This is a genomic window from Deinococcus aquiradiocola (assembly GCF_014646915.1).
GTDB lineage: Bacteria > Deinococcota > Deinococci > Deinococcales > Deinococcaceae > Deinococcus > Deinococcus aquiradiocola.
In genome coordinates this window covers 386,170-443,004 of sequence record NZ_BMOE01000001.1, presented here as the reverse complement: position 1 = coordinate 443,004, position 56,835 = coordinate 386,170, and the positions used below count along the sequence as shown (strand labels likewise).

General features: G+C 70.4%; 52 protein-coding genes and 1 riboswitch (2 of these 53 cut by a window edge). Of the genes, 28 read left to right on the top strand and 24 right to left on the bottom strand.

The features are described from left to right. Positions 1-773 carry the 5' portion of a M20/M25/M40 family metallo-hydrolase gene (locus tag IEY33_RS02025; RefSeq protein ID WP_188960543.1) on the bottom strand. Its footprint begins 283 nt before the window's first position, so only the first 773 of its 1,056 coding nucleotides appear in the window; it begins with the start codon at positions 771-773; its stop codon lies off the left edge, out of view. 345 nt (positions 774-1,118) lie between these two features. On the opposite strand from IEY33_RS02025, the gene IEY33_RS02020 reads away from it, so the two are divergent. From IEY33_RS02020 to IEY33_RS02000, 5 genes are all read left to right on the top strand, one after another. After that, on the top strand, positions 1,119-2,633 hold the full coding sequence (locus tag IEY33_RS02020; RefSeq protein WP_188960542.1) for a glycine--tRNA ligase: 1,515 nt from the start codon (positions 1,119-1,121) through the stop codon (positions 2,631-2,633). A gap of 199 nt (positions 2,634-2,832) precedes the next feature. Then, positions 2,833-3,198, top strand: coding sequence for an Asp23/Gls24 family envelope stress response protein (locus IEY33_RS02015; protein ID WP_188960541.1), 366 nt, complete (start codon positions 2,833-2,835; stop codon positions 3,196-3,198). Then, positions 3,195-3,692: a transcription antitermination factor NusB gene (gene nusB / locus IEY33_RS02010; RefSeq protein WP_188960540.1), complete on the top strand. Its 498-nt coding sequence runs from the start codon at positions 3,195-3,197 to the stop codon at positions 3,690-3,692. Before IEY33_RS02015 ends, nusB begins: the two co-directional genes overlap by 4 nt. After that, a complete protein-coding gene (locus IEY33_RS02005) occupies positions 3,689-4,150 on the top strand; it encodes a divergent PAP2 family protein (protein WP_188960942.1) in 462 nt (153 codons plus the stop codon). The genes nusB and IEY33_RS02005 overlap by 4 nt, the downstream gene beginning before the upstream one ends. A gap of 255 nt (positions 4,151-4,405) precedes the next feature. After that, the gene (locus tag IEY33_RS02000) at positions 4,406-4,576 is read left to right on the top strand and encodes a hypothetical protein (RefSeq protein WP_188960539.1); all 171 of its coding nucleotides are present in this window, start codon (positions 4,406-4,408) and stop codon (positions 4,574-4,576) included. An 81-nt stretch (positions 4,577-4,657) separates the two neighbouring features. Here the strand turns inward: IEY33_RS02000 and IEY33_RS01995 are convergent, their stop codons facing one another. The 5 genes from IEY33_RS01995 to IEY33_RS01975 all read right to left on the bottom strand — a co-directional run bounded on the left by IEY33_RS01995 (position 4,658) and on the right by IEY33_RS01975 (position 11,165). Then, entirely contained in the window at positions 4,658-5,659 is a 1,002-nt protein-coding gene (locus tag IEY33_RS01995) for a hypothetical protein (protein ID WP_188960538.1), read from the bottom strand. After that, positions 5,660-6,994, bottom strand: a complete 1,335-nt coding sequence (asnS, locus tag IEY33_RS01990) for an asparagine--tRNA ligase (RefSeq protein WP_188960537.1) — start codon at positions 6,992-6,994, stop codon at positions 5,660-5,662. Positions 6,995-7,268: 274 nt separating this feature from the next. Then, a complete protein-coding gene (gene aspS, locus IEY33_RS01985) occupies positions 7,269-9,014 on the bottom strand; it encodes an aspartate--tRNA ligase (protein ID WP_188960536.1) in 1,746 nt (581 codons plus the stop codon). Between the two features lie 91 nt (positions 9,015-9,105). Continuing rightward, complete coding sequence (hisS, locus tag IEY33_RS01980; RefSeq protein WP_188960535.1) at positions 9,106-10,392, bottom strand: histidine--tRNA ligase; 1,287 nt, start codon at positions 10,390-10,392, stop codon at positions 9,106-9,108. Between the two features lie 68 nt (positions 10,393-10,460). Then, positions 10,461-11,165 (bottom strand): metallophosphoesterase family protein, encoded by a 705-nt coding sequence (locus IEY33_RS01975; protein WP_188960534.1) that lies wholly within the window; start codon positions 11,163-11,165, stop codon positions 10,461-10,463. A gap of 82 nt (positions 11,166-11,247) precedes the next feature. Between IEY33_RS01975 and lnt the strand changes: the two genes are divergently transcribed. Together lnt and IEY33_RS01965 are read left to right on the top strand one after the other, a co-directional pair. After that, positions 11,248-12,720 (top strand): apolipoprotein N-acyltransferase, encoded by a 1,473-nt coding sequence (gene lnt / locus IEY33_RS01970; RefSeq protein ID WP_229670679.1) that lies wholly within the window; start codon positions 11,248-11,250, stop codon positions 12,718-12,720. A 289-nt stretch (positions 12,721-13,009) separates the two neighbouring features. Next, the gene (locus IEY33_RS01965; RefSeq protein WP_188960532.1) at positions 13,010-13,855 is read left to right on the top strand and encodes a CBS domain-containing protein; all 846 of its coding nucleotides are present in this window, start codon (positions 13,010-13,012) and stop codon (positions 13,853-13,855) included. Between the two features lie 81 nt (positions 13,856-13,936). Here the strand turns inward: IEY33_RS01965 and IEY33_RS01960 are convergent, their stop codons facing one another. Beyond that, the gene (locus IEY33_RS01960; protein WP_188960531.1) at positions 13,937-14,878 is read right to left on the bottom strand and encodes a diacylglycerol/lipid kinase family protein; all 942 of its coding nucleotides are present in this window, start codon (positions 14,876-14,878) and stop codon (positions 13,937-13,939) included. Positions 14,879-14,916: 38 nt separating this feature from the next. Here IEY33_RS01960 and IEY33_RS01955 point away from each other — a divergent pair, with 38 nt between their 5' ends. From IEY33_RS01955 to IEY33_RS01945, 3 genes are all read left to right on the top strand, one after another. Then, the gene (locus IEY33_RS01955) at positions 14,917-15,297 is read left to right on the top strand and encodes an IPT/TIG domain-containing protein (RefSeq protein ID WP_188960530.1); all 381 of its coding nucleotides are present in this window, start codon (positions 14,917-14,919) and stop codon (positions 15,295-15,297) included. Positions 15,298-15,506: 209 nt separating this feature from the next. After that, complete coding sequence (locus tag IEY33_RS01950) at positions 15,507-16,976, top strand: APC family permease (protein WP_188960529.1); 1,470 nt, start codon at positions 15,507-15,509, stop codon at positions 16,974-16,976. Between the two features lies 1 nt (position 16,977). Continuing rightward, entirely contained in the window at positions 16,978-17,412 is a 435-nt protein-coding gene (locus tag IEY33_RS01945) for a universal stress protein (protein ID WP_188960528.1), read from the top strand. A gap of 61 nt (positions 17,413-17,473) precedes the next feature. Here IEY33_RS01945 and IEY33_RS01940 read toward each other — a convergent pair whose 3' ends face one another. The 5 genes from IEY33_RS01940 to smpB form a co-directional block, all read right to left on the bottom strand. Next, complete coding sequence (locus IEY33_RS01940) at positions 17,474-18,691, bottom strand: alanine--glyoxylate aminotransferase family protein (protein WP_188960527.1); 1,218 nt, start codon at positions 18,689-18,691, stop codon at positions 17,474-17,476. A gap of 277 nt (positions 18,692-18,968) precedes the next feature. Continuing rightward, complete coding sequence (locus IEY33_RS01935) at positions 18,969-22,307, bottom strand: SMC hinge domain-related protein (protein ID WP_188960526.1); 3,339 nt, start codon at positions 22,305-22,307, stop codon at positions 18,969-18,971. Between the two features lie 30 nt (positions 22,308-22,337). Continuing rightward, positions 22,338-22,889, bottom strand: coding sequence for a GerMN domain-containing protein (locus tag IEY33_RS01930; RefSeq protein ID WP_188960525.1), 552 nt, complete (start codon positions 22,887-22,889; stop codon positions 22,338-22,340). Beyond that, the gene (locus IEY33_RS01925) at positions 22,886-24,238 is read right to left on the bottom strand and encodes an N-acetylmuramoyl-L-alanine amidase (protein ID WP_188960941.1); all 1,353 of its coding nucleotides are present in this window, start codon (positions 24,236-24,238) and stop codon (positions 22,886-22,888) included. The genes IEY33_RS01930 and IEY33_RS01925 overlap by 4 nt, the downstream gene beginning before the upstream one ends. Beyond that, positions 24,238-24,669, bottom strand: coding sequence for an SsrA-binding protein SmpB (gene smpB / locus IEY33_RS01920; protein ID WP_188960524.1), 432 nt, complete (start codon positions 24,667-24,669; stop codon positions 24,238-24,240). Before smpB ends, IEY33_RS01925 begins: the two co-directional genes overlap by 1 nt. Before the next feature lie 179 nt (positions 24,670-24,848). On the opposite strand from smpB, the gene IEY33_RS01915 reads away from it, so the two are divergent. From IEY33_RS01915 to IEY33_RS01905, 3 genes are all read left to right on the top strand, one after another. After that, positions 24,849-25,469, top strand: a complete 621-nt coding sequence (locus tag IEY33_RS01915; protein ID WP_188960523.1) for a Rad52/Rad22 family DNA repair protein — start codon at positions 24,849-24,851, stop codon at positions 25,467-25,469. Next, positions 25,466-25,633 carry a hypothetical protein gene (locus IEY33_RS01910; protein WP_188960522.1) on the top strand — a complete coding sequence of 56 codons (168 nt, stop codon included), beginning with the start codon at positions 25,466-25,468 and terminating at the stop codon, positions 25,631-25,633. Before IEY33_RS01915 ends, IEY33_RS01910 begins: the two co-directional genes overlap by 4 nt. Positions 25,634-25,756: 123 nt before the next feature. Then, positions 25,757-26,551 (top strand): Cof-type HAD-IIB family hydrolase, encoded by a 795-nt coding sequence (locus IEY33_RS01905; RefSeq protein ID WP_188960521.1) that lies wholly within the window; start codon positions 25,757-25,759, stop codon positions 26,549-26,551. 79 nt (positions 26,552-26,630) lie between these two features. Here IEY33_RS01905 and IEY33_RS01900 read toward each other — a convergent pair whose 3' ends face one another. Together IEY33_RS01900 and IEY33_RS01895 are read right to left on the bottom strand one after the other, a co-directional pair. Continuing rightward, entirely contained in the window at positions 26,631-27,305 is a 675-nt protein-coding gene (locus tag IEY33_RS01900) for a spermine/spermidine synthase domain-containing protein (RefSeq protein ID WP_188960520.1), read from the bottom strand. A 178-nt stretch (positions 27,306-27,483) separates the two neighbouring features. Continuing rightward, complete coding sequence (locus tag IEY33_RS01895; RefSeq protein WP_229670678.1) at positions 27,484-28,929, bottom strand: aspartate kinase; 1,446 nt, start codon at positions 28,927-28,929, stop codon at positions 27,484-27,486. A 178-nt stretch (positions 28,930-29,107) separates the two neighbouring features. Here IEY33_RS01895 and IEY33_RS01890 point away from each other — a divergent pair, with 178 nt between their 5' ends. Beyond that, a complete protein-coding gene (locus tag IEY33_RS01890) occupies positions 29,108-29,665 on the top strand; it encodes a YceI family protein (RefSeq protein WP_188960519.1) in 558 nt (185 codons plus the stop codon). Next, the gene (locus tag IEY33_RS01885; RefSeq protein ID WP_229670677.1) at positions 29,662-30,480 is read left to right on the top strand and encodes an RluA family pseudouridine synthase; all 819 of its coding nucleotides are present in this window, start codon (positions 29,662-29,664) and stop codon (positions 30,478-30,480) included. The genes IEY33_RS01890 and IEY33_RS01885 overlap by 4 nt, the downstream gene beginning before the upstream one ends. Here IEY33_RS01885 and IEY33_RS01880 read toward each other — a convergent pair. The 4 genes from IEY33_RS01880 to IEY33_RS01865 all read right to left on the bottom strand — a co-directional run bounded on the left by IEY33_RS01880 (position 30,464) and on the right by IEY33_RS01865 (position 36,975). After that, a complete protein-coding gene (locus IEY33_RS01880) occupies positions 30,464-33,379 on the bottom strand; it encodes a GAF domain-containing sensor histidine kinase (protein WP_306415588.1) in 2,916 nt (971 codons plus the stop codon). The genes IEY33_RS01885 and IEY33_RS01880 overlap by 17 nt on opposite strands. 3 nt (positions 33,380-33,382) lie before the next feature. Next, a complete protein-coding gene (locus tag IEY33_RS01875) occupies positions 33,383-34,054 on the bottom strand; it encodes a response regulator (protein ID WP_188960518.1) in 672 nt (223 codons plus the stop codon). 139 nt (positions 34,055-34,193) lie between these two features. Further along, positions 34,194-36,341: a DNA helicase RecQ gene (recQ, locus tag IEY33_RS01870; RefSeq protein WP_188960517.1), complete on the bottom strand. Its 2,148-nt coding sequence runs from the start codon at positions 36,339-36,341 to the stop codon at positions 34,194-34,196. Between the two features lie 67 nt (positions 36,342-36,408). Continuing rightward, complete coding sequence (locus IEY33_RS01865) at positions 36,409-36,975, bottom strand: DUF2239 family protein (protein WP_188960516.1); 567 nt, start codon at positions 36,973-36,975, stop codon at positions 36,409-36,411. A 93-nt stretch (positions 36,976-37,068) separates the two neighbouring features. Here IEY33_RS01865 and IEY33_RS01860 point away from each other — a divergent pair, with 93 nt between their 5' ends. Further along, positions 37,069-38,466, top strand: a complete 1,398-nt coding sequence (locus IEY33_RS01860; protein ID WP_188960515.1) for an FAD-dependent oxidoreductase — start codon at positions 37,069-37,071, stop codon at positions 38,464-38,466. Positions 38,467-38,494: 28 nt separating this feature from the next. On the opposite strand, the gene IEY33_RS01855 is transcribed toward IEY33_RS01860, so the two are convergent. Continuing rightward, entirely contained in the window at positions 38,495-39,616 is a 1,122-nt protein-coding gene (locus IEY33_RS01855; RefSeq protein ID WP_188960514.1) for a BMP family lipoprotein, read from the bottom strand. A 188-nt stretch (positions 39,617-39,804) separates the two neighbouring features. Here IEY33_RS01855 and hisB point away from each other — a divergent pair, with 188 nt between their 5' ends. The 4 genes from hisB to IEY33_RS01835 all read left to right on the top strand — a co-directional run bounded on the left by hisB (position 39,805) and on the right by IEY33_RS01835 (position 43,273). Further along, positions 39,805-40,401, top strand: a complete 597-nt coding sequence (gene hisB, locus IEY33_RS01850) for an imidazoleglycerol-phosphate dehydratase HisB (protein ID WP_188960513.1) — start codon at positions 39,805-39,807, stop codon at positions 40,399-40,401. After that, a complete protein-coding gene (gene hisH, locus IEY33_RS01845) occupies positions 40,398-41,054 on the top strand; it encodes an imidazole glycerol phosphate synthase subunit HisH (RefSeq protein WP_229670676.1) in 657 nt (218 codons plus the stop codon). The genes hisB and hisH overlap by 4 nt, the downstream gene beginning before the upstream one ends. A gap of 72 nt (positions 41,055-41,126) precedes the next feature. Continuing rightward, positions 41,127-43,010: a 1,4-alpha-glucan branching protein GlgB gene (gene glgB / locus IEY33_RS01840; protein WP_188960512.1), complete on the top strand. Its 1,884-nt coding sequence runs from the start codon at positions 41,127-41,129 to the stop codon at positions 43,008-43,010. Further along, entirely contained in the window at positions 43,007-43,273 is a 267-nt protein-coding gene (locus IEY33_RS01835) for a hypothetical protein (RefSeq protein ID WP_188960511.1), read from the top strand. The genes glgB and IEY33_RS01835 overlap by 4 nt, the downstream gene beginning before the upstream one ends. Positions 43,274-43,566: 293 nt before the next feature. Here the strand turns inward: IEY33_RS01835 and IEY33_RS01830 are convergent, their stop codons facing one another. Beyond that, positions 43,567-43,986, bottom strand: a complete 420-nt coding sequence (locus IEY33_RS01830) for a M67 family metallopeptidase (RefSeq protein WP_188960510.1) — start codon at positions 43,984-43,986, stop codon at positions 43,567-43,569. Positions 43,987-44,258: 272 nt separating this feature from the next. Between IEY33_RS01830 and IEY33_RS01825 the strand changes: the two genes are divergently transcribed. The 3 genes from IEY33_RS01825 (at position 44,259) to IEY33_RS01815 (ending at position 47,598) form a co-directional block, all read left to right on the top strand. Beyond that, positions 44,259-45,431 carry a GGDEF domain-containing protein gene (locus IEY33_RS01825; protein ID WP_188960509.1) on the top strand — a complete coding sequence of 391 codons (1,173 nt, stop codon included), beginning with the start codon at positions 44,259-44,261 and terminating at the stop codon, positions 45,429-45,431. Positions 45,432-45,551: 120 nt separating this feature from the next. Then, the gene (locus IEY33_RS01820) at positions 45,552-47,012 is read left to right on the top strand and encodes an MFS transporter (RefSeq protein ID WP_188960508.1); all 1,461 of its coding nucleotides are present in this window, start codon (positions 45,552-45,554) and stop codon (positions 47,010-47,012) included. An 85-nt stretch (positions 47,013-47,097) separates the two neighbouring features. Beyond that, positions 47,098-47,598, top strand: coding sequence for a pyridoxamine 5'-phosphate oxidase family protein (locus tag IEY33_RS01815; protein ID WP_188960507.1), 501 nt, complete (start codon positions 47,098-47,100; stop codon positions 47,596-47,598). A 66-nt stretch (positions 47,599-47,664) separates the two neighbouring features. On the opposite strand, the gene IEY33_RS01810 is transcribed toward IEY33_RS01815, so the two are convergent. After that, a complete protein-coding gene (locus IEY33_RS01810) occupies positions 47,665-48,540 on the bottom strand; it encodes a bifunctional 5,10-methylenetetrahydrofolate dehydrogenase/5,10-methenyltetrahydrofolate cyclohydrolase (protein ID WP_188960936.1) in 876 nt (291 codons plus the stop codon). Continuing rightward, positions 48,527-50,053, bottom strand: a complete 1,527-nt coding sequence (gene purH, locus IEY33_RS01805; protein WP_188960506.1) for a bifunctional phosphoribosylaminoimidazolecarboxamide formyltransferase/IMP cyclohydrolase — start codon at positions 50,051-50,053, stop codon at positions 48,527-48,529. The genes IEY33_RS01810 and purH overlap by 14 nt, the downstream gene beginning before the upstream one ends. 35 nt (positions 50,054-50,088) lie before the next feature. Next, positions 50,089-50,169, bottom strand: a riboswitch (ZMP/ZTP riboswitch). Between the two features lie 110 nt (positions 50,170-50,279). On the opposite strand from purH, the gene IEY33_RS01800 reads away from it, so the two are divergent. Continuing rightward, positions 50,280-51,260: a heme-dependent oxidative N-demethylase subunit alpha family protein gene (locus IEY33_RS01800; protein WP_229670675.1), complete on the top strand. Its 981-nt coding sequence runs from the start codon at positions 50,280-50,282 to the stop codon at positions 51,258-51,260. Positions 51,261-51,369: 109 nt separating this feature from the next. On the opposite strand, the gene IEY33_RS01795 is transcribed toward IEY33_RS01800, so the two are convergent. Next, on the bottom strand, positions 51,370-53,037 hold the full coding sequence (locus tag IEY33_RS01795) for an alpha-amylase family glycosyl hydrolase (RefSeq protein ID WP_188960505.1): 1,668 nt from the start codon (positions 53,035-53,037) through the stop codon (positions 51,370-51,372). 250 nt (positions 53,038-53,287) lie between these two features. On the opposite strand from IEY33_RS01795, the gene IEY33_RS01790 reads away from it, so the two are divergent. Genes IEY33_RS01790 through tsaD form a run of 3 tightly spaced genes read left to right on the top strand, consistent with a single transcriptional unit; the run spans position 53,288 to position 55,127 of the window. Beyond that, the gene (locus IEY33_RS01790) at positions 53,288-53,785 is read left to right on the top strand and encodes a guanyl-specific ribonuclease (protein WP_188960504.1); all 498 of its coding nucleotides are present in this window, start codon (positions 53,288-53,290) and stop codon (positions 53,783-53,785) included. Next, the gene (locus IEY33_RS01785; protein ID WP_188960503.1) at positions 53,782-54,138 is read left to right on the top strand and encodes a barstar family protein; all 357 of its coding nucleotides are present in this window, start codon (positions 53,782-53,784) and stop codon (positions 54,136-54,138) included. Before IEY33_RS01790 ends, IEY33_RS01785 begins: the two co-directional genes overlap by 4 nt. Next, entirely contained in the window at positions 54,135-55,127 is a 993-nt protein-coding gene (tsaD, locus tag IEY33_RS01780; RefSeq protein ID WP_188960502.1) for a tRNA (adenosine(37)-N6)-threonylcarbamoyltransferase complex transferase subunit TsaD, read from the top strand. The genes IEY33_RS01785 and tsaD overlap by 4 nt, the downstream gene beginning before the upstream one ends. On the opposite strand, the gene IEY33_RS01775 is transcribed toward tsaD, so the two are convergent. Next, entirely contained in the window at positions 55,103-55,357 is a 255-nt protein-coding gene (locus IEY33_RS01775; protein WP_188960501.1) for a hypothetical protein, read from the bottom strand. The two genes, tsaD and IEY33_RS01775, sit on opposite strands and share 25 nt — an antisense overlap. A 308-nt stretch (positions 55,358-55,665) precedes the next feature. Between IEY33_RS01775 and secA the strand changes: the two genes are divergently transcribed. Next, a protein-coding gene (gene secA / locus IEY33_RS01770) for a preprotein translocase subunit SecA (protein WP_188960500.1) crosses the window boundary here: on the top strand, positions 55,666-56,835 show its beginning. It continues 1,443 nt past the right edge of the window; only the first 1,170 of its 2,613 coding nucleotides appear in the window; it begins with the start codon at positions 55,666-55,668; its stop codon lies beyond the right edge, outside the window.

Sequence of the window (56,835 nt, the reverse complement as noted above, 5' to 3'; positions counted from 1 at the left end):
ACGGCGAGGTTCGCGCCGCTGCCGAACGGGGCGACGCCGTACTTCTTCTCGCTGACGCCCGGCTGCGTCGTCTCGTGCGTGACGTCCACGACGACGCCCGCGACGGGGTTCAGGCGGTAGCCGCTCACCTGCGCGCCGAAGCAGCCGATCTCTTCCTGCGACGTGCCGACCGCGACGACGTGCGCCCTGACGCCCGCGGCCTTCATGGCGCGCAGCGCTTCGAGCACGATGTACGCGCCCGCGCGGTTGTCGATGGCCTTGCTGATCAGGTGCCCGTTCTGTTCGATGGGCGGCTGCTCGATCACGCCGACCGTGCCGACCGGGATGCGGCGCCTGACTTCGTCGATGTCGAGGGCCGTGTCGATCCACAGGTCTTCGAGCTTGCTGGCCTTGCTGCGCTCGTCGCCCTCCATGACGTGGATGGCCTTCTTGCCGATCACGCCGAGGATGTCGCCTTCCTCGGCGAGCAGGCGGATGCGCTGCCCGACGAGCACCTGCGGGTCCCAGCCGCCGATGCCCAGGAACGCGATCATGCCCTTGTCGTCGATGTGCGACACCATCAGGCCGATCTCGTCGAGGTGACCCATGAGCGCGATGGGGCGGCCCTCACCTTCGGCGGGCGGGTTGATCTCGGCGTACACGTTGCCGTAGTGGTCCTCGTGCACGCGGTCCGCGAAGGTTTCCGCTTCGGCCTTCCAGACCTGGGCGGCGCGGGCTTCGTACCCGCTGGGTGCGGCGGCGGTCAGCAGCGACTTGAAGAAATCTAGATTCACCGTGGGAGTCTATCAAGTTCCGGAGCCGTTCACCGCTGTGGGGGTAGCAGTTTCGCATGCGGGCGGGACCGCTTGACCGTGCGGGCGGGCCGGACCACAATGGGGGAGCGTTGAACCGCAGGAGTACCGGCTGAACGCACTCACGAGCGAGCCTGAGACGGTGGGAGTCAGGCGGGTGGCGCGCCGGGAAGGCAGCGGGGAGCATCGTTTCAAGAAAGTGCCGGGCGCCGGGCAGACGGCCCGTGACCGGAACTGGGGTGGAACCGCGCGGGCGATCCCGCGTCCCCAGGCGACCCGTTCGCCTGGGGCGTTTCGTTCCCTGGCGGCGGGCCAAGGAGGGTCCGTATGCCAGCACAAAACATGGAAGAACTCGTCAGCCTGTGCAAGCGCCGCGGCTTCATCTTCCAGGGGTCCGAGATCTACGGTGGTCTGCAGGGCTTCTGGGATTACGGTCCGCTGGGCGTCGAGCTGAAGAACAACATCAAGGCCGCGTGGTGGCGCGCGAACATCTACGAGCGCGACGACATGGAGGGCTTGGACGCCAGCATCATCATGCACCGCCTGGTGCTGCGTCACAGCGGGCACGAGGCGACGTTCAGCGACCCGATGGTCGACAACAGGAAGAACAACAAACGCTACCGTCTGGATCACCTCGTCAAGGACCAGAAGGACGCCGTCGTGCAGAAGATCGCCGAGATCATGAACGTGGACGCCGCGAACTTCCCCGCGCTGATCGCGGCGCTGAACGCCAGCCCCGCGCAGGCGAGCGAGGCGCTGAAGGCGGCGGGCGTGCGTGACGCGTTTTCCGGCGAGGTCGGCGACTGGACGGAACCCAAGCCGTTCAACATGATGTTCAAGACGACGATCGGCCCGGTCGCGGACGACGAGAGCTACGGTTACCTGCGCCCGGAGACGGCGCAGGGCATCTTCACGAACTTCAAGAACGTGGTGGACAGCACCAGCCGCCGCCTGCCGTTCGGCATCGCGCAGATCGGGAAGGCGTTCCGGAACGAGATCACGCCCCGCAACTTCATCTTCCGGGTGCGTGAACTGGAGCAGATGGAGATCGAGTACTTCTGCGTGCCCGGCACGGACGAGGAGTGGCACGAGCACTGGCTGGAGCGGCGCCTGAGCTGGTGGGAGGCGCAGGGCGTGCCGCGCAGCAAGATCGAGATCCTGGACGTGCCGAAAGAGGACCTCGCGCACTACAGCAAGCGCACGTACGACCTGATGTACGACTACCCCACGCTGGGGCACGAGGAGATCGAGGGCATCGCGAACCGCAGCGATTACGACCTCGGCAGCCACACCAAGAATCAGGCGGAACTGGGCCTCGTGGCGAAGGTGTCGGAGAACAACGACAGCGTCGCGAAGCTCACCATTCCGCACCCGGACACGAACAAGCCGGTCGTGCCGTTCGTGATCGAGCCGTCGGCGGGCGTGGACCGCGCGATGCTGGCGGTGCTCAGCGAGGCGTTCACGAAGGAGGTCCTGGAGAACGGCAGCGAGCGCATCGTGCTGAAGCTCCGCCCGCACCTCGCGCCGATCAAGGTGGCGGTCATTCCGCTCGCCCGGAACCGCGAGGAGATCACGACGGTCGCGAAGGCCGTCAAGGCGCAGCTGCAGGCGCTCGGTCTGGGCCGCGTGCTGTACGAGGACAGCGGCAACATCGGCAAGGCGTACCGCCGTCACGACGAGGTCGGCACGCCGTTCTGCGTGACGGTGGACTTCGACACGGTCGGGAAGGGGGAGGACGCTTCGCTGGTGGACACCGTGACCGTCCGTGACCGCGACACGCTGGCGCAGGAGCGCGTGAAGATCGCGGACCTGAGCGACTGGGTGCGTCGCGGCCTCGCCTGACCGGCCGGGCGGTCGGGGCGGCGGCCCGCGCGGGTCACCGCCCCGTCTGCTGGAACGGGCAGCAGCTGGTCGGAAGGCCGGTACGGCGAAGGTGGAGCGGGACCCGCTGTTTTTCCCGCATGGGCGTGGAATCGGAGCGAAACCGTATTACACTGGGTCCATTCACCCCAGCTCAGGCTGGGTCGAGCGGAGAGGTTTCATGGAACTGGACATCAGCAAAACTGTTTTGATCGATATTGCCGCCACCACCGTGGACCGCATCGGGGGGCTGGACATCGCGCCCGCGCCCATCAAGGCGTCGGAGGTGCTGGGCGGCGTGCGTCCCGGCAGCGGTCCGCGCCGCCCGCGCGCGCTGAAGGTCACGCGTGACGGGCAGTTCGTCAGCGTGGAGATCGGCCTGAACGTGGAGTACGGAAAGAACCTCGTGGGCGTGTCGCAGGCCGTGCAGCGGGCCGTGACGGAGAACATCGAGCTCATGACGGGCCTGAAGGTGCGGGCCGTGAACGTGACGGTGCAGGGCCTGCTGCTGCCGCCCGCGCAGCCCACCCAGACGAGGCCGTCGTGACGCGCCGCCGCGAGAAGGCCGCGCAACCGGTCGGGAATCGGCGCGCGGCGCGCGAGTTCGCGTTCCGGGTGATTTTCGAGGCGTCGCAGGGTGACATGCCGCTGTCGCTGGCCCGCAACCGCGCCGAGGCGAACATGCGGGACGGGGACGACACGCACGCGCAGCTGTCCGAGGACGCGCTGCGTTTCGCGGGCGAGCTGCTGGAGGGCTTCGAGCGGCACGGAAACGACGTGGACGACCTGCTGCGCCGCACCATTCGCGGCTGGAGTTTCGACACGCTCGCGCAGACGGACCTGAACGTCATGCGGCTCGCGGCACTGGAGATGGTGTGGTTCGGCACGCCGCACCCGCCCGTCATCGAGTCGGCTGTGCGGATCGCCCGCAAGTACGGCGGGGACGATTCCGGCAAGTTCGTGAACGGCGTGCTGGCGGGCCTGTCGCGGACTGCCGAGCGCCGCGCGGAGCAGGACGCGGCCGGAGACGTTCCGCTCTGAGCCCGTGGCAGGAACTGCTGACGAACCGCTGGCTGTGGTCGTCGGTGCTGGCGATGCTGTTCGCGCAGGTGTTCAAGGTCCTGCTGATCCTGCTGCTCACGCGCCGCTGGGAGCCCGCACGGATGCTGGAGACGGGCGGCATGCCCAGCAGCCACAGCGCCTTCGTGGTGGCGCTCAGCACGGGCGTGGCGCTCACGCAGGGGCTCGGCAGTCCGCTGTTCGCGGCGTGCGCGGTGTTCTCGATGATCGTGATGTACGACGCGACCGGCGTTCGCCGCTCATCCGGACTGCAGGCGCGCCTGATCAACGAGCTGCTGGAGGAACTGCGGACCGTGGTGCGGGAGAACTTCGCGCCCAGGCCCCTGCGGGTGCTGCTTGGGCACACGTACCTGGAGGTCGCGGTGGGGATCCTGCTGGGTGTGCTCGCGGGGTTCGTGGCGTTCCGCTGGATTCCGTAGGCGTTCCGCCGCGTGGGAGAGAGGCCCGTTCGAGTATCCGAACGGGCCACTTCTCTGTCTTGTTGAGGTGACAGGGAGAAGTTTCACGATCCGGATTTATCGTGAAACTATTCAATTAGCGTGTCGTCTGTCAGCCCATCTAAGCCATTCGGCCAGACACGGCCCGCCACCCGGCCGATGCGCCCGGCCCCCCTGCGGGCGCACCATGAAGTCAGCCGGGGAGACGCCCTGGCCCGCGCCCCCCAGGAGCACCGCATGAATCATCAGCTTCAACTGCAGTCGCAGCTCGACCATCTGCGCGACCTTCGCAGGGAGGCGGCCCTCGAACGACAGGTGCCGCGCCTCCCGAACCTCCTCGTCCGGCTCGTGCGCCTGCTGCGCCACGAACGCCCCGGCCGCACCTCCGCTCAGGTGCAGGCGACGTGATCTCCGCCCCAACCCGGAAGTGCACGGGAACGCGGGAACCCTGAAGAGGTGTTCCCGCGTTCCCGTGCTGCCGCCTGCCGTTCAGGGGGTGCGTTGCCGTTCCCGCTGCGCGCGGTAGCGGGCCAGGACCGCACGTTCCGCGTCGTCCAGGTCGGGCTCGCTGCCGAGCACGCGCCCCGTCGCCGTGAGGACGAGGTTCACGCGTTCCACGATCCAGCCGCGTTCCTGCACGTCGTCGTCCTGCAGTTCGTCGTACTCGCGGCCCTGCATGAACGTGAAGCGGCGGGGCGTGCCGGGCGCGTACTCGGCGCGGTACGGTCCGGGCTGCCCGAGGAACGTCACGTCGAGGTGCACGGGGCTGGTGGCGAGCACCTCCTCGCGCGTCAGTTCGCGCGTGCCGTGCCAGCCGTCACTGCCGTACGGGTCGAGGCGCGTCGCTTCCTCGCGCGTCACCTCGCGGGTCGGGGCGAGGTCCGGGGAGAGCGGCAGGCGCTGCAGGCGCCGGTACTGCCGGTAGCGGGCCAGCACCCAGTCTTCCAGGTCGGCGGCCTTCTGTGCGGAGTGCACGGCGTCGCCCCCGTAGCGGATCTCCAGGCGGTCCACCCGGCGGTCCTCCTGCTGCACGATGCCGCCCTGCAGGACCTCGCGGACCTTGACGACCTCGTGCAGCGTGAACGGCGATACGGCCAGCACCGTCTCGCGGTCCTGCGGGGCGGCGTCCGTCCACCCGGCGGGCCGGGCGCGCAGCAGGGCCGCTGTCCACACCCAGCCGTTCATCAGACCCGGCAGCAGCAGTAGGACCGTGCCGGTCGCCAGGACGAGCGCGGCCGCCAGCCAGAACGGCGACGCGGCGCTCCCCACCGCGCCGAGCGTGCCGAGCGCGACACCCGTGTACGTCCAGCCGACCAGGGTCCGCCACGATACGTACCGCTGCCGGTAGAAGCCCCAGCTGCAGGCGGCCAGCACGGGGAGCGCCGCGAGGGGCGTCCACCACGCGCCGAGCCGCGCGGAGACGTACGTGCCGAGGCCCGCCAGCACGAAGGCCAGCAGGGTCAGGACGTTCCACGCGGCCCGGGCGGCCACTCAGGGGTACATGCGGGTCAGCATGCGCGGGAAGGGGATCGCCTCGCGGATGTGGTCGATGCCGCACAGCCACGCGATCACGCGCTCCAGACCCATTCCGAAGCCCGCGTGCGGCACGCTGCCGTACCGGCGCAGGTCGAGGTACCACTCGAACGCCTCGAGCGGGAGGCCCTGCGCCTCGATGCGCTCTCGCAGCAGGATGTAGTCGTGGATGCGTTCCGACCCGCCGATGATCTCGCCGTACCCTTCGGGCGCGATCATGTCGTCGCACAGGGCCACGCGCGGGTCCTGCGGGTCCGGCTGCATGTAGAACGCCTTGATGGCCGCCGGGTACTTCTCGATCATGACGGGCCGGTCGAAGTGGTACCCGAGGATCGTCTCGTGCGGCGCGCCGAGGTCGTCACCCCACTCGACGGGCTGCACGTCCGCCTGCACGTTCGGCGGCAGGTCCCCGTCCTCAATGTGCTTGCGGATGATGTCCAGCGCCTCGGTGTACGGCACGCGCGGGTAGTTGCCTTCCGCCGCCCCGGCGAGCTTCGCGGTGTCGCGGCCCAGCACGCGCAGTTCCTCCTGGCACTCGTCCAGCACGCGGCGCACGAGGAAGCTCACGAACGCTTCCTGCAGGTCCATGTTCTGCGCGTGGCTGCTCGGCGCGACTTCCGGCTCGATCATCCAGAATTCCAGCAGGTGACGGCGCGTCTTGCTCTTCTCGGCGCGGAAGGTCGGCCCGAACGTGTACACCTTCCCGAACGCGAGCGCGCCCGCCTCGGCGTGCAGCTGCCCGGTCTGAGAGAGGTACGCCTTGTCCTCGCCGAACAGGTCGATCTCGAAGAGTTCGGTGGTGTCCTCGGCGGCGTTCGGGGTGAAGAACGGCGAGTCGAAGCGGATGAAGCCCTGCGCATGGAAGAAGTCCGTCACGGCGCGCTGCACGGCGTCACGCACGCGCAGGATCGCCCACGGGCGGCGGTGACGCAGCCACAGGTGCCGGTGATCCATCAGGAAGTCGATGCCGTGCTCCTTCGGGGTGATCGGGTACTCGCCGACCACGTCCGCGAGGGGGGAGAGGTCGCGGACGCTGAGTTCCACGCCGCCCGGCGCGCGCTCGTCGGCGCGAACCTCGCCCGTCACGGTCAGGCTCTGCTCCTGCCGCAGACGCTTGGCGGCCTCGAAGATCTCCTCGGGCACGTCGGCCTTAAAGACGGTGGCCTGCACGAAGCCGGTCCCGTCGCGCAGCTTCAGGAACTGGAGTTTGCCCTTGCCGCTCTGGTCGGTGAGCCAGGCCGTCAGGGTCACGGTCTGGCCGATGTGGTTGCTCAGGTCTGCAATGGTGGTCATCGGGGACAAGTATAGGAGGGCGCGTAGTCCTGGCCAACAGGCAGATGGAAGTGCGTCATGGCAGCACAAAGAATTCGTTCACGAGTCGGATTTATCGTGAATACTTTCACTTACTTGCCCGACACAGCAAAACAGGGAAGACGAATTCCCCCATCCAGCATCGTCCACCCCGGGCGTGATCCGGTTCCCCGCAGCCCGTGCCACTGCGGCGGAACCGTACCCGTTGCCCCTCATCTCGCTCGGCTGAATCCCGGGGGTTCAGCGCAAAAGAGTGTCACTCGGCCGGGAGGCGCACCTGCACACCCACTTCCGCGAGTTGCGCGTCGTCCACCGTGGAGGGCGCGAGGGCCATGAGGTCCACGCCGCGGTTGTTCTTCGGGAAGGCGATCACTTCGCGGATGTTGCTGGCGCCGCTCATCAGCATGATGAGGCGGTCGAAGCCCCACGCGATCCCGCCGTGCGGCGGGGTGCCGCTCTCCAGGGCGTCCATGAAGAACCCGAACTTGGCGCGGGCGGCCGCCTCGTCGAAGCCGATGGCGGCGAACATTTTGGCCTGCACGTCCGGCTGGTGGATGCGGATGCTGCCGCCCCCGACCTCGAAGCCGTTCAGGACGAGGTCGTACGCCTGCGCGCGGATCTCGCCCTGGCGGGGCGTGCCGAACAGCGCGAGGTCGTCCGGGTGCGGCGCGGTGAAGGGGTGGTGCATGTACGTCCACGTGCCGGTGTCGGGGTCCTGGTCGAGCTGCGGGAAGTCCGTCACCCAGCTGATGTGGAAGCGCGGCCCGCCGCTCGCGAGGTCGAACAGGTCGCGCAGGGCGTTCCGGACCGCGCCGAGTGCCTCGACGGCGGGCCGCCAGTCTCCTGCCGAGAAGAGGAGCGTCTGGCCGTCCTGCACGCCGGTCCGCGCGGTGAGTTCGGCGGCAGCGTCCGTGAGGAACTTGCTGACGCCGCCCGTGAAGCCGTCCGGGCCGCGTTTCGCCCACGCGAGGCCCTTCGCGCCGTTCTGCTTGGCGACGCGTTCGAGTTCGTCGATCTGCTTGCGCGTCAGGTCCGGCGCGACCATGACCTTGACGGCGCCAGCGTCCGCGAACGCCTGGAACGCGCCGCCCCGGAAGAGGTCCGTCACGTCCGTGAACGCGTGCCCGAAGCGCAGGTCGGGCTTGTCGGACCCGTATCGGTCCATCGCCTCGTGGTACGAGATGCGCGGGAACGGCGTGGGGAGCTCCTCGCCCATCACCTCGCGGAACACGTGGCGCAGCAGGCTCTCGTTGAGGTTCAGCACGTCGTCCAGTTCCACGAAGCTCATCTCCATGTCGAGCTGCGTGAAGTCCGGCTGGCGGTCCGCGCGGAGGTCCTCGTCACGGAAGCAGCGGGCAAACTGGTAGTACCGGTCGAGGCCGGCGATCATCAGGAGCTGCTTGAACAGCTGCGGGCTCTGCGGGAGGGCGTAGAACTCGCCCTGCGACAGGCGGCTCGGGACCAGGAAGTCCCGCGCGCCTTCCGGGGTGCTGCGCGTGAGCATGGGCGTCTCCACGTTCACGAAGCCCTGCAGGTCCAGGTACCGGGTGATCTCGGCCTGCACGCGGCTGCGCAGGCGCAGGACGTCCTGCATGTCCTTGCGGCGCAGGTCGAGGTACCGGAACTTCAGGCGGATGTCTTCGGACACCGTGACGGGCGACCCGTCTACCTGGAAGGCGGGCGTCGTCGCGCGGTTCAGGATACGCAGTTCCGTCGGGATGACTTCCACACCGCCCGTCGGGTACTGGTCGGTGCGTTGCGCCTCGCCGCGCTCGCGGACGGTGCCGGTCACCTCGACGACGTACTCGCCGCGCAGCTCGCCGGCCACGGCGTAGGCGGGGTTGTCGCTGTCCACGGTGATCTGCGCGATGCCGGTCCGGTCGCGGAGAATCACGAAGTACTGTTCGGGGAAGTCGCGGACGCGGTTCACCCAGCCCTGAAGGACGACCTGCTGTCCCGCGTGTTCGGGACGGAGTTCGGAGACGTAATGCGTGCGTTTCATGGGCCGCAGCTTAGAGCATTTGCCGCACGGTCGGCACGGGCAGGCGGGCGACCCCGTCTTCCGGGCCGCCCGCCTCGTTTCCCGCTGCGGGTCAGTGCGTCAGGGCGTCCGCGAGGGCCTCGACCTTCACGCTGACCTGTTCGCCCGTCGCGAGGTTCTTCACGGCGACCGTCCCGGCTGCCGCCTCGTCCGACCCGATCAGGCCCGCGTAGCGCGCGCCCCGGCGTTCCGCTTCCCGGAAGGCGTTGCCGGGCTTCTGCGCCTTCAGCCCGAACTCGGCGCGCATCACGGACCGCAGCGACAGGGCCGCCTGCGCGGCCGACGGGACCTGCCCGGCGTCCAGTGCCGCGAGGTACACGACCGGGCCGTCCGGGGCCGGGAGGGTCAGCCCTTCCTGCTCCATCGCGAGCAGGATGCGCTCCACCCCGAACGCCCACCCGATGCCGGGCGTCTCCTGCCCGCCCAGCTGCGCGGCCAGCCCGTCGTAGCGGCCGCCGCCGCCCAGGGCGCTCTTCGCGCCGATGTGCGCGTGGTGCAGCTCCCACGCCGTGCGCCGGTAGTAGTCCAGGCCGCGCACGATGCTGGGGTCCACCTCGTACGCCACGCCCCACGCGTCCAGGTACGCGCGGACCGCCGCGAAGTGCGCCTCCGCGTCCGTGCCCAGGAAGTCCAGCATGGGCTTCACCGCGAGTTCCGCGATGATCGCCTGGTCCTCCTTGCTCTTGCTGTCCAGGATGCGCATGGGGTTGCGGGTCAGGCGGTCCTGACTGTCCGCGCTGAGGCGCTCCGCGTGCGGCGTGAACAGTTCACGCAGGTACGCGTTGTACGTGTCGCGGTCCTCCGGGTCGCCGATACTGCCGAGCTTCACGCCCACGCCCGTCAGCCCGAGCGCCTCCACGACCTGCACCATCAGCCAGATCGCCTCGGCGTCCACCAGCGGGTCGGCGCTGCCGAGCACCTCGTAATCCACCTGATGGAACTGCCGCAGGCGGCCCTTCTGCACGTTCTCCGCGCGGAACATCGGGCCGTGCGTCCAGAGCTTCAGCGGGGACGGCAGCTGCTTCAGGCCGTTCTCGATGAAGGCCCGCACGATGCCCGCCGTGCCCTCGGGGCGCAGCACGTACCCGCCGTGATCCCCGAAGTAATGCACCATGAACATCTCCTTGCGGACGATGTCGGTGCTGCCGCCCACCCCGCGCTTGACGAGTTCCGCCTCCTCGAAGATGGGGGTGGCGATGAACGCCGCGCCGCCGCGCTCCAGCACGGTGCGCGCCGTGTCGGTCACGTGACGGAACGCCCGCGCCGAGATGTCGAGCCTGAGTTTCGGACTGCCGTCCGGGAGGTGATCCTGGGTGCCTTTGGGTCGCTGGATGGCCATGGGGCCGAGTGTATCAGCAGGGGAGAGCGCACGCCCTCCGCCTGACGGCCTACCCGCCCCGCAGCACCTTAGCCCATGCGGCCGGTCTTGATCACGTCCGCGATCACGGGCGGCAGACTCCACGCCATGATGTCGAACGCCGCCGAATGGAAATCGTACGGGACCTTGTGCAGCGTCACCTTCGGCCGTAGGCCCTGCAACTCCAGAATGGCGACGTCCGCGCCCGGCTCGTGATTCAGGGACAGGCCCACCGAGCCGGGATCCACGAACAGCGTGTCCGCCACCTGCCGCATGAACGGCACGTGCGTCCCGCCCACAACGATCACGCGCGCGCCCAGTCCCTCCGCCAGCGCCTCCAGCTCCCGGTCCTGCGCCATCAGGTCCAGGCGCTGCTCCGGGTCGTGCGGCGAACCGTGAAAGTACCGCAGGCGACCCACCGGGGTGTTCACGCGTCCGCCCGCCGGGAGGCGACGCAGGAACTCCAGCTGCTCCGGCGCGAGGTTCTCGCGCGTCCACGTGAGGACCGTCTCGGACACGCCGCGCCGGTCGTTCTGACTGCGGAAATCCAGGGCGACGCGCGCGTCACTGGACCCCATGCCCGTGATCCAGCCCTCACGACGGATGAAGTCGATGACCGGGCCGGGGCTCGCGCCGTACCCGACCAGGTCGCCCAGCACGATCACCTGCGTGATGGCGTGTTCGCTCAGAAAGCGCTTCACTGCCGTCAGGGCGTGAATATTTCCATGAATGTCACTCAGTATCGCCAGTCGCACAGGTGCCTCAGCGTACCGCAACTTTCCGCGTCCTGTGGCGCATTCCGGCGTTCCCCCCCAATCGGGCAGCTACAGTGACCGTGTGCGCCGCAACTCCCTGACCTCCCGTGCCCGCGTCCGCGTGTCCTGGCCTCACCTGCTCGCGGTGATCGCCGCGGGCGTCCTGCTCGCCCTGTGCGGCCTGCCGCTCGCATGGAGTGCCGTCACGCCCGTCCCACTCGCGCTCGCGCTGTGGCTCGTCGCGTCCGGCGGGTCGGCCCGCAACGTCGCCGGACGCATGTTCTGGCTCACCAGCGCGTACTTCGCGGTGCAGCTGTCCTGGCTGACGCGCTTCATGACGGACCTATCCGGCCTGCCGTTCGGCGGGGCGCTCGTCGTCCCCCTGTTCCTGCTGGAGGGTGCGTTCTATGCCGTCATGGCGCTCGTCGCGGTCAGCGCGTTCCGTGACCGGCTGGCGCGCGTGTGGGCGCTCGCGGGCGGCTGGGTGGTCCTCGAATGGCTGAGGACGCTCGGCCCGCTCGCGTTCCCGTGGTCGGACCTGGGGTACACGCTGCTCCCCACGCCCGCCGCGCAGACCGCCGACCTGTGGGGCAAGCTCGGCCTGACGTTCCTCGTGACGTTCACGGCCGCGAGCCTCGTCAGCCTCGCCCTGCGCCGCTACGCGGCCCCCGTCATCGCCGCGCTCCTGTGGGCGGGCAGCTGGGCGTACGGCACGACCCGCGCCGCGCAGGACGGTCCCACCCGGCAGGCGCTCGTGCTGCGCAGCGCCTTCGACTCCTTCGGCCGGGCCAGCGGCAACCTCACCGCCGAACAGCAGTTCCAGACGCTCACCGCCCTGTCCGCCGACACCCGACCCGGAGAGATCGTCGTGTGGAGCGAAACGGCCCTCATCGACCAGGCCGACCTCGGCCGCGTGCCCGGCCCCGGCATCTACGGCGTGTACAGGTACCCCAACAACAGCGCCGTCAGCTGGGACGGCACCAGCCAGGGCAGCGTCACGTACGACAAACTCAAGCCCGTCCCGATGGGCGAGTACTTCCCGTTCGAGACGGGCGTCCTGAGGCCCGTCTGGGAACAGGTGTTCAACCTCCTCGGCTTCCGCTTCGACCCGCCGCCCATCGGTCAATCCACCCGGCCGCTCCCCCTGCAGGGCGTCCTGTACGGCACGTACATCTGCTACGACAGCATCTTCTCGTGGGTGCCGCGCCAGCTGACCCTGAACGGCGCGCAGGTCCTCGTGAACATCAGCAACGACGGCTGGTACAAGGGCTGGGGCGTCACGCAACACTTCCAGATGGGCCGCATGCGCGCCATCGAGACGCGCCGCTGGGTGCTGCGCAGCGTCAACGAGGGCGTCGCCGCCAGCATCGACGACCTCGGCCGCCCCGTCCGGACACTCGGCGCGGGTGCGGGCGCCCTGCACGTCACGTACCGCGTCCTGAACGGCCGCACCGTGTACGTGACGTTCGGGGACTGGCCCGCGCTGACGCTCGCGCTGCTGCTGCTCGGCGCGGCCGGCGTGCGGGAACGCCGGTCGCGCCGCCCGAACATCTGAGTGGAGGGGCTGATCGGGGCGGCCTCGGGCCGCCTCTTTCATGCTTCAGTATTCGTACTAACAGGTATTAGTACGAATGAGGCACTGTGGGACCTGACCCGCCCAGGCGCAGGCTTGCACGGCGACCCTTCCCGTACCCCTCGGCCACGCTCGCCGGGGCCTTCACGGCCCTCCTGTGAGTCCGTCCCGTTCAGGCCCTCCGGGACGCCGTGCAGCGTAACGCGCCCGTAATGCGTGGCGCGCACCCTGACGGCATGCGGGCGTCACGCCACGCATCAGGAGGAACGCCATGCTCGTGAAGGATGCCATGCACCCGCAGGCCGTCACCATCCACCCGCACCGGTCCCTGCCGGACGCGGTCGTCACCATGCGGACCCTGGACGTGAACCGGTTGCCGGTCGTGATGGACGGTGAACTGGTGGGGCTCCTCACGCAGGCCGAGGTGGTCCGGAACCTGCCGCCGCTGCACGACGGGCTGAGCCCGTGGGAGTTCACGTACCGGGCGGGCATGGTGCGGGTGTCGGAGGTGATGTGCCGTCCGGTGCTGACGGTGCTGGAGGAGTCGGCGCTGGAGGACGCGGTGCGGGTGATGCTGGACCGGCGCGTGGGTGGCCTGCCGGTCCTGAACGACGACGGGGTGCTGGTGGGCATGCTGACGCGCGGCGACGTGCTGCAGGCCCTGCTGGGCGCGCGGGCGGAGGCGTGGGGCGTGGTGGACCTGCACATGTCGTCCCCGGCGATCACGGTCACGCCGGACTTGCCGGTCCGTGACGCGGCGGCGCGGCTACGGATCACGAAGCTGAGGGTGCTGCCGGTCGTGCATGATGGTCGGCTGGAGGGCGTGCTGCACGAGATGGACCTGCACGCGGCGCTGGAGCGGGCGTCGTCCGGGCACGGCGAGACGCTGCTCGGCGAGCGGTTCTTTCTGGAGGGGTTGCGGGTCGCGGACCTGATGCGGCACGAGTCGGTCGGTGTGCATGGGGGGATGTCACTCCGGGACGCGGTGGTCGCCATGCGCCGGGCGGGCGTGTACGGGCTGCCCGTGACGGACGACGCGGGCCGACTGCTGGGCGTGCTGACGGTCAGTGACGTGCTGCGGGCGCTGCTGGGGCAGCTGAAGGTCCACCCGGCCTGATCCGGCGGGTGAGGGAAATGGGCACGGGGAGCGGCGTGGACTCCCCCACCGCTCCCCGTCTCCCCGTGCCCGCGTGACGGGTCAGGTTTTGAGGGTCGCGGTCCGGGCGGGCGTGACGAACCGGATGGCGCCCGGCAGGACCTTGGCACTGAACGGCGTCGTCTCGACGTGCAGTTCGCCGTCGTACTGCAGCGGGAACGGTTCGTCGCTCTGCACGTGGATCTCGGTCGCTTCGAAGGTCTCGATGTTGCCGCTGCCGAACATGGGGTCCCCGAGGTTCAGTTTGCTGCGGACGCTGTCGATGAGGTTCGGGAGGAGCTGGAACACGTTCCCGGCACGCAGGACGACGACCGTGAACCTGCCGTCGCTGGGGCTGATGTCGCTGGTGATGGGCAGCCCGAAATTCGCCTTCCCGAAGTTCGCGATCATCACGCCGATCCCTTCGGCGCTGCGTTCCTCGCCGTCGACGGTCATGTGGAAGGTGGTCTTCTTTGGGTTGACCTGCCGCATGGCGCTCATGGCGTACGCGAGCGCCCCGAATTTCGGTTTGAGTTCCTCGCTTTCCCTGATCATGCTGGCGTCGGCGCCCGCTCCGGCGAGCATGGCGAAGCCGTGCGTCTGGTCGCCGACCTTCAGTTCGCCGAGGTCGATGCGAACGGCGTGTGCCGCGAGGACGATCTCGGCGAGCCGGGAGGGATCTTCGGGCAGTTCGAGGTTCAGCGCGATGAGGTTCGCGGTTCCGGCCGGGTACGCGAGCAGCGGGACGTTCGTGTACCGCATGGCGTACGCGACGCTGCTGACGGTGCCGTCTCCCCCGGCCGCGATGACCGTGTCGTACGCCCGGACGTCCTTCAGGTACTCGGTGACGGGGATGTCCTTTTCCAGCTCGCGTTCCTGCACGTCGCATCCCGCCTCGCGGAGTTTCGCGGCGCATTGCAGGACGGTGTTGTCGCCACTGCCGGATTTGGGATTGAAGATGACCAGTATTCGCTTGATGGTGGGGGGGGGAGTTTGACCAGTCATTCTGAACTCCATTAGACTGCGATTACGGAGGCTTTTCCATGCGTGTGTTCTTCCTGACTTCTTTACTCACCGCCGGCGTGGTTGGACTGGGGTTCACGTCCTGCGCTCCCCAGACCCAGGCGGTGGCCGGAATCACGGTCACGCCTGTCCTCTTCAAACTGTCTTCTGCGGGTGTGCGTGGCCAGAACGTGACCGTGCAGGGCCGTTACCTGGGCGGGCCGAGCACGGCGCGCGTGGTGCTCGGCGCGGACAGCGGCGGTGCGGGCGGGTACGTGCTGCCCGCGAACGCCATCGTCAGCTGGACGGACAGTCAGATCGTGTTCACGGTCCCGGCGAACGCTCCCGTGGGCGGCAGCTGGCTGTTCGTGCAGGTGGGCGACATGCGCTCCACCGGGCTGCCGTTCAGCGTCGTGCAGTAACCCGGGACGGTGTCCTGGTGCGGCCGGTGGGGGTTCCCTGCCGGCCGTTCCCCTGACGTTCTCCTGACTGGACGACCCGGCACTCACCGATCTTCATGATTTGCTAAGCTGCTCGGGACGACGTGCCCCGGAACGAATGCCGGGGCCTTGTCGTATCGGGGCCGTGCACGCGCGGCACGGTCAACTGACCTTCGCACGTGGAGGTCGTCATGGTGCAGGACGTGAGCGAGGTGCAGATGCATTCAGATCAGGTCGTTCAGGCTGTGACGCCGCAGGTCGTCAAACCCAAGCTGGGCTTGTGGTCCGTGGTGATGGTCATCTACTTCTGCGTGGCGGGCGGCGCGTACGGCCTGGAGGGCGTGGTGAGCGCGTCGGCGCCCGGCATGGCGATCCTGCTGGTGATCGTGACGCCGTTCATCTGGAGTATCCCGACGGTGCTGATGGTGACGGAACTCAGCACCGCGATGCCCGTCGCGGGCGGGTACTACGCGTGGGTGAAGCGTGCCCTGGGGCCGTTCTGGGGCTTCGTGGAGGCGTGGACGAGCTGGCTGTACGGGATCGTCATCACGTCGAGCTTCGCGGTGCTGTTCGTGGATTACCTGAGCAGTCTGCTGGGACAGCTGTTCAACTTCACGCTGCTGGACACGTCGCGCGTCGCGCACTGGCTGGTCGCGATCGGCATGACGGCGTTCTTCGCGTACATCAACGTGCGGGGCGCGAAGACGGTCGGGGATTCCACCAAGCTGTTCGCGGCGCTCGTGCTGGCGCCGTTCGTGGTGATGGCCGTCCTGGCGCTCGTGAAGTACCTGCAGCACCCGAATGCCGTGTACCTGCCCGTCACGCCGACCGGCACGTCGCCGCTCGCCGCGTTCGGGCTGGGCCTGTTCGTAGTGATGTACAACTACCTCGGCTGGGACGGGATCAGTACCGTCCTCGACGAGATCGACAATCCCCTGAAGACCCTGCCGAAAGCGATGGTGTTCAGCGTGCTGCTCGTCATCGTCGCGTACCTCGTGCCGCTGCTGTCGGGCCTCGTGAGCGGTTTCGACTGGACGAAATGGGAGGCCGGGAAGTGGCCTGACATTGCCGCCCTGATCGGCGGACGCTGGCTGGGCGTGTGGGTCGCCATCGGCGGGCTGTTCAGCGCGGCGGGCCTGTTCACGGCGGTGCTGCTGTCGTCTTCGCGGCTGCCGTTCGTGCTGGCCGCCGACCATTACCTGCCGCCCGCCATCACGCGCCTGCACCCGCGGTACGGCACGCCCTACGTGGCGATCATCGTGTGCTCGGTGCTGCTGGCCGTGCTGGAGACCGGCACCTTCGACAGTCTGCTCGTCACGACCGTCATCCTGTACGGTGTGGCGCTGCTGCTGGAGTTCGCGGCGCTCGTCGCGCTGCGCGTGAAGGAGCCGCGCATGCGCAGGCCGTTCCGCGTGCCGGGCGGCACGGTCGGCGCGGCCCTGATCGCCGTGCCGCCTGCCGCGATCCTGATCCTGGCGGCCGTCAGCACGTACCAGAGTGACGGGACGGCGTTCCTGTGGACGTCGCTCGGCGCGCTCGCCACGGGACCGGTCGCGTACCTGATCACGCGGACCTTCGTGAAGAAAGGACGCCCGGACGTGCACGTCCCCATCGAGTACGACGACGCGCCCGTCACGCTTCCCACCACCGGGGGGGTGTGACGTGTACCGGCGCATCCTGCTCACGCTGGACGGCGACCCGTCCCGCCGCGCGGCCGCGCGGCACGCGCTGGACCTCGCGGCCGCGTGCGGCGCGGAAGTGCTCGTGATGAGCGCCGTGAAACTGGAGCGGCGCGCGAACCGCACCGCGAGCGGCGTGGCCGTCACGGAGACGAACACGCAGCTGCAGCTCGCGCAGGAGCAGCTGGCGCGCGTGGTGAGTGCCGCCGAACGCAGGGGCGTGCGCGCCACGAGTTACCTCGTGGAGATGGTGCCGTCCAGAGGCATCCTGAAGATGATCGACGACCACCGCCCGGACCTCGTGGTGATGACGCCGCACAGCGAGACGATCCTCGGCCTGCCGATCAGCCGAACGACCCTGCGCGTCGTCCGCGGTTCGAGCGTGCCTGTCCTGCTGGTGCGTGAAGAACGCGACTGACGGGGGTTCGGAGACAGGAAGGCGGGCCGCCCACGTTCGGGGCGGCCCGCCTTCGTCTTGCTCAGGCGTGGGCGAGTTCGGGTTGGGGCGTCAGGCCGACCTGCACGAGCGCGTCCTCGAAGCGGGACACGATGCCGCGCTCGCCGAGCAGGTCCTCCAGGTTCGAGAGCAGCACGCGGTACGGTTCGGGCCTCGCGGCCTCCCCCATCAGCCCGAGACGCCAGATCAGGCCCGCCGTCGGCCCGAGGCCGCCCGTGATGCTGATGTTCCGGTCGCGCAGCTGCCCGCGGATGCCCGCGTCGTCGAGGCCTTCCGGGAGACGCAGGGCGAGCACGGTCGGCAGGCGGTCCTCGGGGCGCTTCACGTAGTGCGTGAAGCCCAGCGGGGCGAGGGCCGCGCTGATCGCCTGCCCCATCTGACGGACGCGCAGGGCGCGCGCGTCGAGGCCCTCACGCAGGGCGGCGCGCAGCGCGGCGTGGAACGCGAAGTGCAGGTTCACGGGAACCGTGTGATGGTATGTGTGGTCCGTCCAGTAGTCGCGCAGGCCGCCGAGGTCCGTGTACCACGAGGGGTTCGGCGTGCGGCGCGCACTGAAGCGCGCGAAGGCCCGCTCACTCACCGCGACGGGCGCGAGGCCGGGAGGGGCCGACAGGCACTTCTGCGCGCCGGTGTACGCGTAGTCCACGCCCCACTGCTCGGCCAGGAAGGGCTCCATGCCGGCGGTCGTGACGGCGTCCACCGTGAGGAGCGCGCCGCTGCCACGCACGAGCTCCGCGATTCTGGGGACGGGGTTCAGCACGCCGGTGCTCGTCTCGCCGTGCACCACGGCGACCATCTGCACACCGTCGAGGTGAGCGGCCACGTCCGCCGGGTCGATCGCCTCGCCGAGCGGCGCCGTCACGAGGCGCACGCGCGCGCCGTAGCGGGCCGCCATCTCGGCCATGCGGCGACCGAAGGACCCGTTCGCGCACACGAGGACCTCGTCGCCCGGCTCGACGAGGTTCGCGAATCCCGCCTCCATCCCCAGACTGCCCGTCCCGGCGAGCAGTGCCGTGAACGCCTCGGGCGCCGTGCCGTACATGGCGCGCAGGTCCGCCTGAATCTCGCCGTTCAGGGCGAACACCTCGCGGTCCATGTGCCCCAGCATGGGGCGCAGGAAGGCGCGCGTGGCGTCCGGATGGATCGGCGTGGGGCCGGGCGTCAGCAGGACGTGTGCCTGGTGTTCCCCGAGCAGCGTCGTGAGGTCGTTCGGCAGGTCATTCTTCGAGGTCGGCAACATTGACATGAATACTAGCACTTTAAAAGGCGATCATTGCGTTCAAGCCTCCTAAATGCCGAGACAACGAAGGAAAATTGCGCAAAGGGTAGATTTCGGGGCAAGCAGGGATGCGTGGAGTGCCTCTGCGCGCCCTGCCCGGGTCGCGTGGAGGGAATTCCTTGAAATGCGTCGAAATGCGTCCTGACCGGCGCTCTGTGATGGAAGAGGCGTGTAAGTGAAAGTATTCACGATAAATCGTGCATGTGAATTGACTCTCGTTTTGCCTGTTCAGAGCCCTTCAGCCGGGCACGACATCATCCGACTGCCGGATGCTCAGCACCCTGGACGCGCCGCTCCCGTCGGTCGTCACGCCCCACAGGGCGCCCGCCACCTCCATCGTCGCCTTCTGGTGCGTGACGAGCAGGAATTGCGAGCCGCGCGCGGCGAACAATGTCAGGAAGCGCGTGAAACGCCGGATGTTCGCCTCGTCGAGCGGGGCGTCCACCTCGTCCAGCACCGCGAGCGGCAGTCCGGCCGCGCCTCCCTCCCGGTCGGAGGGCGCGTGCCCGAGCGCGAACAGGAACGCGAGGCCCGCCATGGTGCGTTCCCCGGCCGACAGCAGGTTCAGGCTGCGCGTCCTCTTCCCTTTCGGCTGCACCGCGAGCTTCAGGCCCACGAGGCGCGCGTCCGGGTCGTGCTCCAGCTCCAGTTCGCCCTGACCGCCGAGCAGCTCGCCGGAGTACTCCGCGAACGCCTGCCCCACCCGCGTGAGGGCCGCGTGCGTCGCCGTCTGCTCGGCCCGGTCCATGACCGTCAGGTGCTGGCGCAGTTCCGTGGCAGCCCGCTCCACGTCCTCGCGTTCGCGCGTCAGGGCGTCCAGGCGCGCCTGCTCGGCCGCGAGTTCGTCCGCCGCCGACGCGTTCACGGTGCCGAGCGATTCCAGTTCGCGGGTCGTCTGCGTGAGGGTCGCCTGCCACTCGCGCGGCAGGCCGGGCGGCAGCGTCCCGTCCGGCAGGGTCGCGAGGCTGCCTTCCCGGCGGGCCTGCGTGAGCCGCGCGTCCTCCAGCGCGGCGAGAATGCGGTTCTGCCGCGCGATCAGCGCCGCGTACGCCTGCGACACCGCGTCCCGCCGCGCTTCCGCGTGAGCGAGCGCCTGCGGGTCCAGCGCGCCCAGGTCCGTGCTGCGTGCCCTGACGGCCGCCTGCAGCGCCGGAAGCTGCGCCGCGAGGGCCTGCTGCCGTTCGGAGAGCGTCGCCTGCCGCCCGTGCAGGTCATTCGCACGGGCGAGCGCGTCCCGGTGTGCTCGCCACGCGACTTCCAGGGCTCGTCCCGCGGCGAGCGCGTCGTTCAGTTCACGCTCCCGCGCCGACCAGTGCTCCGCGTCCAGCCGCACCGCGTCCAGCTGCGCTTCGAGCGCCGTCACGTCCGGCCCGTCGTCCACCGTACCCGCCGTCTCCTGAGCGTCCTGCGGGGTCAGGCGCGCCTGCAGCGCCGTCCACTGTCCCTCCAGGGACGCGGAACTCGCCTGCAGCCGCGCGAGCTGCACGCCCCCGTCCCGCTCGCGCGCCCGGTGCGCGTCCCGGGCGGCCCGCGCGACGCTCTCGCTGGTGGCGCTGTCCTCCACGTCGCCTGACAGGTCCACGAGGTCCGCCATGAGGCGCGCGTGCCGCTGCGTCAGGACCTCCACCTCGTCCTGCGCCTCCGCGAAGCGCCGCTGGTCCGCCAGGACGGCCGCGCCACTGTCCCGCAGGCGCCCGCCGGTGAGCGCGCCGCCCGGCTCGATCAGTTCGCCGTCCACCGTCACGAGGCGCGGCCGGTTCGCGTGCCGCCGCGCGAGCGCCGTCGCGGACGCCAGGGAATCCATCAGGAGCGTGTCGGACAGCAGGTTCTGCCCCACGATGGGCGGGTCGGACGGGCACAGGTCACTGAGGTTCCCGATCACGCCCCGCTCGTGCAGCAGTGCCGCATCCCGGCGCGGCCTGGGCCGCAGCAGGTCCAGCGGCAGGAACGTCGCGCGACCCCCGCCACGCTTGAGGATCTCGATGATCTCGCGCGCGTCGTCGGCCGTCGCCACCACCACCTGCTCCAGCCGCCGTCCCAGCGCCGCGCCGACCGCCGTCTCGTGCTCCGCCGGGACCGTCAGCAGGTCCGCGACGGACCCCACGATGCCCGCGTGATCGGACCGCAGGGCGTTGCGCGGCCCTTCCGCGTAGCGGGCGTAACTGTTCAGGCTGCCTTCCAGGCGCTCCAGTTCACGGCGCAGGGGCGGCAGCTCGGCGTTCACGGCCTGCAGGGCCTGACGCACCGACCGCTCCCGGTCGAGGAGCGCCGCATGCCGCTGCGCCGCCTGAGCGTGCGCGTCCTCCAGGCGGCGCGTCACCTCGGCGAGCCTCGCCGCTTCGGCCTGCGTGGCGTCCAGGGCGGCACGTTCCGCGTCCAGCGCCGCGCGCAGCCGTTCGGCCTCGGCGCTGAGCGTCGAACGCTGCGCGTCCCGGGCGGCGTCCCGGCGGGCAGAAGCGTTCGCCCGGTCGCGCGCGCCGCGCAGGACGCCGTCCAGCTCGCGGGCCTGTCGCTGCAGGTCCCGCAGGGTGCGGGCCGCGCCGGTCGCCTCGGCACTCAGCGCGTCGAGGGGCGGGGTGGGCCGCTCGGGCGGCGTGACGTCCAGACTCCGCAGGGCCGCCTGCACGTCCGCGAGGTCGCGTTCCGCCTGACCGTGCGCGGCCAGCGCCTGCGCGTGCGCCTGCTGCGCCGCGCGGTACAGGTCCAGCGCCTGGCCGTGCGCCTGCTGCGCCGCGCGCGCCTCCGCGACCGTCTCACGCGCGCGGTCCAGCCCGGCGGCCGCGTCCGTGACCTCCTGCGACGCGCGCGTCCCCTCCAGCGTCAGCTCCGTGACGCGGTCCTTCAGGGCCGCGATCTCGTCCAGCGTCTGCAGCTGCCGCGCGCGTGCCAGGGCGTCCTGCAGGCCCAGCTGCCGCAGGCTGAGCGCACGGTGCCGGACGGCCGCGTCCGCCGCCACGCGCAGCCGCGCCGTGCGGCCCTCCAGTTCCTCCTCCAGCAGCCGCACCTGCGACAGCTGCGTCTCGGCGGCACGCAGCTGCGCGGCCGTGTCCTGCCGCGCCGCCACGCTGCGCGACAATCCCGCCGCCTCCTGCACGTACTGCAGCAGCGTCTGGCCCTCCGCCTGCACGACGCTCCCCACCTCGCCCTGCCCGATCACGGCGAGCCCGCCGCTCCCGAGGCCCGTGCCGCGCAGCGCGCCCTGCACGTCACGCGCGCGCGCCGGGCGGCCCATCAGGTCCTGCTCGGCACTCCCGTCCCGGTACACGCGGCGCGACACGTGCAGCCGCTCGCCCGCATGGGTGCGCAGTTCCAGCTGCACTTCCGCGAGACCCAGCGCGGCCTTGCCGGCGCGCGGCCCACCGCCGTCCCCGGCACTCCCGTGAAAGATGAGTTCCGTCGCCTTCGCGGCCCGCAGTTCACGCGCGCGCGCCTGATGACTCACCCAGCGGAGCGCCTCCACCACGTTGCTCTTCCCCGACCCGTTCGGACCGATGACGGCCGTGACGCCCGGCCCGAACTCCAGCCGGGTGCGGTCCGCGAACGATTTGAAACCCTGCAGGGTGATGCTCGTGATCAACGGCAGCCCGTCCAGGGAAGGGTCGGCGCCTCACTCATCCGAGCAGTCCTCCCGCGCGTACGGTGCGTGCAGGTCCGCGTGCCCCAGCAGGGTGTCGGCGTTCCTGCCGCCCACCAGGAACATCACGTCCTTGCCGCGCTGTTCGAGCAGCGTGCGCGTCAGCGTGCACAGCAGCATGCGTTCGCCGCTCACGCCGTAGTTGAGGTTCGTGTACGCCTGCGGGAGGTCCACCACGAAGTGATCGCCGCGCAACCACACGGTCGGCGCGGCACTGCCCTTGGGGAGCACGGCGACGGCGCTGCCGGGCTTGTCGCCGGGACCGCCCGCCCACGCGTTCACGGCCGCCTGCGCCAGCGCGAGCGGCGTGCCCTGCGCGACCTGCACGTCGCGGCTGCTGCGCACGTACCCGCGCACCTGCGCGTCACTGAAGTACAGCGTGACCTTGCGGGACTCCAGCTGCGCGAGTTCCAGGCGCGGCGCTTTCGGGGTGGCGGGCGGCTGCTGCACCATTCTAAGGGACAGGGCGCTCAGGCCGAGCAGCACGAGCGCCAGCACGTTGAACACCGAGAAGAGCGGTCTCACGACTGCCCCGCGTTGGCGCGCGCCGTGAGGTACGTCGCGACGGCCCGGGCGAGCGCGGTCGCCATCTGCCCCGTCCGGTTCGGATCGGCGAGCCTCCCCTGGTCCGCCTCGTTCTGCGGCCAGCCGAGCTCCAGCAGCAGCGCCGCCTTGGGCGCCTCGCCCAGCAGCAGCAGGCGCGACTGGGCCTGCTGCGCGGCCGTCACGCCGCCCGACTTCAGCTCGCCGCGCAGCAGGTTCGACAGGGCGCGCGAACTGCCCGCGCCACTCACGACCTGACTGACGAACGGCGCCGCCTGAGCCTGCCGGTACGCGTTCACGACCGCGTCCGGCGACTGACCCGCGAACTCGTACAGCGTCACGCCGCTGCGCGACACGCCCGGGAAGCGCCCCAGGTCCAGCGACACGAACACGTCGCTCTGCCGGGCGAGGTCCGCGCGCGCCGACGTCTCGGTCGACCCGGCCGTGGTGCGCGTGAGGCGCACCTGCCAGCCCGCCCTGGTGAGCAGTTCGGCGGCGCTGCGCGCGACTTCCAGCGTCACGTCCTGCGCGCGGCCCGGAATGGACGCCGGGTCCAGCACGATGAGCGGCCTGCGGACCTGCGCGAGCAGGGCGGGCACGCTGAGCGGAATGCCGGGACCGAGATCCAGCACGACGCGCGCGCCGTTCGTGTCCTGCACGGTGAATACGCGGTACCCGCTGCCGCCCGGCAGGGGCAGCGTGACGCGCGCGCCGCCGGCATCGCCCGTCACCTGCACGCGCGGCACGAACGCGCCGCGCGTCGTGTAGTTGCGGGTCGAGGCGGACGCGCCGACCAGCGTGAGCCGCAGCGCGTTCCCGACGAGTTCCTCCCGGACCGTCACGTTGCGGTTCAGGGTGAACACGAGACGGTCACTCTGCTTCCCGGCGAGGGACGACACGCCGCTCAGCACGGCGGGCGCCAGACTGAACTGACCGGGCGCGTACGTGGCGCCCAGGCCGCGCGCGAGCGTGGCGAGCGGAATGAGGAGCTTGCCGTCCACGCGCGTCGCGGTGGGCGCCTTGACGCGCAGTGCGTCCAGCTGCACCGTGTTGTACGCGGTGGTGGCCCGCTGACGGTCCTCGTCGATGGGCAGCAGCAGCACGTGCCCCAGACCGTCCACGCGCGCCACGCCGTCCGACTCCGTGACCGCCACGAGGCGCGACAGCGTCCCGGTGCCCGCGTACTCCGCGCCGTACAGGGTGACGCTCTGCACGCTGCGGCCCGCGAGCGAGAACTGCGTGAACGCGTACTGCGCGCCTGCCAGTCCCGCCCCGACCAGCAGCAGCACCATGCCCGCACGGCTCACGAGCCGCCCCACGAAGGTCCCCATCACGCTTCCCGGATCTCGCGCCGCGCCTGCTTCTCGGACTCGGCGCGGCGCTTGTCGTGCAGCTTCTTGCCGCGCCCGATGGCGAGCTCCACCTTGAAGCGGCCGTCCTTGAGGTACAGGCGCGTCGGGACGAGCGTCAGGCCCTTCTGCGTCAGGCTGCGCCGGATCTTCTCGATCTCTTGGCGGTGCATCAGCAGGCGGCGCGTGCGCCGGGGCGTGTGGTTGTTGTAGGTGGCCTGCGTGTACTCGGGGATGTAGAGTCCCTCGAGTTCCAGGTTCCCGTTCTGCAGGCGGGCGAACGCGTCACGGAAATCGACGCCTCCCGCACGGACGCTCTTCACTTCACTGCCGGTGAGCGACACCCCGGCCTCGTATCGCTCGAGCAGTTCGTATTCAAAATGAGCGCGGCGGTTCGTGTACACGGCGCGCATTCTAGCAGCACGCCGCGCTCCGGCTCGGTTCTGAAGTGGCGGGGGAGCAATGGATTCTTAAGTGAAATGATTCACGATAAGATCAGGTCGTGAAAGATCTCCCTGATATTCTGCTGGGACGGATGACGCGGCGAGAATTCTGGCTTGACCAGAACACCATTATGTTATAAACTAAACCCATGAAGCTGAGCGATGTACAGAGACGACTCCAGGCCCCGTTTTCCGCTCACCTGGTGGGCTGGAGGGCCGCCGCCTTCACCAAGGACCGCAGCCGCGCCATGATGCTCGCCTACATCGACGCGCGCGCCGTCCAGGACCGCCTCGACGCCATCTGCCCCGACGCCTGGACCTTCGAGATCGACGTCATGCACGGCGCCGCCACGCCCACCGTCAAAGGCCGCCTGACAGTCCTCGGCGTCACCCGGGAGGACATCGGCGAGGCCGAAGGCGAACGCGGCACGCTCAAGGCCGCCGCGTCCGACGCCCTGAAGCGCTGCGCCGTGCAGTTCGGCATCGGCCGCTACCTGTACGACCTGCCCAAACAGTGGGTCGACTGGAACGACCAGAAGCGCGAGCCTGCCGTCACCCCCACCCTGCCCGAATGGGCCCGCCCGGACTTCGAGCGCAGCCCCGGCGGCGCGCACATCGCGCAGGCGATGGATCAGCTGAAGTACGAACTGCCCGTCGACCTCGACCTGCAGCGCGAAGTGTACAAGCACCTCAAGGCCGCCCTGCACAGCCTGGAGCCCGGCACGGAACGCGCCCGCACCACCCCCAGCGAACCCGGCCGCGCCGCATGACCGCCCTCCCCCGCCGGACGCAGCAGCGGGCCAGCGCCGAGCGCCACGCCGGTCCGGCCCGGACGGACGCCCTGCCCGAACGCGGCGCGCATCCCTTCGGCTTCATGCTCGCCGTCCTGGCGGCCCTGCTGCTCGCCGGACTCGTCAGCCGCGCCGTGATGTGATGGATGTGATGAGGGCCTGCGCTGCCGACTGGCCCTCGTGAAGCGTTGGGCGACCCTGGATGAACCCCGGCCGAACTAGCCCGCACCACCGGACCCTGAAGCGCGCCCGGTAGACTGCCCGTCATGTTGGGACTGACCTGCATCGACGTCGACGGTACCCTGGTAGGGTCAAGCAACGAAGTCCTCCCCCAGGTGTGGACGGCCGCCGAGCGCGTCACCGCGGCCGGCATGCACCTGTGCCTCTCCACCGGACGCCCCGCCTTCGGACGCGCCCTCGGGTACGCCCGGCGCCTCGACCCGCACGGCTGGCACATCTTCCAGAACGGCGCGAGCATCGTGAACGTCGAGACGGGCGAATCGCTCAGCGAGGGCCTCCCCCGCCACCTGCTCGAAGAACTCGTCGCGACCAGCCGCCGCCTCGGCCGCATCCTGGAGGTGTACACCGACGACGACTACGCCGTGGAGTCCACCGAACGGCGCGCCGTGGATCACGCCGACCTGCTCGGCGTGCCGTACCACTCCCGCGACCCGCTCGCCCTGAAAGGACAGGTCGTGCGCGCCCAGTGGGTCATCCCCATCGAGGACCAGGCGGCGCTGATGGCCGAACCGCACCCCGGCCTGAGCCTGCACCCGGCCGGGAGTCCCGCCATGCCCGACACCATGTTCGTGAGCGTCACGCGCGAAGGCGTCAGCAAGGGCAGCGCCATTCAAACGGTCGCCGCCCGCTACGGGCTGAGCAGCGACCGCGTCATGATGGTCGGCGACGGCGAGAACGACGTGTCCGCCATGCGCGCCGTCGGGCACCCTGTCGCGATGGGCAACGCCGAACCGGCCGCCATCGCCGCGTCCCGCTACCGCGTGGGCCGCGTGGACGACGCCGGACTGGTCGAAGCGCTCGACCTCGCCATGACCCTCTGAAGGGAACACAGACGAAATAAAGTGGGTGCGCCCCGGCCGTTCATCCGGCCGGGGCGCACTGTTTATTCTGGAACGCGTCTCAGTTGCGGGCGAGCCAGATGGTGTGGCGGGCGCCCTTGCCGGGGCGGTCGCGGGCGGTGCGGAGTTCCACGTCGAAGCCCGCCTTGCGCAGTCGCGCGGTGAAGCGGTCGTCGCCCTCGGCACTCCAGACGGCCAGCACGCCCATGGGTTTCAGGGCGCGCATGGCGGCCTGCAGGCCCTGCGCGGAGTACAGCCAGTGGTTGTCGGGGTGCGTCATCGCCTCGGGGCCGTTGTCGACGTCCAGCATCACGGCGTCGTACGCGGCGGTACTCGCACGAAGCAGGGCCGCCACGTCGCCCTGGTGCAGGCGCACGCGTTCGTCCGTCAGGGGGTACCCGGCGCACATGCTGAGCGGTCCCCTGTTCCACTCGATGACTTCCGGCACGAGTTCCGCGACGTGCGCCACACCGTCGTGCGGGAGGGCCTTCAGGGCGGCGGCGAGCGTGAAACCCATGCCGAGGCCGCCCACGAGCACCTCGGGGCGTTTGCGGTCCAGCACGAGCGAGCACGCGAACTCCGCGAGGGCGTCCTCGGAGCCGTGTACGCGGCTGTTCATGAGTTCGCTCACGTAGCCGGAGATCTTGATGGAGAACTCCGTGCCGCGGCGGGACAGCACGAGCTCGTCCGCGCTGCCGGGGATGCGGGCGCGGCCGACGACCTCCCAGGGGATCACTCGGCGCCCTGAGGTGTGGGGGTGACGTGGTCGGGAAAAATCATGGGTGGAGTGTAGCGGATGGCAGGTAGCCAGTAAGTGAAGAGTTTCACGATAAATCCGACTCGTGAAACTTATCGCTGGCCTTCAGTGGGTGAGGCGGCCCCGATGCTCCAGGGGCCGCCTCACCGTGTGCGCCTCAGGCTTTCGGGGGGCCGTTCAGGCCGAAGTTCGCGTGCACCTCGCGGGTCGCGGCGTCCACGTCCTTCTCCTCGATCGCCACGCTGATGTTCAGCTCGCTCGACCCCTGCGAGATCATCAGGATGTTGATGTCCTCGGTGGCGAGCGCCCCGAACAGGCGGGCGGCGACGCCCTTCGTGCCGCGCATGCCCGCACCCACGATCGCGAGGACCGCGACGCCCTCCTGAATCTCGACTTCCAGCGACCGGCCTGCGAGCGGCGTCCGCAGGGCCGCCACGGTGCGCTCGGCGCTGGCGCTCTGCACGGCGAGCGACACGTTCGACATGCTGCTCGACTGCGACACCATCAGCAGCGTGATGTTCTCGCGCGCCAGCGTCTGGAAGAGGTCCGCGACGACCTCCGGCACGCCCAGGATGCCCGCGCCGGACACCGTGATGATGCTGACGCCCTTGATGGCCGTGACGGCCTTGACGCTCTGCCCGTCGTCCGTGACGGTGTCGGCCGTGACGAGCGTGCCCGCGAAGTCCGGGTCGGCGGCACTCTTGATGCGCAGCGGAATGCCGTGCTCCTGCAGGGGCGTCACGGCGAGCGGGTGCAAAACCTTCGCGCCGAAGTACGCGAGCTCCATCACCTCGCCGTAACTGAGGTGCGAGATGTTCTGCGCGAGCGGCACGGCGCGCGGGTCGGCCGTCATGACGCCGTCCACGTCCTTCCAGGCCCACACCTCGTCGGCGTGCAGGGCCGCGCCGACGATGGTGGCGCTGAAGTCCGTGCCGCCACGCCCGAGGGTGCTGATGGCGCCCTTCTCGGTCTCGCCCATGAAGCCCGCCACGACCGGTGTGAGTCCCGCGCCGAGCAGGCCCTCCAGGCGGTCCTTGACGCGCACGTACGTGCTCGGGAGGGGCTTGGCGTTCCCGAAGTGGCTGTCTGTCAGGATGCCCGCCTGCCCGCCCGTCAGGCCGTGGCTGCGCAGGCCGATCTGCGCGAGGGCAAGCGTCATGAGCGGCGCGGACAGGCGCTCGCCGAAGCTCACGATCAGGTCGCGGCTGCGCGGCGTGAGTTCGCGCAGCAGGTACACGCCGTACACCGCCTGACGGAGCGTCTCGTGCATCTCGCGGATGTCGCGCACCGTTTCGGAGTCGGGGGCCGCGCCGAGTTCCTGCGCGGCCGTGAAGTGCCGGTTGCGCATGATGGCGATCTCGTCGTTCGCGAAGGCGATGTCGCCGGCCTCGGCGGCGTCCGCGAGGCGCAGGAGCTGGTTGGTGACGCCGGTCATGGCGCTCACGACGACCACGACGCGCGTGCCCCGGTCGGTGCTGCGCTGCACCAGGCTCGCCGAGTGGCGGATGGCCGCCGAACTGCCCATGAGCGTCCCGCCGAACTTCATGACGAGCAGGCGAGGCTGGGGCTGGGGGGTGTGGACGTCGTCGGGGCGTGCGGTCATGCGGTCATGGTAACGGGTGTGCGGGGCGGCGGGGGCAGGCTGTCTAAGGGCGGAAGGCACGACAATATGTGAATAATTATGTGAATAGTTTCACGATAAGTCTAGGTCGTGAAACTTATCGCTACCTGCTGCCACCAGGGGCACACACGTCCCGGCCCGGACGCGTCACACTGTGCAGGTGAACGCGCGCCGCTCCCCCCACCCCATTCTCCTGACCTCCCTGCTCGGCCTGAGCGGCGCGGCCCTCGCGGGCACGTACGGCGCCACCACCGGCACCGTCAGCTTCGACTACCGCGTGACCGTGTTCCCCGTGCACGGCAGCAGCGGCGACGTGCGCGCCGACGCGACCTTCGAGCCGGACATGCTCGGCGCGGCCCGCGCGACCGTCACCGTGCCGCTCGGCGCCCTGAAGACCGGGAACGGCCTTCAGGAGGAACACATGCGCGGCGCGCTCGGAACGGACCGCTACCCGAACGCCGTGTTCACGCTCGGCACCGTCAACACCGACACCACCCTCACGCCCGGCCAGACGCTCGTCACGACCGCCACCGGAACCCTGAGCGTGCGCGGCGTGACCCGCAACGTCACCGTGCCGCTCAAGCTCACGCTGCAGGGCGGCGCGGTGAACGTCGCCACGCAGTTCAAGTTCAACCCGCACGACTACGGCGTGGACTACTTCGGCGGGGCCGACAGCATCAGCATCCTCGCGTCCTTCGCGCTCATCCCGAAACCTTGACGCTCACGCCCACGGCACGCCCCGCGCCCGCCCGGGAGACGTGGCCGCAGGTGCACGTCCCGCCGGGCGCGCCACGGCCCCGCATCGTGCTGGAACACCCGGACTTCTACCTCGTGAACAAGCCCCCCATGTGGCTCACGCACCACACGCGCGGCCGCCACGACGTGCCGAGCGTCCTGGAATACCTGCAGCACGACCTGGACGAACCGCTGCTCGCGCCGCCGCACCGCCTGGACCGTGAGACGAGCGGCGCGCAGCTCCTCAGCCGCGACACGGCCAGCGCCCGCGAGTTCTTCTTCCTGTTCAAGGCGCACCGCGTCACCAAGACGTACCTGTGCCTCGTGCACGGCCACCCCGACTGGGACGAAACCACCCTCGACGCGCCGCTCGGCTTCGTGGGCGTCAGTGGCGACAACGCCGTGCAGATCCGGCAGGGCGTCACCCTGGACGGCCGCAGCGCCCGCACGGACTTCCGCCGCCTGGAGACGCGCGAGCACCCCGTACACGGCCCGCTGACGCTGGTAGAGGCCACGCCGCGCAGCGGGCGGCTGCACCAGATCCGCGCGCACCTCAGCCACCTGCACCTCCCGATGGTGGGCGACAAGATCTACGGCCGCGACCCGCAGGCCTTCGTGGACTTCGTGGACGGCACCATCACCGCCCGGCAGAGCGAGCGTCTCATCCTGACGCGGCAGGCCCTGCACGCGTGGCGCGTCGCGTTCCCGTGGTCGGGCGCGACCGTGCAGGCCGAAGTGCCGCTCCCCGCAGACATGGCGAACCTGTGGGCGGAGGCTCAGGTCAGCCCGGCAGGCTGAACTCCAGCGTGCTGCCCTCGCCCGGCACGCTCCGCACCTCCAGCCGCCCGCCCGCCAGCAGCACACGCTCCCGCATGCCCGTCAGGCCCAGGTGGCCCGCCTGCGCCTGACGGCGCGCCTGCTCCGGCGAGAAGCCCACCCCGTCGTCCGTCAGGGTAACCGTCACCTCCGACCCTTGGAACACCACGCGGATCGCGGCAGTGTGCGCCTGCGCGTGCCGGTCCGTGTTGCCCAGGCCCTCCTGCACCATCCGGAACAGCGTCAGCTCGCTCGCGGGCGGCAGGCGGCGCTCATTGCCCTGAATCTCCAGCCGGGTCGGCGTGGTCGCCTGCGACGCCAGCCACTCCAGCGCCGGGAGAAGCCCCAGGTCGTCCAGCACGCTGGGCCGCAGGTTCCGCGCGAAGCGGCGCACGCCCTCGATCGCGCCGTTCAGGTCCGCGCGAATGTCGTCCGCGCGGGCGCGCGTGTCGCCGTTCAGGTCCCGCGCGAGCCGGTCGATTCGCCGCCCGATCGCGACGAGCACCTGCGCGGTGTCGTCGTGCAGTTCGCGGCTGATGCGGCCGCGCTCCTCCTCCTGCGCCTGCGTGAACAGCGACAGGAAGCTGCGCAGCTCCAGCTGCCGCTCGTCGGCGCGTTCCATCTCGTCGGCGCGGCGGTTGATCTCGCCGAGCAGCAGTTCCAGTTCCGAGATGTCGCGCGCCACCAGCAGCATCCCTCCCCCAGGCGACACGCTCGACAGGCGCACCTCCAGGTGCAGGGTGCGGGTGAGGCCCTCCACGCGCAGATCGCAGCGCCCGCCGCTCTCGGGCGCGTCCAGGCAGTGCCGCCACGCCGTCTGGAAGTCCGTCAGCCACGGGTCGCGCAGCAGGTCGTGCAGGTTCAGGCCCTCGATGGCGCCCAGCAGGCGCAGGCTCGCAGGGTTCGCGTACTGCACGGTGCCGCGCGCGTCCGCCGCGATGATCAGGTCGTGCGCGCCCTCCGCCAGCTGCCGGTAGCGGGCCTCCTGGCGCTCCAGGGCACGCAGGAGCCGCGAGCGCGTCACGCTGAGCGCCACCTGATCCGCGATGGCGCGCGACAGGGCCAGCACCCGGTCCGACGGGGACTCCTCGCCCGGATGGTCCACGTACAGCAGGCCGATGGTGTCCTGACCGCTGCGGACCGGCACGATCAACGCCGACGCGCTGCCCTCCAGCGTGTGCCGCCGCGTGAGTCGGCGCGGGCCACGCCCGAGCTGCGCGCGCAGGGCCAGCACGTCCTCCGGGGTGGGCGTCAGGGCGTGCACGCCGACCTCCTCGTCGCCCGCCTCGTCCGGCGCGAGCCACAGCAGGCCGCGCTCGCCGTTCACGGCCTGCACGGCGAGCCGCGCCGTCTCGTGCAGGTCCGGTCCCTCGTGCTCGTGGTCCTGCAGCCTCGCCATGCCGAGCAGCGCCGCGGACTCCCGCTCTCGCCGCACTTCCTCCTCGTACAGGCGCGCGTTCTCGATGGCGAGCGCCGACTGCGCCGCGAACACGCCTGCCAGCGACAGTTCCTCCGCGCCGAGCGGCAGGGGACGCTCGAAGTACAGCGCGAGCCCGCCGATCACCCGGCCACGCACGCCGAGCGGCAGGCCCACGATCCCCCGGAACGGGTAGCGGCCCTGCGCGAGCAGCTGCCGCGTGTACCGGCTCCCGCCACCCGGCCCTTCCGTCACGAAGTCCCTCACCGCGACCGTCTCGGCGCGCTCCACCGCGCGGCCCACCACGCCCGCCCCGAGCTTCACGCGGGAGCGCAGCACGTACTCGCTGCTCAGGCCCACCGCGCTGCGGATGGTCAGGGTCCGGCCGTCCGGCTGCAGTTCGTACACCGCGCACGCATCCGACCCGAACAGTTCCGCCGCGCGCTCCAGAACCGCCTCGTACGTCTGCCCCAGGTGCAGGCTCGACGCGAGCCGGTTCCCGACCTCCCGCATGGCTTCCGCCGACTGGCGTTTGCGGGTCTCGTCGGCGTACAGGCGCGCGTTGTCGATGTTCAGGCTCGCCTGCTCCGCGAGGCTCAGGACCAGCCACAGGTCGTCTTCCGTGACGCTCACCGCGCGGCGCGAATCGACGTACAGCACGCCCAGCGGGCGGCCACGCACCTTGAGTGGCGCGATGATGGCCGTCTCCGGGTTCAGCTCCGCGAGGCCCGCCGCCATGCGACTCCCCTGGTCACGGGCGTGCTCGTACACGATGGCCTCGCCCCGCCCGAACAGCCGCTCGTACGACGCCGGGCCGATGCCGACGCCGCCGCTGAAATCGTCGTCGAAGCCGTGCGTGAACACCTCGCCGGTACGTGTGCCGGGCGACCCGGTCGCCGGGTCGGGGTTCAGCAGACCCACGAAGGCGCGGTCCAGGCCGAGCGCCTGCGCGGCCGTCTCGGCCGTCGCGCTGAGCAGCTGCGCGAGGTCCAGGCTGCCGCCCATGCGGCGCACGAGGCGCGTCACCGTCTCCTGCTCGCGGCCGCTGCCGCGCCGCACCTCGCGCGCCTGCACGCCCTCGAACGCCAGGCCCAGCAGCGGAGCGAGGTCCTGCAGGTCGTCCAGCGGGCCGCTGCGGCCGCCCACCACGTCCAGCAGCAGCGGCCCGGCCCGCAGCGCGCCGTGCATGCCGCGCGTGGCGCGCGGGACGCCGCCCATCACCTCCTGCGCGAGCTGAGCGTCACACAGGGCGAGGCCGCGCCCGCACTCGGCCAGCGGTGTGAGCGGCGCGGCGTCCGGCGCGGGACGCGGCAGCAGGCACACCCGCACCCCGTGCGCGTCCGTGACGAGCATCACCTGCTCGGCCAGCAGTGCCGCGAAGGCCGGGACCGTCTGCGCGTCCGCCAGTCCAGCCAGCAGCGGCGCCCAGGGTGACGCGCGCCCCGGCACGTCCGCGCCCGTCACGGGTTACTCGGTATCGGCGAGGTTCACCCAGCCGCGCTTGATGCCGATCAGCACGGCCTCCGTACGGCTCCCCACGTCCATCTTCGAGAAGATGTTCGCGAGGTGCACCTGCACCGTCCTCGGAGAGATGTCGAGGTCACGCGCGATCTCCTTGTTGGTGCGGCCTGTCGCCGCGATGCGCAGCACCTCCAGCTCGCGCGGGCTGAGCGTGTCGAGCGGCGCGGCGGTGCTCGTCGCGCCCGCGCTGAAGCGCTCCAGCACCTTGCGGGCCACGCTGGGGTGCAGGGCGCTCTCGCCCGCCGCGACGGCCCGCACCGCGCCGAGCAGTTCGTCCTCCGACGCGTTCTTGAGGAGGTACCCGGCCGCGCCCGCCTCCAGCAGCGCGAACACGTAGGCGTCGTCGTCGTAGCTCGTGAGGACGAGGATGTTCTGCTGCGGACGGTTCGCCTTGATGCGGCGCGTCGCCTCGATGCCGTTCATGCCGGGCATGCTGACGTCCATCAGGATCACGTCCGGCGACAGGTCCCGCGCGCCCGCGATGGCCTCCTCGCCGTTCGAGGCCTCCCCCACCACCTGAAAGTCCGGTTCGGAGTCCAGCAGGTCACGGGTTCCCTTGCGGACGACAGGGTGGTCGTCGACGAGCAGCAGACGGATGGGCTGGCCTTCCTGATACATGACGGGAGTGTAGCGTGCCGGGCGTGGGGGTGGCGGGGCAGGTCGCATAGGGGTGGGAGTGCTGTACAACGGTCCTTTGTATAAAATACCGGATAAGGCACCCGGTCGACCCGTCACCGATTCCGGCCTGGACAGGCCGTCAGCGCTCGCCGCGCACCACGCGCAGCAGGTCCGCCCCGTACGCCTCCACCCGCTTCGGCCCCATGCCGGGCACCGCCAGCAGGGCCGCTTCCGTCGTGGGGCGCAGGGTCGCCACCGCCTCCAGCGACGCGTTCGTCATGACCGTGAAGGCCGGGCGCTCCATCTCGCGCGACACCTCCAGACGCCACGCCCTCAGACGCTCCAGCAGGTCAGGGTCCGGCACGCTGTCCGGCGTGGGGGCCGGGTCCGGGAGGGCCTGCTGGCCCTTCAGGACACCCAGCACCGCCGCGTTGCCCGCCGCGCCCCGCTCCGCCGCCGGGACGGGCGCGGGCGTCTCGCCGTTCAGGACGGCCAGGAACGCCTCGCCGTAACTCTCGCGCTTCCTGGCGCCCACCCCGCTGATCTCGCCCAGCGCGCCCAGCGTGCGGGGGCGTTCCTCGGCCATGGCGCGCAGCGTCGCGTCGTGAAAGATCACGTACGGCGGCACGCCCTGCTCGCGCGACAGCTTCAGGCGCAGTTCGCGCAGCGCCTCGAACATCGGGTCGTGCGGGTACGCCTGCGCGGTCCCCCTGCCGCGACGCTGCCGCGCCTGCCGTTCCTCGCGCGGTTCCGGCTCGGTCCGCAGGTGCAGCGTCTGCTCGCCCTTCAGGAGCGCGCGGGACTGCGGCGTGGCGATCAGCGACCCGTGCCCCTCGGCGTCCGTCGTGAGGTACCCGAGTGCCGCGAGCTGCCGCAGCACGCCGCGCCACTGCCGGTCCGTGACGTCGCGGCCCACCCCGAAGGTCGGGAGCGCGTGATGCCCGAGGTTACGGACGCGGTCCGTCTCGTTGCCGTGCAGCACGTCGATCAGGTGCCCGGCCCCGAAGCGGTTGCCGGTACGGATCGCGGCGGACAGCGCCATCTGCGCGGCGCGTGTCGCGTCCCAGCTGTCCGGCGGGTTCTGGCAGGTGTCGCAGTGCCCGCAGGGGTGGTCGTACACCTCCCCGAAGTACGCGAGGAGCGTCTGGCGGCGGCAGCGGGCCGTCTCGCAGTACGCGAGGAGCGCGTCGAGCTTCTGCGACTCCACGCGGCGCACGTGTTCCGGCGCGGCGCTCTGCGCGAGCATGCGGCGCATGTTGACCACGTCCGCGAGGCCGTACACCATCCAGGCGGTGCTGGGCAGCCCGTCGCGTCCGGCGCGGCCCGTCTCCTGGTAGTAGCCTTCCATGCTCTTGGGCAGGTCGAGGTGCGCCACGAAGCGCACGTTCGGCTTGTCGATGCCCATGCCGAAGGCGACGGTCGCCACGACGATCAGGCCCTCCTCGCGGATGAAGCGGGTCTGCGCGTCGTCGCGTTCGCGCACGCTAAGGCCCGCGTGGTACGGGACGGCCTGCACGCCCTGCGCGACCAGCCAGCGGGCCGTCTCCTCCACCGAGCGGCGCGACAGGCAGTACACGATGCCCGCGTCCCCCTGGTGCTCGGCACGGATGAAGTCCAGCAGCTGCTGTTTCGGGCCGAGCTTGTGGGCGACGCGGTACTCGATGTTCGGGCGGTCGAAGGAGCTCAGGAACTGCCGTTCGCCTTCCAGTTCGAGGACCTGCAGGATGTCGGCGCGGGTGCGGTCGTCGGCGGTCGCGGTGAGCGCCACGCGCGGAATGCCGGGGTAGCGCCTCGCGAGCACGCCGAGACCCTGGTACTCGGGGCGGAAGTCATGGCCCCACTGGGAGACGCAGTGCGCCTCGTCCACCGCGAACAGCGCGACGGGCGAACGGTCCAGCAGGTCCAGCATGTACGGCTGCAGCAGGCGTTCCGGCGCGACGTACAGCAGGTCGAGGTCGCCGCGTTCCAGGGCGCGTTCGACCTCGCGGGCCTCGGGGCCGGTCAGGGAGCTGTTGAGGTACTCGGCGCGGACGCCGTTCTCGCGCAGGGCGTCCACCTGGTCCTTCATGAGGGCGATCAGGGGGCTGACGACCACGCCGACGCCGGGGCGCAGCAGGGACGGGATCTGGTAGCACAGGCTCTTGCCGCCGCCGGTGGGCATGAGCACGAGGGCGCTGCCGCCGCCGGTGATGTGCTGGACGATCTGGTCCTGCGGCGCGCGGAACTGGTCGTAGCCGAACACCGTCTTGAGGACGTGCAGGGCGGCGGGGGCTGGAGCGGCGGTCACGCGGGCAGTCTAGCGCGCTACGCCCCGGACGTAACGTGGTGTGGCTGACGCCCGCCCCGGACGCCGGTCAGCCCTGCAGCTGGAAGGGCGGGTCGAGCAGGTACAGCAGGTGCGCCTGCACGCTGTCCGGCCAGTCGCGGATCTGAGCGTACAGCCGGTCCGTGTCGCCCGCGTACAGGGCGCGGGACGCTTCCTCGTAGCCGGGCAGGTGACCGGCGAGGACGGTCATGAAGCGTCCGGCGGCCTCGGTGGTCTGGCGGCGGCGTTCGCCTTCCGGGTCGGCACGGCGCGCCTCGTCGATCAATCGGCGCAGGGTGGCGGACGCCCCGCCGCGTCCCTGTTCCAGCCACGCCCAGTGGCGCGGGAGGAGCGACACCTCGCGCGACACCACGCCCAGTTTCGGGCGGCCGGGGCCGGGGGTGGTGGCGGGTTCGGGCCGGGCGCGGTCCAGGGTGGCCTGCAGGGTGCCGCCCAGGTCGTGGTCGCGGTGCTGGCCGGTCGCGTCGTCGAAGATGACGATGCTGGCGTGCGGGCGCCGCTGGGCGTGCTCCCAGGCGGCGCTCAGGGCGTCCTGCAGGGTGCCGGTGCGGAGGCGGTCGTGGTCGGCGAAGGCCGTGTAGGTGGGTGCGTTCATGTCGGTATTTTACCCGGTAAAAATCAGCGGCGCAATAACAGCCGGGAAAAATAAGCCATCAGGCGTACCGCCCCCGCCGCGCTAGCCTGAGGCATGCGAATCCTCGTGGTGGGCGGCGTCGCCGCAGGCATGAGCGCGGCCAGCCGCGCCAGAAGACACGACCCGCACGCCCGGATCACCGTCCTCGAACGCAGCGACTGGATCAGCTACGGCGCCTGCGGCCTCCCCTACGTCCTCTCCCGCGACACGCGCGGCGACCCCGGAGACTTCGGCGTCCTCGTCGCCCGCACCCCCGAACAGATGCAGGACCAGGGCATCGACGTCCACCTGCGCCACGACGTGACCGGCGTGGACGCCGCCGCCCGCACCGTCCGCGTCCACGACCGCGACACCGGCCGTACCCGCACCGAACCGTACGACCAGCTGCTCCTCGCGACCGGCGTGCACGCCGCACGCCCCGACTGGGCCGCCAGGGACGTGGCGGGCGTGCACGTCCTGCGCGACATTCCCGACGGTCAGGCCATTGAGGCCGACCTGCAGCGCGGCGCGCGGCGCGCCGTCATCGTCGGCGGCGGCTACATCGGCCTGGAGGTCGCCGAGAGCCTCACGCGGCGCGGCCTGCACGTCACGCTCCTCGAACACGCCGGGCAGGTCGCAGGCCGCGCCCTCGACCCCGCGTACCGCGACCTCGTCGGCCAGACCCTCCGGGACGCGGGCGTCGACCTCCGCACCGGCACGCAGGTCCGGGGCCTCCACACGCGCGCCGGACGGGTGACGGGCGTCGAGACGCAGGACGGCCCGGTGAGCGCCGACCTCGTGATTGTGGCGGTCGGCGTGCGGCCCAGCACCGACCTCGCCCGCGCGGCCGGCGTGCGCCTGGGCCGCAGCGGCGCCGTGAGCGTGGACGCCCGCCAGCGCACGAACGTGGACGGCATCTGGGCAGCCGGGGACGTGTGCGAGGTCACTCACCGAGTCACGCGCCGCCGCGTACACCTCCCGCTCGGCCTCGCCGCGAACCGCATGGGCCGCGTCGCGGGCGTCAACATGGTCGGCGGGGACGCCCGCTTTCCCGGCGTGGTCGGCACGGCCATCTTCCGGGTGTTCGACCGCAGCGTGGCCCGCACCGGCCTCACGCAGGACGAGGCGGACGCCGCCGGGCTGGACGCGGTGAGCGTGGACCTCAGCAGCCGCGACCACGCCGGGTACATGCGGGACGCACACGACCTGCACGTGCGCCTCACCGCCGAGCGCGGGTCGGGCCGCCTGCTCGGCGCCCAGTTCGTGGGCGTCGGCGACGCCGTGAAACGCGTCGACGTCATCGCGGCCCTGCTGCACTCACGCGGCCGGGTGCACGACCTCGCCGAGATGGACCTCGCCTACGCCCCACCCTTCTCGAGCGTCTGGGACGTGCTGCTCGTCGCCGCCGGACGCCTCGGGAAGGCCGTGCGGGAAGGACAGACGGGCCGCCCCCCCCCACACCCCGGAGCGTGATCCGGCCGCGCGGCCCGGAACGCGGGACTTACTGGGAGGGGACCTTGACGGTGTTGAAGACGATGAGGTTGGCGACCTTCTTGAGGTTCGCTTCGAGGGCCGGGGTGATCAGGGCGCGGTTGTAGCTGTCGAGCGCGAAACCGACGCCGTTGTTCTGCAGGCCGAAGCTCTGGTCGCCGGGACGCCAGGGTTTGCCCTTCACGACGTCGCGCACGATGCTGTACACGGCGTTGTCGACGCGTTTGACCATGCTGGTGAGGCCGTGGTTGAGGGTCGAGGGCGTCTTGTCGTCGTCACCGAGGTAGTTCTGGTTGCTGTCCACGCCGATGAAGAAGGTCGGGCGGCTCTCGCCCTTGCAGGCCAGCTGGTACGCGGGGCTCTTGGGGATGGCCGAGAAGTTGTCGGTGTGGAACGTCACGCCCGCCGGGAGGGCGCTGGCGCGCAGGCACTGGGCGCTGTTCACGCGCTCCACCACGCCGCTGTTGCTCGCTCCGGCCGCCGCGAAGATCACGTCGGCGCCTTGCGCCTGCATGGCCGCCGCGAGCTGAGACGCCTTGGCCGGATCGTTCCACGCCGCGGGCGTCTTGCCGGTGTACGAGACGACGACCTTGCACTTCGGGCAGTAGAACTTCACGCCCGCCGTGTACCCCGCCTGGAACTTGTGGATGATCGGCACGTCCTGCCCGCCCACGAAGCCCACGACACCGGTGCTGCTCGACACGGCCGCGATGTACCCCACCAGGAAGGAGCCCTCCTGCTCACGGAAGCGCAGACCGACCGTGTTCTGCCCCTGCGGCAGGTCGTCGATCACCGCGAACTTCGTGCCCGGATGGTTCGCGGCGGCCGCCTCGACGCTGTCCTTGTTGGAGAAACCCACGCCGATCACGAGGCCCGCCCCGGCGCTCGCGAGCGGTTCCGCGCCGCGCGACAGGACGCCCTTCGCGTCGGCTTTCGGCTCGAACAGCTTGACCTTCACGCCCAGGTCACGCGCGGCCCGCTGCGCGCCCTCCCAGGCGGACTGGTTGAAGCTGCGGTCGTTCTTGCCGCCCGAGTCGAGCGCCAGACCGACCGTCAGGGTCGGGGCGGACTGCGCCAGGGCCAGCGGGAGCGAGAGGAACACGAGCGGGGCCAGCCAGGTCTTGGAGTTCATCGCCCGCACTTTCGGGCATGCGGCGGGCGTTCCGCCATGAGCTTCTTTACAGCCTCTCCCGGCGCTCCCCCAGGCGGGGGGGGCAGACGCGGCCTTCACGGGCCGCGCGACCTGGGGGGCGGAATCGGGCGGGGCAATGCAGACCACCTCCCAGAAGGGCCGCCGGGGATGGGCTACACTGCCCGGCGATGACCAGCCAGCAGCGCCGAGCCGAGGTTCACCGCCACACCCACGAGACCGACATCCGTATCACCCTGGACCTGGACGCCGCCGTGCCGGGCGGCATCTCGACCGGGCACGGCTTTCTCGACCACATGCTCGACCAGCTCGCGCGGCACGGTCGGCTGGGCCTGAACGTGCAGGCGACCGGCGACCTGCACATCGAACCGCACCACCTGGCCGAGGATGTCGGCATCACGGTCGGGCAGGCGCTCAGCCGCGCCCTGGGCGACCGGGTCGGCATCGAACGGTACGGGAGCCAGTTCGTGCCGATGGACGAGACGCTCGCGCACGTCGTGGTGGACCTGTCGGGCCGCGCCCACCTCGCCTTCGAACCGGAACGCCTGCACGTGTGGGGCATGGCCGGGTCGTTCAGCCACTACCACCTGCGGGAATTCCTGCGCGGCCTGTGCAACCACGCGGGCGTGACGCTGCACGTGCGGCTCCTGGCGGGCCGCGAGGCGCACCACGTCATCGAGGCGATCATGAAGGCCTTCGCTCGTGCCCTGCGCGACGCGGTCGCCGTGACCGGCTCGGGCCTGCCCAGCACCAAGGGACTGCTGTGACGCCGCAGGACGGTCCGCTGCCCGTCGCGCTCCTCGATTACGGCGGCGGCAACGTGCACAGCTGCCACAAGGCGCTCGTGCGGGCCGGCATCGACACGCGCGTCGTGTCCAGCCCGCACGAGCTGGGCGGCACGCGCGGCTTCGTCGTGCCGGGCCAGGGGCACTTCCGGCAGGTGATGGAGGCCTTCGACGCGAGCGGCTTCCGCGCCCCGATCCTCGCGGCAGCCGCGTCGGGCGAACCGGTCTTCGGGATCTGCGTCGGCATGCAGATGCTCCTCGACGGGTCCGAGGAAGCGCCCGGCGTGCAGGGCCTCGGCCTGATCCCCGGCCAGGTGCTGCGCTTCACGCCCGCGCCCGGCGCGCAGAAGGTCCCGCACATGGGCTGGAACAGCGTCGACAAGGTCGGGGACTCCGCGCTGCTCCGCAACCTGTTCTGCCCGGCGTACGCGTACTTCGTGCACAGCTACTACGTGCCGATCACGGTGGACGTCGAGGCGGGCGCCATCACCGAGTACGGCGTGCCGTTCTGGTCGGTGATCAGTCAGGGCAACGTCCACGCCACGCAGTTCCACCCGGAAAAGAGCGGCGAGGTGGGCATGGCCGTCCTGCGCCGCTTCCGCGAGCAGGTGCTCGGCGCGGTTCAGCCCGCCTGAACGCGGGTCGCCACCTTCCGCAAACCTTCGGACTTGCGCGGTAGGCCCGTACCCTTCCTCTAAGCTGGGTCCATGACGTTCACCTTACCGCTGTCGGGCGAATACCTGGCCAAACTGAACAACGCCGATCTGGTGCGGCCCGACCAGCTGCTCGGAGCGCACGTCGTCACGCAGGACGGCGTGGACGGCGTGCGCTTCACCGTGTGGGCCCCCAACGCGCAGCACGTCGCCGTGGTCGGAGACTTCAACGGCTGGAGCGCCTTCGAGACCCCCATGCAGCACGCCGAGGGCGGGTGGGGCTTCTGGACGGCCTTCGTGCAGGGCGCTCGACACGGCCAGACGTACAAGTACGCCGTGACGGGCCGCGACAACCAGACCACCTGGAAGGCCGACCCGTACGCCCGGACGAGCGAACTGCGCCCCAAGACCGCCAGCGTCGTGTGGCAGGACCAGCCGTACACGTGGCAGGACGACGCCTGGATGGGCAGCCGCGACCAGGGGCCCGAACGACCCATCAGCGTGTACGAACTGCACCTCGGGTCGTGGATGCGCGACGAGCACAACTGGTTCATGAACTACCGCGACCTCGCGCCGCGCATCGCCGACTACGTGCAGGACCTCGGGTACACGCACGTGGAACTGATGGGCGTGATGGAGCACCCCTTCGACGGCTCGTGGGGTTACCAGGTGACCGGCTACTACGCGCCCAGCGCGCGCTTCGGGACGCCGGAGGACTTCAAGTTCCTGGTGGACACCCTGCACGCGCGCGGGATCGGCGTGCTGCTCGACTGGGTGCCGGGGCACTTCCCGACGGACGAGGTGGGCCTCGCGCGCTGGGACGGCGAGGCGCTGTACGAGTACGCCGACCCCCGCAAGGGCTTCCACCCGGACTGGAACACGTACGTCTTCGATTACGGCCGCAACGAGGTCGTGATGTTCCTGATCGGCTCGGCCCTCAAGTGGCTGGAGGACTACCACATCGACGGGCTGCGGGTGGACGCCGTCGCGTCCATGCTGTACCTGAACTTCTCCCGCCCGGACGGGCAGTGGATCCCGAACATCTACGGCGGGCAGGAGAACCTGGAAGCCATCGCGTTCTTCAAGCGACTGAACGACGTGGTGCACCACCGCGCGCCCGGCGCGATCATGGTGGCCGAGGAGAGCACGAACTTCCCCGGCGTGACCGCTCCTGAAGGCCTGGACTTCGACTACAAGTGGGCGATGGGCTGGATGAACGACACGCTCGCGTACTTCGAGGAAGACCCCATCTACCGCAAGTACAACCACCACAAGATCACGTTTTTCGACGTGTATCGCAACACGGAACGCTTCATGCTGGCCGTGTCGCACGACGAGGTGGTGCACCTCAAGCAGAGCCTCGTGAACAAACTGCCGGGCGACTGGTACGCGCAGCGCGCGGGCCTGCGCAGCTTCCTGGGCCTGCAGTGGACGCTGCCCGGCAAGAAACTGCTGTTCATGGGGCAGGAGTTCGCGCAGCGCACCGAGTGGAACCACGACGAGGGCCTCCCCTGGTACGTTCTGGATTACCCGGAGCACCGCGGCGTGCACGACTGGCTGCGTGACCTGAACCGACTGTACAGCCAGCACCCGGCCATGCACCGCGGCGATCACCGCCCGGAGGGCCTGCAGTGGGTGGCGGGCGACGACCGGGACAGCAGCGTGTACGCCTTCGTGCGCCGCGACCCGCATACGGACGCGTGGCTGCTGGTCGTCGCGAACCTCACGCCCGTGTACCGTGAGAACTACAGCGTGGGCGTCCCGCAGGCCGGGCAGTACCGGGTGCTGCTCGACTCGGACGCGGGCGTGTACGGCGGGTTTGGGACACTGCAGCATGACCTGCACACGCGCGCCGAGGAGTCGCACGGCCAGCCGCAGCGCCTGCTGCTGAACCTCGCGCCGAACGGCGTGCTGATCCTGGAACTGGAGCGCGCTTGACGAGGCCCCCGGCCCGGCCCGGCCCGGACCTCCCGACCGTCCTGAGCCTGGGGCTGCTGGGGTTGATCGGCGTGCTGCTGATCCTGCCGCTGCTCGGCGTGGCCCGCCCGCCCGTGTGGATGGTCGCGGCCCTGCTGGCCGCGCGGGTCGGCGTGCAGGTGTGGCGCGCCCGCCGTTCCAGTCAGGCGTGGCGGCCCGGCAGCGTCATGCTGGACCTCGTGCTGATCGCCTTGCTCGTGTGGGTGGGCACCGGGCACGGCTGAAGCCGCTCCCGTTCGGGCGACCCCGTGGAAACACAGGGTCGCCCGAACCCTTACCAGCAGGCGGTGCTGCCGGACCGGTTCACACGGTTCTGATGCCCGCAGCCGGACGCCGACTTCGCGGCTTCGCGTTCCGCCGGGCGAAGCGAGCACCAACAGTTCTGTCTGACAGTCCGGTCTGGAGGACACGGAAGCAGGCAATCATTCCCCCTGCGGAACTGTACCAGTGCGCTGGTCTGCCCGGGGAGGAATGCCTTCGCTGTCCCCGGCATCCCGGTCACCGGATCCACACCGCGTCAGCTCAGGTCGAGCGGCAGTTCGAGATTCTCGGGCAGCAGGTAGGCGCGCAGTTCGCGGCGTTCCGGGTCGGCGATCAGGTACGGCACGCGGTACTGCGCGAGGTTGAGGTCGGTGCGGCTGGGACGGGCAGGGCCGTGCGGGTGGCTGTGATAGATGCCGCCCAGCGTCAGGCCGTCCTGCTGCATGGCGCGCAGGGCGCGCAGCAGTCCGGCCGGGTCGGCGAGGTACGTACGGGACGGGTCCGGCGCGATGTTCCGCAGGGGGTAGAAGGCGCGCAGGTCGAAGGCGTCCTCTTCCGCGTCCGGCGGGGCGGAGCGCGCGCCGAACACGCCGACACTCTCGTTCGGCAGGGCACGCTGGACGTGCTGCCAGACGGCGTCCTGCAGGTGGGTCGGGAGCCGGACGGTGGGCGGCATTGCAGGCAGGGTAGCGTATGGGTGAGCGCGTCACTGCGGGACTTCTCGCGGTCGGCACGTCCGCACGCCGCGAAGATGAGCGAACCTGACGCTTCTGTTAAGATCGGGGGGTGATCCGGCCCTCCGGGTCGCCCGGCACCGCGTGGACTCCAGCCTTCCGCGCGTTCCGGCCGCCTGTTCCTCCCCATGCCGCGCCTTCAGGGCCTCCGAGCCGCAGATCCCCCGCACCTGAATTCCGCCGGAGTTCACTTGATACCCGTGACGACGAGGCCATGAGCAGACCCCCCTGGACCCTCCAGCCGCCCCAGGAGCAGGTCGGTCCCGACCTGCCGCTCGCGCGCCGCCGCACGTCCCTGATCACGCTGGCGATCGGCGTTCCCACACTGATCCTGCTGTGGCTGTACGCGCTGCTGTACCAGCGCGACAACCTGCTGCTGCTGTACGTCCCGCTGTTGCTTGCCGTCCTGCTGCTCGGGTACCTGACGCAGTGGCTGGCGGGCTCGTCGCGCGCCAGCAGCGAGCGTGGCCCGGCCTGGCTGATTCTCGGGGCGACCGCCGCCGCCCTCGTGTACCGCCTCGCGTTCCCGGCGCAGTTCGACGCGTGGCTGCAGATGTTCGTGGCGCTGCTGGTGGTGCTGGCGGGCATGGCCGCGTGCCTGCGCTTCCGGCCCCGTCAGGCCCTCACCGCGCTCACCGGACTGCTCGCGCTGTACGCCGTGTCGCCCCTGGTGCTCACCCTGACCGGGCAGCTCGGGCCGGTCGAACGGATGCAGCAGCTGATCACGGTCCTGATGGTGGCGGCGGTGCTTTCCCTGGTGTTCAGCGCCGCATGGACGCGGGAAGCGCTGGGGCAGTCGGAAGCCATGAGTCAGCAGATGGAGTACCTGTCGAACATCGATCACCTGACGGGCCTCGACAACCGCCGCAGCCTGTACGGCCGGATCGAGCAGCTGATGGACGACCTGCTGGACGACCGGGCCGACACGGCCAGCGCCCGCATTCCCGTCACGACCTTCAGTCTGGTGCTGCTGGACGTGGATCACTTCAAGAGCGTGAACGACACCTTCGGGCACGCGAGCGGCGACACCGTGCTGTGCGGCGTGGCGGACGTGCTGAAGTCCTTCGTGCGGGACCGGGATCTCGCGGGACGCTGGGGCGGCGAGGAGTTCGTGCTGGTGCTGCCGGGCGCGTCCCTGGAACGCGCGGCCCGTATCGCCGAACGCCTGCGTGCCCGCATCGAGGAGGAACGCTTCCTGCCTCACCGGACCGTCACCGCGAGTTTCGGCGTGGCGGAGTACCGGCGTGGCGACCGGCTGGAGGCGCTCGTGGCGCGGGCGGATCAGGCGATGTACCGCGCGAAGCAGTCCGGCCGGAACCGCGTCGTGCTGCACACCTCCGCGAACGATACGCTGAGCGGTGACGAAACGCGGCCCGTCACGCACTGACCCGCACCGGAGGGACGACCCGGCCCGGAGACGGAGGGCGGACGTGGTCGGCGGGACCGCGTCCGTGGCGGGCGCAGGCGTGGTCTGGGGGGACGTGAGGGCATGCGATACTCGGCGCATATGACCACGACCACGCCATTTCCGTCCCCTCCGCTGAGGATCAGCCCCTGGGCCCTGTCGAGCTTCTGGAGCGGGTCGGCGTTCCACTGGCTGCTGCTGCTGCTGATCCTGCTGCCCGCCGACGTGCTGAAGTTCGTGGGCGAGGACCGCAAGGGGACGTTCATGGGGCTGGTGGTGGGGATCGGCGCGGTGATGGCGCTGGTGCTGCCGCCCCTGATCGGGACGCTCAGCGACCGGGTCGGGAAGCGGCTCGCGTTCCTGCGCTGGGGCGTCGCCATCAACGTGGTGGGGCTCGCCGTGATGCTGTTCGCGTCGCAGGCGCTCGGCGGACTGGGCGGCTTCTGGGTGTATCTGTTGGGGTATCTGTTCGTGCAGGCGGGCAACAACACGGCCACCTCACCGTACAGCGCGCTCATTCCGGAACTCGTGCCGCAGCAGGACCGGGGGCGGTACAGCGGCGTGATGGGGCAGTTGCAGGCCATCGGGCAGCTGGTGGGGGCGCTGCTGGCGTTCGGGCTGGGGCAGCTGGGCCTGCCGTCCGCCGTGTCGTACGTGCTGATCGGGGTGGTGCTGGTGGGCAGCGCCGCCATCACGCTGCGGCAGGTGCCGGAGCCGCCGCTGACGCCGCAGCCCGGCAATCACGCCCGCTGGTTCCTGGGGTCCGTCGGGCGTGCGGCGGCGGTGGTGGCGGTGCTGGGGGGCGCGTACCTGCTGCTCGCGCAGGCCGTGCCGGGCTTCTCGCTGTGGATGGCGTTCGCGCTGCCGGTGCTGGTGGTGGTGGCCGTGGTCGTGGCGGGCGTGCTGGACCGGCGCGGGACGCTCAGCATGACGCCTCACCCGATGATCGGGGAGCGGCTGATGACGGTGTTCCTGTACCAGCCGTTCCTGTGGGTGTTCATCACGCGGATGCTGTTCAGTCTCGGGCAGTACAGCGTGCAGCCGTTCCTGCAGTACTACACGGGCGACGTGCTGGGCCAGAAGCATCCCGGCACCGCCACGAGCATCATGCTGGCGTGCATCATCGTGGGCAGCATCGTGAGCGCCATCGTGGGCGGGCGGCTCAGTGACCGTGTCGGCCGCAAGCCGATCATCTACGTGGCGGGCACCGTGATGGCGGCGGCGGCCCTGTCGCTGCTGTTCGCGCCGAACTTCGTGGCGGCGCTGGCGCTGGCGCTCGCGTTCGGGCTGGGGTACGGGGCGTTCGTGAGCGTGGACTGGGCGCTCGGGTCGGACGCCATGCCGAGCCGCGCGACGTACGCGCGCGACATGGGGTTGTGGCATGTGGCGTTCGTCGCGCCGCAGCTGTCGAGCGCCCCGCAGGGCTTCCTGCTCGACTGGGGCAACGCGTACGGCCGTACGCACGACTTCCTGAACATGGGGTACTTCATCGTGTTCGGCATCGCGGCCGCGTGCTTCCTGCTGGGCGTGATCCTCGTGCGGAACATCCGCAGCGTGCGCTGACGTTTTCCCCATTGAGCCTGAAGGGGGCCTTCACCCGGTAAGATCGCTCTCAGATCACGGTCTGCAGGCACGTCAGGATCGGGTCATGAGTGACAACATGACCCGGGAAGAGAGCATCGCGCGCATCGCTGCGATCATCAAGGACATCAAGTTCGCGCTGCTCACCACCACGAACAGCGAGGGGCACCTGCACGCGCGCCCCATGACCACCCAGGAGACCGAGTTCGACGGGGACATCTGGTTCATCGGCGCGAAGGACAGCGGGTCCGTGGCGGACATCAAGGGCAACCCGCGCGTGAACGTCAGCTACGCCGACACCGGCAAGAGCACGTACGTGAGCGTGTCCGGCAAGGCGGAACTGGTGGAGGACCGCGCCAAGCTGGAGCAGCTGTGGTCGGACTTCTACAAGGCGTACTTCGAGGGCGGCATCGACGACCCCAACGTGCAGCTCATCCACGTCGACGCGACCGGCGCGGAGTTCTGGGAGGGGGACGGCAAGGTGAAGGGCCTGTTCCAGATGGCGCGCGCCGCCCTGACCGGCAAGCCCGCCACGGACATGGGCACGAACGAAACCGTCAAGCTCTGAAGAAGGCAATGTGAAGGCAGGCCCACCTGGAAACCGGTGGGCCTGCCTCCCTGTGGTGTGGGGACTCTACTCGACCTGTTCGCCGCGCTGCAGGCGGATGGCGCGCAGCAGGTTCTGGAACATCAGGGCGCTGGTGAGCGGCCCGACGCCGCCCGGGACGGGCGTGATGGCGCGCACGAGCGGCGCGACGTCCGGCGCGGCGTCCCCGACCACGCCGCTCGCGGTGACGTTGATGCCGGCGTCCACCACGACCTGAGCGGCGTGCAGGTGCTCGGCGCGCAGGAGTCCGGCGCGGCCCACGGCGACGACCACGGCGTCCTGCGGCGCGAGGATGGCGGTCAGGTCACGCGAGTGCATGTTGAGGAGCGTGACGGTCGCGCCACGGTTGTTGAGCATCCACGTGAGGGGGCGGCCCACCGTGCGGCCCGGCCCGATGATGGCGACGCGGGCGCCCTGCAGGTCCAGCACCTCGCGCAGCAGGAAGCGGATGCTGCGCGGCGTGGGCGGCAGGAGCGCCTCGGGTTCGCGTCCGGCGGCGACGAGGGCGAGGTTGGCGGGCGTGAGGCCTTCCACGTCCTTGGCGGGCGCCATGTGCAGGCTGGCGAGGTCCGCGTCGAGGCCCGGCGCGAGCGGCAGTTCGAGCACGATGCCGTGCACGGCGTCGTCGGCGGACAGGCGTTCGAGTTCGCGGTGCAGGTCCGCCTGCGTGATGCGCGCCCCGAGGTCGAGGACCTGCAGGGTCACGCCGAGCCGCGCGGCCTGACGCACCTTGGACTGCACGTACACGCCGGTGGCGGGGTCGTCGGACGCGACGACGGCCACCATGAGGGGGTGCAGGTGCCGCTCGGCGATGCCGTCCCGGACTTCGCGCGTGACGCGGTCCGCGAGCGGCCTGCCGAGCAGCAGGCGGGGTCCGGGCGGGCCGGGGTCAGTGGCGGAAATGGCGGCTCCCGGTGAAGATCATGCTCACGCCGAGTTCGTTCGCGGCCGCGATCACTTCCGGGTCGCGTTTCGCGCCGCCCGGCTGCAGGACCGCCACGACGCCCGCCGAGGCGCTCAGGCGCACCACGTCGTCGTACGGGAAGAACGCCTCGGACGCCATGACGGCTCCCTGGGCGTTCCCGGCGGCGTTCTGCACGGCGCGCTCGGCCGCCCAGATGCGGCTCACGGCGCCCGCCCCGAGGCCGACCGTGCGGCCGTCCCGCGCGAGGACGACGTTGTTGCTGCGGGCGTGCTTGGTGACGCGCCACGCGAAGGCGAGGTCCTGCCATTCCTGCTCGGTCGGCTGGCGTTCCGTGACGACTTCCGGGCACAGGTCGTCCCAGGTACGCAGGTCGCGGGCCTGGGCGAGCAGGCCGCCCTGCAGGGGGCGGTACTCGGTGCCGGAGAAGCGGGAGGGACCGGCGGTCAGGACGCGCAGATCGGGCTTCTTGGCCTGGAACCATGCGAGGGCGTCGGCGCTCACCTCGGGCGCGATCAGCACTTCGAGGAAGGTGCCGCGCATCGCCTGTGCCGTGGCGAGGTCCACGGGCCGGTTGAGGGCCACGATGCCGCCGAACACGCTGAGGGTGTCGGCGTCACGGGCGCGCTCCCAGGCCTCCTGTGCGGTCGCGCCGAGCGCCACGCCGCAGGGGTTGGCGTGCTTGACGCACACGCAGGCGGCCACGTCCGCCGGGAACTCCTGCACGAGCGCCCACGCGGCGTCCGTGTCGCCGTAGTTGTTGAAGCTCATGGGTTTGCCGCTCAGGACGGCGGCGTCCAGCACGGGGCCGCGTTCGTTCCCGATGCGGTACACGGTGCCGGGCTGGTGCGGGTTCTCGCCGTAACGCAGCGACACGCCCTGCAGCTGCGTGAGTTCCAGCGTCAGGGCGGGCGGCAGGGCCTCGGCGTCCGTGAGGTGCGCGGCGATGGCGGCGTCGTACGCGGCGGTGTGCGCGTACGCTTTCGCGGCGAGCCGCTGACGGTCCTGGATGCTCACGGTGTCCTGCAGCGCGAGCGGGTAGTCGGCGGGGTCCACGAGGATCAGGACGCTGGCGTGGTTCTTGGCGGCGGCGCGGATCATGGCGGGGCCGCCGATGTCGATGTTCTCGATGACCGTCTCGTGGTCCGCGCCGCCCGCGACCGTCTCCCGGAACGGATACAGGTTCACGCACACCAGATCGATGGGCTGAATGTCGTGCTGCGCGAGTTCCGCGAGGTGCGCGCCCGCGTTGGCCTCGTCGCGCCGGGCGAGGATGCCGCCGTGAATGCTGGGGTGCAGCGTCTTGACGCGGCCGTCCATGATCTCGGGGAAGCCCGTCACGTCCGCGACGCTGGTGGCGGGGACGCCCGCGGCGTGCAGGGCCTGCAGGGTGCCCCCGGTGCTGAGGACTTCCCACCCGGCGTTCGTGAGGGCGCGCGCGAAGTCCACCACGCCCGACTTGTCTGACACTGAAAGTAATGCGCGTTTCGCCATGTTCGTTCCTCCAGCCGCCGGGCATCCGTGTCCCGGCGTCCGGCCCAGGCGTGCGGCCAAAGGTATTCTCGCGGCTTCCCCGTGGTGTCCACGTTACGCCAGTCACCGCGACCGGCCCGCAGTTTATCTCAAGTGCCGGGCGTCGCGGCGGTGCGCGGGCGGGCGGCATACTGGCGTGGTGTTTTCAGACCGTCCTCCCGCTTCGTATCATCCGTACCTGAGTGGCGTGTATTCCGTCGCGGCCGGGATGTTCCGGCTGGGCGTGCAGCCGGTGGATGGCCGCACGGAGACGCACACGTTCGCGTTCGACCGGCAGTACGCGGCGTTCCTGACGGAGAAGGTCGCGGCGCGGGCGCAGCTGCAGCGGTCGTACGTGCTGGCGGGCCTGCGCCCGGAGCTGCGGGCGGGCGTCCTGCGGCGCGTGGCGGAGCAGGCGGCGCGCGATTCGGGCGGGGTGCTGTCGTGGGACGGGCGGGTGCTGAGCAACGCCGCGCTCGGCTGGGCGGGCGTGCTGGACGTGGACCGCGGGACGCTGGAGGACCTGCGGCGCTTCCGCGGTCCGCTGTCGGCCGTGGTGGGGGACGTGGAGCCGCTGGACGCGCTGGATTTCCTGGCGATGAACGTGCAGGAGGACCTGAGCGTCCTGGCGGTGGACCCGGTGACGGGCGCGGATCATCTGGCGGCGCTGCACGTGCTGCTGCCGGAGAAGTGGGCGCCGCTCGACAAGATCGGGCGGCCGTTCACGCAGGTGCATGCGCCGGTGGCGGGCGCGGGGCCGCTGCTGGCGTCCGCGCCTCGGCTGGTGCAGGCGCTCGTGACGCGCGGGCCGTTCGTGCGGTTCGTGTGGGGCGTCACGCCGTCCGGGCGGCTCGACCATCACCCGGATCTCCCGCCGGAGTGCAGCGGGCCGGACGGGAACGAGGGCGTGCCCGCCGACCTGGGCGGCGTGTTCCTGCGGGTGGAACGGCAGACGCTGCACCCCGTCCCGGAGGGGAGCGGGGCGCTCTTCACCATCCGGACGTACCTGACGCCGCTGCGGGACGCGCTCACGGCGGAGCGCGCGGCGGCGCTCGCGGCGGCCCTGGGCGGCATGACGCCCGAACAGCGGCAGTACAAGGGGCTGACCCGACTTGGGCCAGCCCTGGAAGGATGGTTACGGAAACAGCGGTTCGCGCCGGAGACGGCAGGGCGTTCCCTGTCGGGCTGAAGCGCTGGAGGTCAGCCGGGCGAGGCGAGCAGCGACAGGTCCGGTCTGGAGGAGACCGAGGGGATGCCGGTGCTCCTTCCGGCATCCCTGCAACCGGACCAAAACCGGATCAGTTCGCGCGGTAGATGGCGAGCGTCTTGGCGGGGACGCTCACGTTCAGCTTGCCGCCGGAGACGGTAGCGGTGGCGGGTGCGCCAGCGCCGAGCTGGTCGGTGAAGGTCTTGCCGTTCGCGAGGTACGTGCGGTCGGCGGCGGGAATGGCGGTGTTCGCCTGGATGTCGAGGGGGAGGTTGGCGGTGGTGTCGGAGAGGTTCAGGACGACGACCATCCGGCTGGTGCCGCTGCCACGGTAGTACGCCATGGCGTTCTGGCCGCCGTTGGGGCGCCACATCTCGGCGTACATGCCTTTCCAGAGGCCCTCGTTGGCGGTGCGGATACCGATGAGTTTCTTGGCGAGGTCGTAGGTGGTCTTGGGGGTGCCGCCGCCCGCGAGGTAGCCGCTCTGGGCGGTGCTGCGGCCCGTGTCGGTCCAGGCCCAGGAGGGCATGTCCTTGCGGTTGTCGGGGTCGTTGCCGCCGTACACGCCGAGTTCGTCACCGGCGTACAGCTGCGGAATGCCGGGCAGCGTCATCAGGGCGCCGAGCGCGAGGCGGTAGCGGGCGCGGATGTCGGTCTCGGCGACGCTGATGCCGGGTTCGTTCACGAAGCGCTGCACGTCGTGGTTGTCGAGCAGGTTGACCTGCAGCAGCGCGCGGTCGAGGCCGAGCGTGCCGACGGTGTCCTGCACCTTCGCGGCGAGCGTGTCGAGGCTGCCGGCCTTGCCGATGCTGTTCACGAGGGCGGTGCGGGTGGGGAAGCCGAAGGTGCTGTCGAAGCCCGCGTCGAGGAACGGTTTGAGCTGCGAGGCGCTGCTGTCGAGGAACGCTTCGGCGAGCAGGAAGGTGTTGGGGCGGGCGGCGAGGACGCCGGGCACCCAGCTGTTCTGCCAGTACGTGAGGGGCGCGTGTTTGGCGGTGTCCATGCGGATCGCGTCGATGGCGTAGGTGCTCGTCCAGGTCTTGCTGAGGTTGGTGAGGTACGCGGCGACGGTGGCGTTTTCCTGCGCGAAGTCGGGGAGGCCTGCGAGCGGGCAGGTGATGTCGTTGCCGGTGCAGTTGCTGTGGAACCAGCTGGGCTGCTGGGTGACGACGCGCGCGCCGTACCCGGCGTGGTTGACGACCATGTCCATCATGAATTTCATGCCGCCGGCGTGCAGGTCGCTGATGAGGCCGGTGAGGTCGGCGGACGTGCCGAGTTTGGGTTCGATGGCGGTGTCGTCGGGGCTGGTGTAGTCGGCCCAGTAGCCGTGGTAGCCGCAGTTGCCGTAGCTGGCGGGAGCGCCGCTGTTGATGGGGGTCTGTTTGTAGACGGGGGTGATCCAGAGGGTGGTGGCGCCGAGGTCCTTGATGTACGAGAGTTTGTTGCGCAGGCCCTGCAGGTCGCCGCCGTGGAATTTGGTGGGGTTGGCGGGGTCGTAGCAGTTCGGCTGACCGAGGTTGTCGTTGGAAGCGTTTCCATTGCTGAAACGATCCGGCATCGCGAGGTAGATCACCTGTTTTCTCCAGGTGTCGATGTTGGTGCCGCTGATCGCCTGCGTCTGCACGGGCGCAGCCGCCTGCGCGGTCTGGGCTTGGGGAACCTGGGTCTGGGGAGCCTGCGCCTGCAGGTCGGACTGACCGCAGGACGCGAGCAGCAGAGCGGTGGAGAGGACGGCGGCAGCAGAAAGCAGTGGACGCATAGACACTCCTTGTGGGGTCGGCCGGATTCACCGGCAGTGGGAAGGCAGAGCGGCAGGACGACCTCGCCCGGGTGGGCAGGACGGCTGGATTGTGGAAACGTTTCAGGTTCTAGCGTGCGCCTGCCCCCGCGTGTTGTGAAAAACCTCTCATTGGCGTGCCCTCTGTTCATGTCAGCGTTCACACGTGAACGGACCCGGAACGTGAGCCCACCTTTCCGCCGATCCCGCACCCCGCGCTAAGCTGCACCGCATGAAGGTCCCCTCTCGCGGCCACCGCCTCGGCGGACTCCTGGCCGCCCTCCTCACCCTGACCGCCTGCCACGCCCCCGGTCAGGCCAGCACCGCCCAGAGCTCTCCCCGCCCACAGACCACCCAGGCCCGGCAGAGCACCACGGCACCCTCCACCCGCACCACCCCGACGACCGGCAGTGCAGAGCGCACCGACCCGGCCAGCGGCCTCCCCTGGATCGCCCTCGGCACGCTCCCCACCCAGGCCCGGCAGACGTACCGCCTCATCCTGAATGGCGGCCCGTACCCGTACGCGCGGGACGGCGTGACCTTCCAGAACCGCGAGGGCACCCTGCCGCGCAGACCACGCGGCACGTACCACGAGTACACCGTCCGCACGCCCGGCAGCAGCGACCGGGGCGCGCGCCGCATCGTGTGCGCCACCCCACCCGCCCAGGCCGGAACGGAGTGCTACTACACCGCCGACCACTACGCCACCTTCGGGAGAATCCGCCCATGACCCCTCCCCCACCCATCGGCATCCAGCCCGCCCCGGACGACCTCGCCCGCTTTGCCGAAGCGGCGGGCGTCACGCCCCTCACGCTCGATCTGACGCGCGTGGACGGCCGCGCCGAACTCATGAGCGCCCTCGCGCGCGACCTGCGGCTCCCCGCGTACTTCGGCCGCAACTGGGACGCCCTGTACGACCTGCTCACCGACCCGGACGCCACCCCGCCCGCCGCCCTGCACCTGCTCGGCTGGCCGGACTTCCAGGCGCGCCACCCGCAGCTCGCGCAGGCCCTCCACGACACCCTGACGGACGCGCAGACGAGCAACGCCGAGACGGGCCGCGCCCTGTGGGTGCTCGCATGACCCTCATCCTCGGGATCGACACGAGCTGCGACGACACCGGCGTCGGCATCGCGGAACTCCACCCGGACGGCCACGTCACCGTGCGCGCCAACCGCGTCTGGTCACAGACCGTGCACGCCTCGTACGGCGGCGTCATGCCGGAACTGGCGAGCCGCGAACACGTCGAGCGCATCGACGCCGTCATGCAGGACGCCCTGAAGGAAGCGGACGTCACCGTCCACGACCTCGGCGCGGTCGCCGCCACGTCCGGCCCCGGCCTCGTCGGCGCGCTCCTCGTGGGCCTCATGTACGGCAAGGGCCTCGCGCAGGGCCTGGACCTCCCCTTCCACGCGACGCACCACCTCGAAGGGCACATCTTCGCGGCCGCCAGCGACGCCGACCTGCAGCCGCCGTACCTCGCGCTCGTCGTGTCCGGCGGGCACACGCACCTCTTCGACGTGCCGAAAGAAGGCCAGTACGACCTCGTCGGCGCCACCCGCGACGACGCGGCCGGAGAGGCGTTCGACAAGGTCGCGCGCCTCGCGGGCCTCGGCTACCCCGGCGGTCCTGCCATCAGCGAGGCCGCGCGGCACGGCGACCCGAAAGCCGTCCCGTTCAAGGTGCCGCTCGCCGGGCAGAAAGGCTACGAGTTCAGCTTCAGCGGCCTCAAGACCGCCGCGCTCCTCGCGCACCGCGCGGGCGCGAAACCCGAGGACCTCGCCGCGAGCTTCCAGGCCGTCGCCGTGAAGAGCCTCGTGCAGACCACCACCCGCGCCGCCCGCGACCTGGGGCGCCGCACCGTCGTCGTGTCGGGCGGCGTCGCCGCGAACACGGCGCTGCGCGAAGCATTCCAGCAGACGGAACTGCGCGTCGTGTTCCCCGGCAAGGGCCTCAACACCGACAACGGCGCCATGATCGCCCTCGCCGGAGCGGCCGCCATCCGCGCGGGCCGTCTCGCGCACGGCCTGGACGACGGCGCCACCGCCTACGCCCCCCTCGCGTCCGGCTGAAGCGCCCGGAGCATCGGGAACCCGGCCAGGACGACGCCCAGGAAGAACGCCTGCGCGGGCAGGACGAGTGCCCCCACGCCACCACTCGCCCCCAGACGGCACGCCCAGTCGCTGTTGATCGCCACGTCGGCCACCATGACCAGCAGCGCCAGCACCGCGCCGAGCCTCGGACGGAGCGCCACCAGCACGGCCGCCAGCGGGTCGAGGAACACCAGCATCGTCCAGAACACGTTGCTCCACAGCGGCACCCGTACGGAAGCCAGCCGCCCTGCCACACGTCGGCCAGATGACGCACGCCGGCGCCCAGAAAGCACACGATGCAGAAGCCCCGCAGGGCGAGCGCGAACGTCATACCCCCCACCGTACTCCGGACCACGGGTCTGCATGGTCGTACCCTGCCTGCCCGGTCACGGCGAGCGGTTCCGGGCGTGTTCATGAGCCTGCCGGGCTGTCCGGCGGGCCGTCACGTCCTCAGCATCTCTGAGTGCCCCGCACTCAACTCCGTTGCTCACTGTTCGCGGGGTATACTGCCCGCACTATGTTCCGTGTCCTCACCAAGATGTTCGATACCAACCAGCGCGACGTGCAGCGCATCATCAAGAACGTCGTCCAGCCGGTCAACGCCCTGGAAGACGAAACCAAAAAGGTCGAGGACCTCGCCGCCGCCTACGGCGCCCTGAAAGTCCGCGTGCAGGAGGGCGGCGAACGCCTGGACGACGTGATCGTCGAGGCGTTCGCGCTGATCCGCGAGGCGGGCCGCCGCAGCATCGGCAAACGGCACTACGACGTGCAGCTCGTGGGCGGCGCGGCCCTGCACGCCGGACGCATCGCGGAGATGCGGACCGGTGAAGGCAAGACGCTCGTGGCGACGCTGGCACTGTGCCTGAACGCCCTGAGCGGCAAGGGCGCGCACCTCGTGACGGTGAACGACTACCTCGCGCGCGTGGGCGCCGAGGAGATGGGGCTGCTGTTCCGCACGCTGGGCCTCACGGTGGGCCTCATTCAGCGCGACATGACGCCGCAGCAGCGGCAGGTGGCGTACGGGTGCGACATCACGTACGTCACGAACTCCGAACTGGGCTTCGACTACCTGCGCGACAACATGGCACAGGACCCGGGCCAGCTCGTGCTGCGCGCCGATACGCCCCTGAACTTCTCGATCGTGGACGAGGTGGACAGCATCCTGATCGACGAGGCCAGAACGCCGCTCATCATCTCCGGCGCGGCAGAGAAGGCGACCGATCAGTACTTCGTGATCGCGAAACTCGTGCGCCGATTGAACCGCGGCGAGCCGGCCGAGCCGGGCAAGCGCGAGGAGCCGACCGGGGACTACACCATCGACGAGAAGAGCAAGGGCGTGCACCTGACCGAGCAGGGCATCACGCGCCTGGAAAAGCTGCTCAGCATCGACGACCTGTACAGCCTGGAGAACATGGAGAAGGCGCACATGATCACCCAGGCGCTCCGCGCGAAGGACCTGTACCACAAGGACACGGACTACATCGTGTCGCCCGAGGGTGAAGTCATCATCATCGACGAGTTCACGGGACGCAGCATGGCGGGCCGCCGGTACGGCGAGGGGCTGCACCAGGCGATCGAGGCGAAGGAAGGCGTGAAGATCGAGAACGAGAACCAGACGCTCGCCACGATCACGTACCAGAACTTCTTCCGGCTGTACAACAAGTTCTCCGGCATGACCGGCACCGCG

Excerpts from the sequence above, each read along its gene's own strand:
- IEY33_RS02020 (WP_188960542.1), top strand. The coding sequence starts at position 1,119 with ATGCCAGCACAAAACATGGAAGAACTCGTCAGCCTGTGCAAGCGCCGC.
- IEY33_RS02015 (WP_188960541.1), top strand. The coding sequence starts at position 2,833 with ATGGAACTGGACATCAGCAAAACTGTTTTGATCGATATTGCCGCCACC.
- IEY33_RS02000 (WP_188960539.1), top strand. The coding sequence starts at position 4,406 with ATGAATCATCAGCTTCAACTGCAGTCGCAGCTCGACCATCTGCGCGAC.
- asnS (WP_188960537.1), bottom strand. The coding sequence starts at position 6,994 with ATGACCACCATTGCAGACCTGAGCAACCACATCGGCCAGACCGTGACC.
- aspS (WP_188960536.1), bottom strand. The coding sequence starts at position 9,014 with ATGAAACGCACGCATTACGTCTCCGAACTCCGTCCCGAACACGCGGGA.
- hisS (WP_188960535.1), bottom strand. The coding sequence starts at position 10,392 with ATGGCCATCCAGCGACCCAAAGGCACCCAGGATCACCTCCCGGACGGC.
- IEY33_RS01965 (WP_188960532.1), top strand. The coding sequence starts at position 13,010 with ATGCTCGTGAAGGATGCCATGCACCCGCAGGCCGTCACCATCCACCCG.
- IEY33_RS01960 (WP_188960531.1), bottom strand. The coding sequence starts at position 14,878 with ATGACTGGTCAAACTCCCCCCCCCACCATCAAGCGAATACTGGTCATC.
- IEY33_RS01955 (WP_188960530.1), top strand. The coding sequence starts at position 14,917 with ATGCGTGTGTTCTTCCTGACTTCTTTACTCACCGCCGGCGTGGTTGGA.
- IEY33_RS01950 (WP_188960529.1), top strand. The coding sequence starts at position 15,507 with ATGGTGCAGGACGTGAGCGAGGTGCAGATGCATTCAGATCAGGTCGTT.
- IEY33_RS01940 (WP_188960527.1), bottom strand. The coding sequence starts at position 18,691 with ATGTTGCCGACCTCGAAGAATGACCTGCCGAACGACCTCACGACGCTG.
- IEY33_RS01925 (WP_188960941.1), bottom strand. The coding sequence starts at position 24,238 with ATGGGGACCTTCGTGGGGCGGCTCGTGAGCCGTGCGGGCATGGTGCTG.
- smpB (WP_188960524.1), bottom strand. The coding sequence starts at position 24,669 with ATGCGCGCCGTGTACACGAACCGCCGCGCTCATTTTGAATACGAACTG.
- IEY33_RS01915 (WP_188960523.1), top strand. The coding sequence starts at position 24,849 with ATGAAGCTGAGCGATGTACAGAGACGACTCCAGGCCCCGTTTTCCGCT.
- IEY33_RS01910 (WP_188960522.1), top strand. The coding sequence starts at position 25,466 with ATGACCGCCCTCCCCCGCCGGACGCAGCAGCGGGCCAGCGCCGAGCGC.
- IEY33_RS01905 (WP_188960521.1), top strand. The coding sequence starts at position 25,757 with ATGTTGGGACTGACCTGCATCGACGTCGACGGTACCCTGGTAGGGTCA.
- IEY33_RS01895 (WP_229670678.1), bottom strand. The coding sequence starts at position 28,929 with ATGACCGCACGCCCCGACGACGTCCACACCCCCCAGCCCCAGCCTCGC.
- IEY33_RS01875 (WP_188960518.1), bottom strand. The coding sequence starts at position 34,054 with ATGTATCAGGAAGGCCAGCCCATCCGTCTGCTGCTCGTCGACGACCAC.
- IEY33_RS01865 (WP_188960516.1), bottom strand. The coding sequence starts at position 36,975 with ATGAACGCACCCACCTACACGGCCTTCGCCGACCACGACCGCCTCCGC.
- IEY33_RS01860 (WP_188960515.1), top strand. The coding sequence starts at position 37,069 with ATGCGAATCCTCGTGGTGGGCGGCGTCGCCGCAGGCATGAGCGCGGCC.
- IEY33_RS01855 (WP_188960514.1), bottom strand. The coding sequence starts at position 39,616 with ATGAACTCCAAGACCTGGCTGGCCCCGCTCGTGTTCCTCTCGCTCCCG.
- hisB (WP_188960513.1), top strand. The coding sequence starts at position 39,805 with ATGACCAGCCAGCAGCGCCGAGCCGAGGTTCACCGCCACACCCACGAG.
- glgB (WP_188960512.1), top strand. The coding sequence starts at position 41,127 with ATGACGTTCACCTTACCGCTGTCGGGCGAATACCTGGCCAAACTGAAC.
- IEY33_RS01830 (WP_188960510.1), bottom strand. The coding sequence starts at position 43,986 with ATGCCGCCCACCGTCCGGCTCCCGACCCACCTGCAGGACGCCGTCTGG.
- IEY33_RS01825 (WP_188960509.1), top strand. The coding sequence starts at position 44,259 with ATGAGCAGACCCCCCTGGACCCTCCAGCCGCCCCAGGAGCAGGTCGGT.
- IEY33_RS01820 (WP_188960508.1), top strand. The coding sequence starts at position 45,552 with ATGACCACGACCACGCCATTTCCGTCCCCTCCGCTGAGGATCAGCCCC.
- IEY33_RS01815 (WP_188960507.1), top strand. The coding sequence starts at position 47,098 with ATGAGTGACAACATGACCCGGGAAGAGAGCATCGCGCGCATCGCTGCG.
- purH (WP_188960506.1), bottom strand. The coding sequence starts at position 50,053 with ATGGCGAAACGCGCATTACTTTCAGTGTCAGACAAGTCGGGCGTGGTG.
- IEY33_RS01795 (WP_188960505.1), bottom strand. The coding sequence starts at position 53,037 with ATGCGTCCACTGCTTTCTGCTGCCGCCGTCCTCTCCACCGCTCTGCTG.
- IEY33_RS01790 (WP_188960504.1), top strand. The coding sequence starts at position 53,288 with ATGAAGGTCCCCTCTCGCGGCCACCGCCTCGGCGGACTCCTGGCCGCC.
- IEY33_RS01785 (WP_188960503.1), top strand. The coding sequence starts at position 53,782 with ATGACCCCTCCCCCACCCATCGGCATCCAGCCCGCCCCGGACGACCTC.
- tsaD (WP_188960502.1), top strand. The coding sequence starts at position 54,135 with ATGACCCTCATCCTCGGGATCGACACGAGCTGCGACGACACCGGCGTC.